The following is a 57,546-nucleotide window of genomic DNA, read 5'->3' as shown; positions in this document are numbered from 1 at the left end:
CTTTTTCCCACTCATCCAGACTGCAGTCCAATATGGAGGTCTGGCGCAAAATCCCTGCGTTGAGATGTATGATCTGCGGCGGCCCTAACTCTGCGCTTACCCGACGTGCCAGCGCCTTATTGTCGCTCTCCAAGCTAACATCAATCCCCATGGCGACCGCCTCGCCGCCTTTTTGGCGTATACCCTCGGCAACAGATTTTGCGTTCTCAATATTAATATCCGCGACGCAAACACGGGCCCCGCCGTCAGCTAGCAACTCTGCACTAGCACGGCCAATACCGCTCGCGGCACCTGTTACGACCGCCACGGGGCGGGTTAAATGGGGGGGCATTACATGGCTCCATTTGTCATTATTCGTTTTTATTCGTAGATATTAGACGCAAAAATAGCATTTATCAATGAATCATGTATATTTACCGCGAAACGAGTACATTGCGTATTCGCAATGGCGTAGGATCTTCATCGCGTCAACGGTAAGATCAAAAGTAGTAATAATGGCGTATAGAGGTATTGGGGCGTTTTGGAGGATCACGGACTGCTAATTGGTGGGGCGTTGCTGGCCGAAATAACCAATAGCAGTTTGCTTAACTTGAGGCTACGGTAAAGAAGGTCTTATTTCTGCTTCTGCTCAGTAGACGCGGCGGAGTTTGTGTAATCTTTCCCGTAGACATTAAGAATGGGCAGGGGATTGACGTACTCCTTCCAGAAAATAATGCTCTCACCGTCAAACTTAAGGATGCCAAGGTAGCGATTGCCGTATGGGAGTTGAGTTTTTAGATGCACCGAATTGCTGTGATATTCAACTATTAAACAGTTGGGGTCTAGTTGGTCATAAAACATGTCAATTTTATGGTTATAAGGCGAGCATTCAGCCATGCCAACCTTTGAAGCCTCGATAAACGCCGCTCCACCAATTAGGTGGTCGGGAAAGTCTTCAAGCGGTGGATAAGGCCATTCAAAGCGAGTGTTTGCTGTTAGATATTGCTCAACGGTCTCAAAATCTTGTGAGCCGTAAGCGGTAATAACCTTAGTGAAAATTGCTCTAAGTTGCGCGCGCCGAGTATCTAGGCTAAGTTCGGTCATAATGTGTGCCTTCATAATATTTAGTATGGAGTATTAGTAACTATCGCAATATGGAGATGTATTATCTTCAACTAAAAGGGTGAGATTATTAATAAATTTGTAAAGCCAGAAGGTGAATGTAGTTGGTTTAAGCCATTAATGCGTTGCCTGGATAAAAATTATAATTGCTTGGTTTAAATGTATAGGATTAAGTATGGGCGATCTTTCAATTTCCTTGGCTGAGTATGACAACCTTGTACATCTTGTATACGCCGGTATACGAGAGGAGATGCCGTGGAACACATTCCTCTGTGAGTTGGCAAGGCTGACGAAGTCGCGTGATTCTTCCCTGGTATTTAATATCTATAAACCGGAACAAAATTATTACTTGTTGACTAGTGACACAGGGCTATATGATCGAAAGTCACAGTCGACTATTCGCCATCTACTGTCAATGAGTGAGATGCTTGATACCTTTCATAGCGAGCCGCTTACCTTGGCCGAGACCTATGATTTGGATCAGTTTTTCTCTAGTGAGTTATATTTAACACATTTAAAGCCAATCGATATCAGATACATCCTGTCACAGGATATGTCTTGGGACGATAGCGTTCGAGTAAAGCTAAGTGCTGAGCGCACAAGTTGCGAGTCTGAGTATACTCAAGAAGATAAGAACTTATTCAGTCTCCTTACTCCGCACCTAATGAAGGCCATCGATTTTCGGAAAGACCTTTTGGTTAGCAATCAGATGTCAGATCTTTCGGGGAGTGTTTTGAGTAAGGTTTCTGTCGGCTCAATATTGTTAGACGGTGACGGAAAAATAATATCGATGAACCAATTGGCGAAGAAGATACTAGCTTCAAATCGTGGCCTTTTGAGTGCTAATGAGAGGCTCAAGGCGAACAATCCGGCTAAGAATTCTGAGCTCAAAAAGGCGATAAGCCAAGCGGTTGTTGCTTCGGAAAGTATGGAAGCGAAGCAAAGTGGTATAGCGTTTAAAATTGAGGATATAACGTGTGGTTCAATTTTGGATTTGGTCATAAAACCTATAACTAGAGATAGTTATGTTGGTTCGAGTTCTAATCAGGCAGTAGCCGTATACTTGCATGATAGTAAAAATGATCACGTAGCATTAAACACAGATACCTTGCGAACAATATACGGTATGACGCCGAGTGAGGCGCAAATTAGTGCCTTGATAGTTGAAGGGAAGACTCAGACAGAAATCTCTGACATTTTAGGGGTGAGTATCAATACCGTAAAAACTCATGTGAGAGGCATATACGATAAGCTGGGAGTCAGAAACCAGGCCCATGTAGTCGCAATATTAAATCGTTGTAGCGCGCGGATTTTTTAACGGCGTATTAATTATTCAGAGTGGATAGGTAGCAGGGTTTTAGGTTTAAAGACGTTGGTCGAAGTTTGAAATAGTTAGCATATGGGTGAATGGCGTGTTTAGTTAAGCATGGCCACGCTTTTAAGTATTAGGCTAACAAGCATGGATTGCTGAGTGACGCCGGTTTTTAGGAATATTGATCGCAGGTGGGTTCTTGCGGTGTTCTTGGAGATGTGCAGTTTTTCGGCGCTTTCAGTAAGGTTGCTTCCTATAATGAGGTGCTTGGTTAATTCTGCTTCTTTCTCAGTAAATGGAAACAGGGACATCAGTACTTTGGTGTCTAGTTGCGTTCTTTTTTCTGGGGCGCTTATAAATACAATGATATGCGGGGTTTTGGTCGATGCTACTACCTTGTCAATGGCTAAGGGCTTTATGAGTATTTCGTAATCAGTATTTCCCGAGCTACGTTGGGTCGGCATCGCGTAAACTTCGGGAATGCTTCCCTCTTTCGTGGCAGTTATAATTTTATTGATATAGCCGTAAAGTTTGCTGTTTGAATCGGGGTCATCCAGTTTAATTTGGTGGTTTTCTATTTCCAGTCCGTCACTGTCAGAAATCATCTCCTCGGCGGCCTGGTTTCTATGTAACAGCTTTCCCTGCTCATCGAGAATGAAAGTGCCGATAGACTGCCCGGTTACGGTATTTGCAAATAGCTTTCTTTCAGTTTCGATTTGAATCAATTGCATGGCTTTGGATATAGCTCTTTGGATGTGCGAGCCAATCAGCTCGAAAAAATCCTTCTCTTCCTGATTGAAGTTATCGCTACTTTTGGGTCGACAGACTCTAACTGAAAACCTTTCGCCATTGTAGTTTCTTAAATCTAGACCGGCCATGTGGTAAATATTTATGGGTTCCATGCACATTTTGTATATATCAGAGGTCTCGAAGCTATCACAAGTCACACACTCATCAAGTGTAGTCACTTTTCCCATCGATAAATTGGTCATCAAATTTGATGTGTAGTATCTGGCTGTGTATGGGTTGTCGCTTGAATCAGCGTAGGTTTTCTGCAGGGAGTCGCATGATATAAATAGTAAGCCGCCGTTGGTCTCAATTGGTTCGCGCAAGGTAATCGAGGCAAAATTAAGTTCAAGAATTTCACGTAGTCCGGATAAGAAATTACAGTAGGGATCGTCGCCGTAATGACCGTCATAGAGGTCGATTAGCAATTTACTGTATTCAGATACGGAGATGTCTTTCATTTAGTTTTCGTCGGTAAGTTTATCGTAATGTAAATAAACCATTGAGAAAATTCGCACGTCAAGCTGTGCGTCCGCGCTTAAGGCTTTCGGCGTTAAGCGCGGTTAGATTATTATTCCTTAGGCGGGATGCCTTGCTTAAGTGAATCGATAATTTGCTTCTTCATTGGTTTAACCCACTCTTCTTCCAGACGCGGATCTAGAAGGCCGACTTCTTTAAGCTCATCGCAAAGCTTCATTTGGTGACCAATATCAAAGAGGTCGTACTGAGATGAAAATTTGCCGTCTCCGCCGTACTTTATGAAACTAACACCTTCAGTTTCGTAAAAACTGCCGTCGGGACGCTTTCCTGGGCCACGATTTACCCACCGGGTTGTAATCTGGTCGCCTTCAACAAAAATATGCGTAATAGGAAAGCTCCAGCCAGTCCAGCCTGAGCCTACATCCATATCTCTGCCGTAATGTGTGGCACGGATTTCTTCCATGTTTTTAGCAAAAACGGGTGACGCACCGCCATACGGGCAGTAGTAGGTTGCATCGGCATGATAGAATTTATCTGCAATCCATGACCATGTGTTTCTTGCTTCTGCTTCCACAAAAGCTTCACGTAGGCCCTCGGCGGCCGCTAAAACTTCTTCTCTAGAATAGCTCATTATAATCTCCGGTTTCGAACTACAACGTTACTGATAAGGGTCTCTTGATGGGCTTGAATTTCACGCCAGTTTACTTAATGGATCAGGCCTATTATTTGGGGTGGGGCGTCGTATATAGGCGATGAATAGGACTAGTGAGAATATCAACCCTAGCATCATGAATGCTGAGTCAATATTAGACATACTCTTGAAGAAGTTCATGATTAGCGGGTTTATGAACTGCCCGGCATTGAGTGCACTAACGACCAGGCCCATAGCTAATCCATGGATGTGAATCTTCGTTCTATCGAGGAGGATTGATGCGATTGACGGCTCGGACAAGCCGGCGCCAATTCCGATAATCGCGCAAGCTAAACCGAGTGAATATGTGTCGGTGGCTATTGACAGCAGGATGAAGCCGCTTGCCATGGTGAATAAGTCAATTAGCAAGATTGTATATGAACTAAAGTAACGTCTGAAATAGCCGAACAGCGCAGAGGAGAACACTGCGCATATTGAGGTTAGGCTAAGGATTAGCCCCTTTTCCGATGCGCTATGTATGCCTTTCATTTCTAGCGAAAAGGGGCCTTGGATAGATGGCGAGAACATTCCAATCGTGAATAGAATAAGTACGGCATAGAACGGCCATAGTGGTATTAGTGCCTTGTGGCTATACGAGTTGGCATTCGACTTTTTCGCAGTTTTAGCTTTAGCTATTGGTGGTGTGCTTTTTACGCAAAACCAAGCAATGATCATTACTGGCGCAGCTATGAGATAAAGCATGAAAGATGATCGCCATCCGAGGGTATCCACCATGTTTCCGCCGAAAATCAGAGCAAGCGCTGCAAATATAGATGCCAACGAGGTGGCTAAGCCGAGCAGTAGTTCTCGATGATGGCCGGAAAATGAGCTTCCGATTAGAATTAGCGAATTTGTCAAAACTGCGCCGCCAGCTAAGCCGAGTAACAATCTACTAATGATCAGTAATGTGGCGTCAGAAATAAAGTATCCGCTGAATCCGAATACAATATACAGAAATAGTCCAGTAAGTAAGTTTAGTCGTACTCCATATCGTTCGCTAAGTATTCCCGATATGGGAGCGAAGACAATAATCATTATTGCGGGGGTGGTCATCACCATTTGGGCAAATAGGTCGCTGCTGTCAACGTCTTGAAAGTATAAAGCCATCGCTGGTAAGGCTGGTGCAACCGCCATGGGTACTAGGGCAACTAAGGCAGGGCCTAGCATGCAAACTAAGGCTAAAAGGTAGTTGAGCTTTGGCTGGCAGTCGTTATTCTTCAAAACACTGGTCATCTATGTTGCCTCACGATGATATTGCTTACATCATTCGAGTAATTGTTCTGATTGATCTTACGTTTAATGATTATTTTTATGTCGGTGGCGATGTGGTGATGCCAGCTCAATTTACTAAAACGCTCTCTGAGATTATTGTAAATCGTCTTGGCGAGTTGTATTTTTCTTACTTTGATACCTGTATTGACCCTAATTATAAGACTGCTTGGATACGGGTGAATCACCTAATTAGATGAAGAAAACCAGAAGATTTGTCGCCAGTATAGGTCAAAATTGATAACCATAAAGATTGGATCGCGATGATTTTCCAAGGTACAACGGCCGTTATTACTGGTGCAGCAAGCGGGATCGGAAGGGGGATCGCCCTGGAGGCGGCTTCTCGCGATATGAACTTGGTGCTGGCTGATGTCGATGGCGCCGCGTTGAGTAGATTGAAAGCAGATCTTGATCTGAGTGATAGTCAAGTAATTTTCCAGGAAGTTGATGTTACCAATTTAGCTGATCTTGAATTGTTGGCTAGTAAAACCAGCAGTAAATTCGGCTGCTGTGATTTCCTGTTTAATAATGCCGGGATCATGATTACCGGGAATTTTACAGAAGTCACCCCGGCGAATTATTCAAAAGTAGTTGGCGTTAATCTCTTGGGGGCAATGCATTGCCTTCATGCCTTCCTTCCCCAGATGCTAGAAAGTCGCAACTATGCACATGTTGTGAATACATCCTCGCTTGGTGGGCTGCTAAGCTGGAAGCAGATGAGCTCTTATGCAGCAACAAAAGCTGCAGTCGTTGCGCTAACTGAAGCCATTCACTATGAGCATGAATTTGATGATGGAATCGGATTCTCTGTCCTTTGCCCTGGCACTGTTCAGAGTAATATTGTGTCGAGCTCCCTGGACAATAGCGGCGTAGGTGAAGAGGGCAGCTTACTTGCCAGGCAAATCCAGTCTAATTTGAATGAGTTTGGTATGGAGCCACAAAGCCTGGCAAAAATTGTATTCGGTGCTATATCTGAGCGTCGCTATTGGATATTTCCGCACCCAGAGTTTAAACCAGAACTTAATCGCCGTATTTCCGCCTTAATGCAGGAGATAACACCTGACTCATCACTCTCATTATTCGGCGTTAAATGAGTGCCTTGAAACGTATTTGCTATTATTACGATAAGTGAAAAACCATCGATAATAACGCCCATCCAAGCTAATTACTGGAGATAGAAAATGGCTGCTAATAAGAGTCTTGAAGAAAGAATTCAATGTATAGAAGACATGGAAGACATTAAAAAACTAAAAGCTCGCTGGTGGTTTGCCTGCGATGTACGAGATACCGACGGAATGCGGAATTGTTATAACGAGTCCGACTTTGAGATTGATTTCGGGTTTATCGGTACGTATACGAATATGGATGAATTCATCGGTGTATTCGAGGATCTTGCGTGTAATCCATCACATATCGATATGCATCACGGTATGGCTCCCGATATTACTATTACCGGGCCAAATACCGCAGAGGGGCGCTGGCGTATGAGGTTCCAGCTGCTGGAAACTGAGAAGAAAATGATCCAGATGATGCACGGCTATTACGATGATAAATACATCAAGCTTGATAGCGGTGAATGGAAGATGAGTAGAACAAAATACACGATTCAATCAAATCTGCTAATGCAGGTTTCGGACGATAATAAAGTGGAGCTTCTTCAAATGGGAGCGAACCCTGGCTTGATTACGGAGTAATATTATGAATGTTGTAGATGGTTTGTACCCTGAAGGTGTTGCGCTGGTTTTTGGTGGTAGTGGTGGGGTGGGCAGTGCTATCTGTTCCGAGCTTGCCAGTAAGGGGGTTAACGTTGTTTCGACTTACAATTCTAATGTTAGTCGCGCAACTGAAATGGCGGAAGAAATTCGCGCTAGTGGCGGAAGTATCGGTATTGCCAAGTTGTCTATGGATGACCTGTCAGGTATGCAGAAATTGGTAGCTGATCTCGCCGAGCAATATGGAAGAATCCATTCGGTTTTCATTGCGACAGGTTTTGATATTCCTCAAATCAATGTGCGGGATGTGTCACCTGATCAGTGGCAGCGAGTGCTTCGAGCAGATGTTGAGGGTGTGTTTAATATAGTTTATACAACGCTTCCTTATTTGAAAAAAGGCGGTGGTGGTAGCTATGTGCATATAAGCTCCGCGGCGCTTCAACGCTTTGCTGAACTAGACATCCTTTCCGTAGCGCCCAAGGCAGCTATTGAGGAGTTGATTAAGGGTATTGCTAAGGAAGAAGGGAAGTACAACGTTAGAGCAAACAGTATTGCTATTGGTGTCATCGAAACCGGTATTTTCCTACGTTTAGAGAAAGATGGTGTCTTTAATGACGCGTGGAAATCGGAGGTATTAAAAATGCTGCCGATGAATCGCTTTGGCAAGCCCGAAGAAGTGGCAAATATGGCGCTGTTCCTGGGCTCCAGTCTAGCCTCATATACCACCGGTCAGTTAATACCTGTTGATGGCGGTTTCGGTATTTAGTGTCTAGCTAATAGATGCTTCTACTGTTTTATAAAAAAGAATTCTGGAGTTGATACATAATGATCGTCGATAAGAATACTGTGGCCTTAGTAACGGGCGCTAGCCGTGGTGTCGGAAAGGGAATTGCGTTAGCCCTGGCAGATGCTGGTGCCACTATCTATATCACTGGTCGCAGTGTGTCGGATGGTCAGAGTAGTTTACCTGGCACTATTTTTAAAACAGTAGAAGAGATCAATGCTCGTGGCGGAAAAGGTGTTGCGATGGCCTGTGATCATCGCAGTGACGAGCAGGTTCAGGCAGTTTTTGACAAAATTGAAACTGACCATGGAAAGTTAGATATTTTGGTAAATAATGTCTTCGTCGTGCCAGATGACCTTATGGAATATGCACCATTTTGGGAAAAGAAAACGAGTTATTGGGACGATATGATTGATGTCGGGCTGCGAGCACATTATATATCTTCTGTCTTCGCGGCAAAGATGATGGTGAAGGCCAAGAGCGGCTTGATTGTGAACATCTCTTCCTTCGGTTCACGCTGTTATATCCACACCCCCGTTTATGGCGTTAGTAAAGCCGGTGTGGATAAGATGGCGCATGATATGGCGAAGGATTTAAAGGAATATAACGTAGCTTGCGTTTCGCTATGGCTGGGGATAGTGAAAACTGAGCGTACGACTACTGCTATGGATAAGGATCCAGCAACGTACGAGTACCTGAAACCTGGCATAGAAAGCCCAGAATATCCCGGTCGTATTATTATCGCATTGTTAAAAGCCGGACAAATTATGGAAAAAACCGGCAAAACCTATGTGACTGCAGAGTTGGGTGAAGAGTTAAATGTGTTGGATGTAGATGGAAAAATACCCACGTCTTACGCTCCAATGATGGGCAGCCCAGCACAGCCATCGGATGTGATGGTTACCTAGATTTCGTTGCGGATGCGCGAGTGGAAAATTCGGGTTGCTGTTAATTTGTAGTAGCTCCGATGCAGTAGCTCAGACTTGAACTGACAGTTACCTGTAGTAGCTCAGACTTGATCTGACAGTTACCCGTTTTTTACCGGTGTCTGCCAGTTTAGATCTGAGCTAAATTCATCTCTGCCCCAATCGTTTTGTCATCAAGTAACGTTGCCATTGGTGCGGTATCCGCAGCACCTTTCCCTGATGAGTTCCCTCATTGTGGTGATACTCGATCTACTCGTCATGATTTTTCTTGATCAGGATGGTATCCGCCTAGAGTTTGTTGCGGAAGCATGTATGGTAGAAATTATGTAAGGTGTTTTTGTGGAGGTGCTTCACAGATGCCCTTTGTCGGTACATCGTTCTCGGGATCTCGCAAGTACCGCGCGTCCGATACTTCGATGCCATGGAGCTGAGTTTCCAATGTAATTAGGTGTCGTTACTGATACGGTGCACACCGCTTAGCTTTTCAATTTTTATCTCAGAATTACCTTCATCTAATATGTTGATGAGCTTGGCTTATGTAAAATTCGACGTTTTCATAGCGCCCCCTGAGGATGGTTACCGCAAAAGGTAACTAAGGCTATTTCAGTTTAGGCTAGGATGACACGTCTAGTCATATTTCTTGTGCAACCTTGATCCTCATTCCATTCATATAGTCGCTAACGACTATCTGGCAAGATAGTCGCGAGGTGGGATCTACTGTAACCTCGGTTTGAATTGCGTCTAACATGGCCGCCTCATCGTCAATCTGCGGAGTTAATTGAGTCATCAGGCTGGGATCAACATATATATGGCACGAGCCGCACGAAACCGCCCCGCCACAAGTCCCCTCAACTCCAAAGCCTTGATCACGAAGTACCTCCATCATATTGTCTCCGCAGCAGGCTTCTACCTTGCGTATGCGTCCGTGTCGATCTTCGACATTGATGATTACTGTATTCATTATTGCTACACGCCTTCTTTTTCAAGAAACTGATTTGAATAACGACGAAAGCGCAGTATTGGACCATCGCCATCGCATAGTCGCGGTTTCGTCAAATGTTTCTTGAAATTAAGCACCTCCATGTCCTGATCGACTTCCATTACAAAACGATCTACAAATTCCTTGCCTATGTTTTCCATCACTTCAGGTGACACATTATTAAGTAAATAGAGGTGAGTTCTTTGCACAAAATATTCGTGATCAATAGGTGTAAACGAAAAGACAAAAAGCGCCTCCGTTCCCACAAACTCATAATGCTGCACTAGTAGCGTAATGCCAGATATGTGGCAGGTGAGGGATTTCATTGGTTGATCGGATTTATCCGGATCCATTATGTAGTCGACTTTTAATCCATAGTCTAACTCTTCTATGTTACCCAGCTTTGGCGTTTCATGGGCATGATGCAGCATTAGTATATGGGCGGTATCAAACAGGTTTTCCAAAATGTCGCAGAATGGCGCAGAGCTTGTCCATGAGCGGCTATCAAATAATACCCACTCCCTTTCCTTCAGCAGGTCGCTTTGATATGGTTCGCGGTCGGGTGCAAGACCTTCGGGATGATACCAAATTACAATTTGCTCATTGACTTCACGAACTTCATAGAAGGTCAATGATACTGGAGGAATCACTTTGGCATACGGGATATCTGTACACTTACCTGTTGAGGTATCAAACCCCCAATGGTGGAAAGGGCAGATAACCCGACCCTCTTTGATGCAGCCGTCATGAGAGGCCAGATGTGCTCCTAAGTGAGGACAATAGGCGTCGGCTACTTTGGCAAGGCCTTGGGTATCACGAAAAACCACGTAGTCACGCCCTAGCCATGAGACCGGCAAGAGTTTTTCAACTTTGACCTCCTTGCTGTCTGCAACACAATACCACCCTTTAGGAAATTCCCTGGAGGGGGCGCGAAGTGACATAGGGCTTGGTTTCATTTGATTTACCTTTTAAGAGTGTACAGTTTCTGTTTTTATAGATTTAAGTTAGAAAAAGCCGTGGCAGAATCGCAACCGAAAATATCAGCGTCCGAGCGGATGACATCCCACATATTCTTGGGGAATTTACCGGCATCCTTTGAAAGTAAATCACACTCCTGCCCGACCCATGATTCAGGCACGCTGTTGTCGTCAACCTGCATACTATTTGATATTGCCATTTGTACACGGGAGGCGACTCCTCCCCCAATTGCAAATGTTTCGCCAGATATACTGGTGTCTTTATGGGCAAGCCATACGACAAAAGCTGCAACCGATTCAGGTGAATAGTGTTGGCATAAATAGTCACAAACTTTAGGGTCAGGTAGCATAGCCGTTAACCGCGTATAGGCAGAAGGCATTATGGTGTTCAATCTGATACCGGAAGATCGAGCCTCTTCGGCGAGCGATCGAGTCAGCCCAAAAATAAATGCTTTAGAGCCAACATAAGGTGACGTTCCGACAGATCCGAATATCGAAGCAGATGACGTATTGATCACCCGGCCACAATTGGATGATGCTAGTGGCTTCCATGCCGCACGAAGAACTCCCAAGGTGCCGTTAATGTGGACATTGAGCACCTGATTAAACTCAGATAACGGAATATCAGGGAAATGCCCGCCACCGGCTATTCCAGCGTTATTGATAACGATATCCAGGCGACCATAGGCATCCAGTGCTTGCGCTACAATGTTTTCTGGCGATTCATCGACACGATCATGATTGGCAACAGCCAATCCGCCGGCAGAGATGATGTTGGTAACTACATCATCAGCGGGTGATTGATCAGTTTTAGCTCCGCAAAAACTTACTCCGGGATCATTGACTATTACGCGAGCACCGCGGCTGGCGAGTAATTCAGCGTAACTGCGACCGAGCCCTTGACCTGCACCAGTCACAAGAACAACTTCTCCATCAAAGCGTAGTGTTTTAGCTTTGTTCAGTTGCATGAGATTTTTCCCTTTATTTCCAAGTGATGAAAATTAATATCACTCAAATATATAAGCAGCGGGTGTTTCGCCATTCATTATATTTTTAGAGCTCATTCTTAATAGTTCATTATTGTGTATTATCTTACTACCCTATATTCACTGTTACTTCATCTGAAGGAATGAAGTGAAGCTCGTAGCAAGATGTTATTTATTAAGAACTAGTGTGCCAGTGCTTGACATGGCGTTATGTTAACGTGTGTATGCCACTCCGGTTTTAAATATTGGCTACCTGTGATGAATTCTCTGCGTTCAGGTTTTCAATTGGGTATCCTTATGCTATTCCGCGCTCACATCCAGCTGGTCACTAATAGCTGTTTTGGTCTGAACTTGACGGCCGTGATATAGGCACCGATTCTTGTGAAAAAGTGAATTCATGCCAAGCATCAAGAGCCTGCTCCATTTTTTTGATATCGGTCATTGAGCCTACGGTATATCTGCGGCTTTTAATGTTAACGATTAATAGCGTGCCGCCGAACAGGAAAAAAAATCATACGATTAGATGAATTTTTGGGGTGACTATACGGGTATTATCCAGTGCTAATACTCTAATAATATTGCCGAAAAGGAAGCCTCATCATGCTGTATCAATCCCCACTCACCCCTGTCGTGGTAACAGGAGCGGCACAGGGTATTGGGCGCGCTTGTGCGGAAGCTCTGGCTGAAGCAGGGCGAGCAATTGCTATCTGGGATTTAAATGAGTCCGGTGCCAGGAGCGCAGCTGAAGACTTGAAAAAAGAATATGGTGTCGCTACTTTTTCTCTTGCGCTGGATACTACGGACACCGCGGCACTGGGCTCTGCGGTGGAAGCCACCAAGAGAGCGCTGGGTTCTATTGGCGGCTTAGTTCATGCCGCAGGGATATCGATTGAGGAATCATTAGGTGACTTAACTGAAGAGAACTGGGACAAAGTTCAATCCGTTAATCTGCGATCCTACCCTTTCATTGTGAAAGCTCTAATGGAAGAGTTTAGCCATAACGCCGGGTCCTCTGTAGTAGGCATTGCCTCCATTAATACTGACTTTGGGAATGGTAATACTCCTGCCTACAGCGTATCGAAAGCGGGGATTATCTCCTTAACGAAATCATTGGCACATACCCTTGGAGAAAAGGCGATACGGATAAACGCGGTCTCCCCCGGGTATATTCAAACCGCAATGTCAGATCAGGCTTTTGAGCGATTTCCTGAGCTAAAGGAAAAGCTGGTAGGCAGCACTTTTTTGCATCGCATGGGGCGTCCCTCCGAAATAGCGTCGACCGTCAGATTTTTATTGTCAAATGAGGCCAGCTATATTACTGGCCAGACCATCGTGATTGATGGCGGTGCCACTTTGTCTCAGTTTTAGCGGTTATTTTTAAACTATAATATTAGCCGTCGAATATTGAAGTTTCTCTTCGGATTCTGTCGCACAAAACAGAAGCTACATCTTATTTGCTAGAATCTAATTTCTAAGCTATCCACATGACCCATGTATGATCACTTTCAAAGGTCGGCATACTCCTAAACCTATTATTCTCCAATGCTTCCGATGGTGCTGTGCTTATTCACTAAGTCACCGTAACATTGAGGAGATGATGACTGAGAGTGGTATTGAAGTCGGCCATAGTACATTGAATCGATGGGTTGTTTGCTATGCATCAAAGTAGGAAAAGACCTTTCATCAAGAGAAGAAGCGACCAGGCAGCCGCTGGCGACTTGACGAAACATATATCAAGGTAAAAGGCGAGTGGAAATATTATTATCGCGCGGTTGATAAGCAGGGGAATACGGTTGATTTTCTCCTCACCGCAAAGCGTGATACCAAAGCTGCGGCATGTTGTTCTTAACAAATCCATCAGCCGTAATGGTCAGGCTAGCATGATCAATATAGATAAAAGTGGAGCTAGTAAAGCTGGAATCAATAGGTACAATCAAGAAAATCATCGACGAGTAAAAATCCGCCAATGCAAATATCTTAACAATGTTGTAGAGCAGGTGTTGCGGCAATCCGAACATCGACGTGTAAAGCGAATAGCACAATCATTGCGAGGTTTTAAAGTTTTCACTGCGCCCAAAGCACTTTGGCGGGAATTGAGTTAGTTGCTATGTTGAAGAATGGTCAAATGAAGAAAAATTTGGCGGGTGCATTGATACCTACCGAACAATTTTACGATTTAGTTGCGTAAGTCGAAAACTCATAGTCGATATTCGACGACAAATACAATTCTTTCGACACAATCATTGGTTTTCGGCTTGCTAAGCTAAAATGAAATATCGCTAGAATATGCTGCATAAAAAACATTAGCACAACTCTGTGCGTAATTTTGTATGTCATTAATTGATTGGCTGTTTGGGATGTTGAGTAAAGCTTGAAATTGAGCTTGTCCATTAATCATGGATATTAGTTGGCTGCAAGCATAGTCAGTGTTCTCAATTTTTAAAATACCTAGCTGATTTTGTTCATCTAGGTAACTCTTTAAATGAGCGCGAACTTTTTCGGGGCCAGCGTGCCAGAATAGCTCTCCTACCTCTGAATGTTTTGCTTCAGTGATACATACCCTGAATATTTCAATTGAATCAGTGCTTGTTAGAATTGTCGCAAGATGTGAGCAAACATGACTTAAATAGTCTCGACAGCTTAAGTTGGGCTTTATTTTATCAAGTGCGAGTTCAAGTTCATCACATTTACAATCTATAGCAGCCGTAAAAAGATTCTGTTTACTTTTGAAGTGACTGTATACAGTTTGCTTCGATACGCCCGCCGTTTTCGCGATATGATCCATGTTTACATTGACATAACCGTGCAGTGTAAAAAGAGTGCCTGCTGACTCAATAATACTTTCCCGCTTTGTTAGGGAGGATTTTTTTATACTTTTATTTTCCAATTTTAATACCAATTCGTAACATGGCGAAGTATTTTTATACGGCATCTTGTTTGGCAATACTTAGCATCCGTTCTTTGGATGTGATTTTAACTCGTGGTCTTTTTTGCGTAATACCAGTGTGCTTCTCAAAGTGATCAATTTTTCTCCAATCTGACAAGTCGGTCGGTTTAAGACCTTGCTTACGGAGATGAGAAATAAGTTGCTTTTGAGTTGAGTGTGGGTGATTTAATTTATTGTCAGTCCAGTCTTTCAGTAAGTTGTTGATGGTTTCTGCAGAGCAGAATTTATTACTACCGATAACGCCATTGGAACCTCGTTTAAGCCAGCCAGCAACATAGGTCCCTTCTAATATTTGATGATTTCCGTCAATAACGCGGCCGTCAATGTTTGGAACAAGGCATTTATGTTCGTCATACGGTAGGTCTGGGATCCGCGTTCCCTTATACCCCACTGCCTGTATCACCAGTCCTGTCTTAATAATGTTGTACCCGGCGGATGGTGAGACAGGCGAATCTCTAATAGCGTCGTCAATCATATAATTCTTCATTGTACTAATTGAATCTACGCAATCGACACCATTGATTTGAATGGGTGATGTTAAGAACCGGAATATCAATTTTTTCGGTCGCTCGGTTTGCGCTCTTCCTGCGTAGTTTTGCATGGCATTAGCTCGCATAGATTGTGTCAAAGTTAATTTATGCGATGTGCTTGAGAAGTCTGCATTTTCGAAAATAATATCAATATCATCTAGCTGATCAAGTTCGAGTATCTCTGGTAGTGTGAATCCAGCTTGATTTGGTCCACGTCGACCCAGTATCACTACTTCTTTAATCGTACTATCGGAAATGCTTCTCAAAGCGTGATCAGCAATATCAGTGCTTTTAAGTCGTTGTTCACCCAGTAATATCATGCGCGCTATATCCAGTGCGACGTTGCCATTTCCAATCACGACAGCTCTATGTGTTTTTAGATTAAAATCGCAATCCGAGTAATCGGTGTGACCGTTGTACCAACTAATGAACTCGCTCGCGGTGTGGCTACCTTTTAATTTCTCGCCAGCTATACCCAACTGTCGGCTTTCTGCTGCACCGCATGCATATATAATAGCGTGGTGGTGATGTTGCAGGGTTTCATGTGTAAGGTCTTTTCCAACCTCTAGATTGCCGTGGAAAAAGTACCTTCCTGATGAGATTGCCAGGTTTTCACATGCTTCGGATATTAGTCGTCGTTGAGAATGGTCTGGTGAAACGCCAAAGCGAACTAGTCCGCCTGGAGTAAGTAACCTGTCATAGATATGGACTACTGCGGTTCGCTCGCGCCTTAACAACTCTACTGCAGCGTATAAACCGGCGGGACCGCTGCCTATAATAGCAACATTAAGTTCGCTCGTGCTCATTTTAACCTCGCAATAGAATATTCGGCATTGATTGCTTGATAGTGCCGAAAATGTTTGGGAAGTTTGTGCGCCGGCATCACGGCATCTATGGGGCAAGCTTCTGCGCATGCATTGCAGTCGATACAAAATTTTGGATCGATAAATAGCATGTCAGCTGTTTTAAATCCGATTTCATTTGGCGCTGGATGAATACAGTCCACCGGGCATACATCGACGCAAGCAGTATCGTTAATACAATTCCCAACAATTACGTAGGTCATAGATAATCCTTATCCTTGTTCCATTGCTGAGTGTGCTGCGGCTTCAATTTTTACGGGTACGCCACTGAGCGATGGAACTTGTGAAAATTGATCTAGCTGGTGCCGATCGACTAATCGATTACGATTCGTGCCGTAACCTTGCGATATAGTTCCTTTGACCGGGTCATAGATAGACGAACCCCAGCCGTGAGCCATTGAAATTACGCCGCGCCGACCGCCATCGACGATATTTATGGGGGCCTCCATGCTGCTTACTTTTGAAGAAATTGTCACAATTTGTCCTTGATGCAAATTAAGTGCTTGTGCATCGTCTGGGTGTATATCTAATGGGCTATTGCGTTCCGTGTTGTTCATTCCCGGGAGGTCGTTCATCCATGAGTTCATTGATTCACGCCCGCGCTTATTAACCATAATCATTGGAAATTCCGTATCTTCTTTTTCATTCTCGATTAGTAGGTTTTTCAGCGCACTAATGAATTCGGGTGGGGATACCTGAACGGCGTTATCTTTCGTTCGTAAAGTGGTGCGTAAGTCGCCATATCGTTTCTTGGAATAGATCCATCCGTGGGGGTGCTTTAGAATGTCTTTATACTTTATGCGTCTTCCGGTGGTAACCAGTAACCACTCAATCCAGCGAGGGTTAAATGCCAGATGACTTTTCCCTGTAATTCTTGCAAGTAATTTAGTGAATTTAATAAACGAATTAACCCCTTTTTTTCCGAGGTATGGGCGTTTCATTGCTATTGCCAAGTTCATAAAAAACTCCCATTCGTACTGGACTCCGGGAGGCGGATTAACTGCTTTATTAGCATACTGCACAAATGGCTTATCCATCATTCCAGACACTAGGCAATGCAAGCCCTCTCGTTCAAGAAAGTGAGTGCCAGGAATTAGCCAGTCCGCGTGGCGATGACTATCGCGCTGGATAATATCTACAGCGACAAGTAAATCTAGCCCTTTCAGCGCTTCATCCAAGCTGTCGCCATCAGGACCCGAAATTACAGGATTTCCTGATACGATCATCATGGCTTTAATCTGGTTTTCCCCGGGCGTAGTAATTTCGTCGGCGAGTTCGGCTAGAGCGTGATATCCGGCGATAGCTGGTAAATTCTTCAGTCTCGTTCTGTGGGTGCTGGGGGGAGCAAAGCTAGAGAATATTTTAACGATATCCATGTATCCTCGCTCTAGACGTCTTCCGCCCGGAGTATCTAGCCTATTGGTGACAGCATTCAACACCGTCACTAGCCATTCTCCGATCGTGCCATTTGCGTGATGTGAAATACCCGTGTGGGCTACGGCCATCGCTCTATCTGCCTTGGCGAAGCGGCGTGCGACATCCTGTATTAATTCCTCTGCAATGCCGCAGCGCGAAGATAGGTCGGTAAGGCTGGCGTTAAGTGCAATTTCACGAATTGGATCGATATTGCTTAAGGGTGTAGCTGAAGGCTGATCTAGATTTTCAGTGAAGATAATGTGAAGCATTCCAAGAACAAATGCCCAGTCCTGGCCCGGTAGTATGGATAGATAGGTGTCTGCACATTTAGCAGTGTCGGAAAATCTTGGGTCCACAACGACAACTTGTGCTCCTTGCTGTTGTCTTTTAAGAACTCTGTTCCATCCGTCAGGTATTACTTCTAACCATCCAAATTTACTTTGTACTGGGTCCATTCCCAAAAGTAAGAAGAAATTACATTCGTCTATATCTGCGGGGAGTGAAAGAAGTTCTGAGCCAAACATAGTGTCTTGCACAACGTGGGCGTTATTCTGGTCGATTGACCCAACCCAGAATCTGTTGCCGGTTCCGATTGCATCTAAGAGGCCATTGAAGAAAATAGAACCTGCAAAATCAAAACCTAGGGGGTTTCCAGAATACGAACCAACAGCATCAACACCATGCTCCACTATAATTTTGTTTAATTTTGTGGCAATGTCCAGGTAAGCCTCTTCGTAGGTTGATTCTTCATATCTGTCACCCACTCTTTTCATAGGTTTAAGTATTCTGGCAGGATGGGATACCATTTCGTCCGCAGATTTCCCTTTGCGACAAAAATCTCGCCACGACATTGGATTCTCACGGTCAGGCTCGATAGATACAATTTTATTGCCATCGACTGTGATCTTAGTACCACATAAACTTACACAGTAATGGCAATGACTATAGACTACTTTTCTACTTGAGGATGATTCCATCGTAATTCTCCGACTCTAGTTCCGGTCTTATTTTTATAAGATATATTATGATTTCAGATAGAAAAGACGGTTAATAAACTCGGTCGCAAATTTCCCATAAGGTGGCGATAGGAATCGGTTAACAAAACTGAATTTTGGTTGATAAAATATAGGGCGCATTTTTGAGCAACTTTGAAATCCGTCTTTCCCATGGTAGTGTCCCATCCCGCTAGCGCCGATACCGCCGAACGGAAGATCATGCTGTATTACATGAAGAAGGGCGTTATTTACAGTAACTCCGCCGGATATGATATTGGTAGTATAGTTATTAATTAATTTTTTATTATTGGAAAATGGGTATATTGCGAGCGGCTTGTCTCGGCTGTTAATGTACTCTATAACTTCGTGATCATTGTTATAAGTTAATACCATTAGGATCGGACCGAATGTTTCCTGATTTGAGACAGTCATTTCACTGGTAGTGTTAGTAATAATATATAAGGGCATTTTTCTGTTTGTATAGTCGATAGACTGCCCTTTGTTCAAATTAATTACTAATGCACCTTTATCGGTCGCGTCCTGGAGAGTGCGTTCTAATCTTCTCAACGAGCGATCATCGATTATCGATGTGTAGTCACTGCTAGCTATATCCGGTACGTGAGTATTAACCCAGTCGATAGCTTTCTTAATAAATAAATCTATTTGAGAAGTGTGTACAAATACATAGTCAACAGTAGTGCAAATCTGACCAGCGTTGAATTGTTTCGTATACATGATTCTATCGACAGCGGTATCGAGTGGGTAATTCGGATCTACAATGGCCGGTGATTTTCCGCCAAGCTCCAAAATCACCGGTGTTAAATTCTTAGCTGCGGCTGACATAACGGAGCGTCCAGTAGCTCCAGACCCCGTAAATATCAATAAGTCAAAATGAAGCTGTGTAAAAGTGGCGCCAAGACCGCTCGATTCTTTGGCAAAGTAAACTTTATCTTCAGGGAAATAATCTCCGCTAATGTTACAGAGAAGGTTGCTCAAGTTTGATGAATTGCTAGATATCTTTATCATCGCGGTGTTACCCGCGGATAATGCACTGGTAAGTGGTCCTAATGAAAGAAATATCGGGAAATTCCAAGGAACAATAATTCCTACTACGCCAATTGGCTGAGGTACTACTGTATTTTTTCCTCCAAAGAACATGGAGTGATCTACCTGCCGCTTTTGCTTTTTCATCCAGCCCTTCAAATGCTTAATCGCGTGGTTGATCCCATCGATGGTAGTTATCAACTCGGCAAATAGTGTTTCGTTCGAGGAGCGGTTCAAATAGTCTCGATTTATTGCGGCTGTTATAGGTCCCTTATTTTCAGTAAGTAGTCTTTTAAGCTGCTTTAAGTCAGCTATTCTTTCTTTATAGCTGGGTACTTGATTTGATAAGTAATGCCCGCGCTGGGATGCAAATACTTTGTTAAGTTCATCTAAGGTGGTTGTCATTATAGTTATTTCCAATTGGCGGCTGCATGGTGGTAGTTTCTATGGCCAAGTTTATTGAAAATACCGATTGATGTTGACGCTGTCAAGTTAATGTGGAGCCTACATGGCCAGAATCCTAGTGACCATAAGTAGTTTAATTACAGTAAACTTGACACTGTCAAAATCAATGCTTATTATCCTAATCATGTCTTTGAGAAGATTGTGTTCGTGGCTATTTGGTCAAGGGTCATTTTGTATGACGTGTTGGCTTACTATTTGCCCGGATAGAGCTCTTGGTCGATTTCTTTAGGGGTTAATAATAATGGATAGAAAATTAGAAGTTGAATTAACTGAGAAAGCCTTGCGATGGGTTGATAACCACTTGGGGGACTATGCATCAGACGTGTTCGAGAATCCCATCAAAAATTATACTGATGTAGAAATTCACAATCGTGAGACCGACGAGATATTCCGGAAATTGCCTCAGGTCGCTGCGTATTCTTGTGAGTTACCAAATGCAAACGATTTTAAAACTATTGAGATGGCCGGTATTTCTATATTGCTTACTCGTGATAACGATGGGCAGGCGCATGCATACATCAATGTTTGTCGGCATCGCGGTGCCAAACTCGTGGCTGATTATACGGGTAGCTCAAAGCGCATGATTTGTCCCTATCATGGGTGGGCATATGATGCGCATGGGAAGTTGTGCGGTGTTAATGGTGCAGATGTTGCCTTTGAAGGTATGTGTCGCGTGGAAAAGGCACTGACCCCTGTTCCGATAGTTGAACGTCATGGGATTATTTGGGTAATACCGAGTGCGGGTGAGTCATCTATAGATATAGATACGGTTGTATCTCCCGAGCTTGGAGCTGAACTTGATTCGTGGAACTTGAGCGATTGTGTGGTTGTTAGTAGAAGACCAGTCCCCGCTAATGCTAATTGGAAGTTGGCAGTCGAAACATTTATGGAGAACTATCATCTTAAAAAGCTGCATGAAGACACTTTAGCGCCGTACATGACATGGTATGGAACTTGTCAGCAAGCATTTGGAGATAATCAACGGATTGTCTATCCAGGTCATTCCTTGGAAGCTTGCAAGGGGGTTCCTCAGGAGGAGTGGAAGGCGTTTTCAACTTGGGGGATTTCAGTCTTATATCATCTCTTTCCGAGTACTATTATGCTATTCCTTGGCGATCATTATCAAATGTTTCAGATATTTCCAGGTCGCGAGCCAGGTACGTCGTTCACGATGCAGACGATATTTGCACCCAATGCGCGCCATGCTGAAGAGTGCAAAGAGGCATTGCAAGCGCAGTCAGAAAGGATTTCAATGGTGCTGGATACTGAGGATTACTATCAGATACAGCTAACCGAATCAGGGCTCAGATCTAAAGGAAATGAAAGTTTTGTATTTGGTCGTAACGAGTTGCCAGCACATTTCTTTCATAAAAAATTATCAGAAAAATTATTCAAGTGATTGTTATTAAATAATAATAAACAGGAGTTTTTATGGGAACTAAATTTGGGAATGAAACCACGAGAGAGCAATGGTTCATGGGACTGGCCGAACCATTGAAAGAAGAGGTGACATGTTTTGATCTTCCGGTTATTGGTCGTCTACCGGTGGAGTTAAGCGGACGGTTTTTAAGAATTGGGCCGAACCCCATCAAAGGTTTAACAGATAACTTCCAACACTATTTCTTGGGCGAAGGAATGGTTCACGGTGTGAGAATTAATGCTGGTAAGGCCGAGTGGTATAGGGCGCGCTGGGTAAGGGGTGGGCAGGTTGCTTCGCATTTTGGTGAGCCCGAGCTTCCTGGTCCAAACTTTGAAAGGTCTTTTTCCGCCAATACGCATGTAACGTCATTTAATCACGAAACATTGGCGTTGACGGAGGGCGGAGTTCCTCCCGTCGTATTGGATTATGAGCTTAATAGTTTGCGACGCACCGATTTTAACGGCGGTCTTCCTGGCGCACTTTCGGGGCATCCCAAAATTGATCCCATTACGGGTGAGTTGCATGCAGTTTGCTATTGGTATCCCGATAAGGCTGACTGCGTACAGTACGTAGTAATTGATGCTGATGGTAGGGTAATACGCGCCGATGATGTGCCGGTACAGAATATGCCAAATATACACGATATGGCATTAACGAAAACTTACGCGGTTGTTTTGGACCTTGCCGTAGATATTGATATAGAAGTAGCTATGACAGGTCATCCACTAGCATTCTTTTTTAATGAGGAGCACGGATCTCGGCTTGGGTTTATTGAACGGACCGGAAGCGTAGACGATATTGTCTGGATTGAGATTAATCCGTGTTATGCATTTCATGTTGTCAATTCATTCGATGCTCCTAATGGTGATGTCGTTATTGATGTTTGTAGGTACGACCGTTTGTTTGAAAAGGGCTGTACTGGACCGGATAATTTATCTACGTATTATCGATGGACGGTAAACCCTAAGTTGGGATCAATTCTTGAAGAGGAAGTTGATTCAAGACCGCAAGATTTCCCTCGCGTGGCACCGGAGTATGTATCTTTGCCAAATCGGTATGCCTATTGCGCCTCCCTTGAAAAGGGGTGGTCGTTCGGGCGATACACCTATCGACATGATCTTAAGCTAGGGGCAAGTGTTGACCATGATCATGGAGAAGGGCGCACAGGCTCGGAGCCGGTACCAGTAAGTAGGGGAGAGGATGATGAGGGGGGGGAGTACGTATTTATGTATGTTCATGACTCCACTACAAATAAAAGTGAATTAGTCCTGCTGGATGGGAGAAATTTTAGTGCCGAACCGTTGGCGCGTGTTTTACTGCCTAATCGTGTTCCGTCTGGATTTCACGGAGATTGGATTCCGGATTCATTGGTTCCGCCGAAGTAGTTTTCGGCGGACAAGTGTTCTAGATAAAGAGGCGATATTTAAAATGTAAGTTACTAAGAGTTTGACGGCGATAGTTTCTTGGCATCTATTACTTCGGGTTAAGCTGTGCCCAAAACAAATTAATAATACTTGCACACATTTCGTCTGCAGATTCAGGGGTATATATGCGGTCAACTAAAAAACGGCTCATGCCGTGTAACGTTGCCCAACTGGTTTCCGCGTACTGAAGTGGGCTAATTGTAATTGGGATTTTACCTTGACGATGGTATTCGGCTATTTGTCCGGCATAGTTTTTAAAGGCTTGGTGCGCTTCCTTTTTAAGAGATTCGGTAGATGATTGAGATGCCCATAATTCTTGCCCAAACATAAGCTCATAATATTCAGCGTGATCTATTGCGAAATAAATATAGTTAGTTACAAACTCAGTTACACGCTTTTTTGTCAGTTTTATATTATTGTCATTTGTTGTAAGTCGTAGGCGTTTAGTAAATATTTTAAATCCTTCTTCAGCAATAGCCGATAATAAGGTTTTTTTATCTTTGAAGTGGTAAGTGTAGGCATTGCGAGATACCCCAACATTAAGAGCTAGCTTTCGCATTGAAAGCGCATTTACCCCGTCTTCTCGAATAATGAGAATGGCTTCTTTGATTAGTTCTTTTCTAAGATCGCCATGATGGTAGTTTGCTTTTGAATTTAAGGTAGGTGATGCCATGTTGAGTTGCCAAGTTTAGTTGAGCTAAATAAACCATTAGTTCCATGCTGTTATCGAGATTTGTTTAGATATGTCTCTCTAAAGAATGGCGCTATTTTGGGCTAAATTAATGTTGGGATTAAAGTGTTCGAGATTTAATAGTATAAGGTGGGAAAGATAATGGGAGCAACAATAGTTGATTTATTTAGAAAAAATGTTGAAGAAAGTCCGGATCGTGTGTGGCTCAGAAACTGCAGTAGCGTCACTGAGGGGTGTTGGAGTTGGCGTCAAGCTTCCGAGGAAATTAATTCGGTCAGCGCATGGGTCGAGCGGCAAGTTGGAAGTGAGGGGGCTGCAATCGGATTGTTGGCTAGTAATTGTGCTCATTGGGCAATGGCAGATTTGGCAATTATTTCGTCCGGAAATGTTACTGTGCCATTGTTTACATCTTCGCCTAAAGAAACTGTTGAATACGTTATAGAATTTTCTGGTGTTAAGGTTTTGTTCGTAGGGAGAGCTGATAACTGGGCTGATGTTAGTCAGGTGATTGATGAGTCGGTGATTGTCGTTACGCTACCGGGTGTTGATATAACTGCGGATTTAGACGCTTCTATAGCTCATATCAAGTGGGAAGAGATTGTGAGAGCCATGAGTGGCGCTCGACCAAAACATTCCGGGGAAGCGTCTGATGTGGTATCTATAGTATTTACGTCGGGAACTACTGGTCTTCCCAAGGGGGTTGTTCAATCTCATGAATCGATGATATTGCCTATGCTGCGGCATAGTGAGGTTTATGCATCTAGACCAAATCCAAGGTTCCTTTCGTACCTTCCATTGGCACATATTGCGGAGCGCCAGTTAGTGTTGGTGCAAAGTTTGGTTCAGTGTGCGGAGATTAGTTTTAATGAATCATTAATTCACTTGAAAAGAGATATGTCGACATGTAGACCAAACTTCTTCTTTGGTGCACCGAGGGTTTGGGAGCAATTGCGAGAGGGCATTCTGGCTCTTTTTGGTTCTCAAGAATTGCTTAACTTGGCACTTGAGCGTGATGGCGAAGGGCTTAAGACGGTGATTAAGGCCTCTCTCGGTTTGCAGGACGCAGATTTACTGGCCGTTGGTTCTGCTCCTGCTCCGCGTGAATTGATTCAGTGGTTTGACGTATTAGGTATGCAGGTTCTTGAGGGCTACGGCCAGACTGAGGCGATGAGTATCGCTGCTAATACTGCAAATGAATCTCGAGCTGGATCAATTGGAAAGCCATATCCAGGAGTGGAATTATTGGTATCCGACTCTGGTGAGCTCCTATGTAAAGCGGAAGGGGTGGCAGTGGGGTACTACAAGTCATTCGAGGATACCGCAAAAACATTTGTCAATGGTTGGGTTCATACGGGAGATACAGCAAGAATTGACGAGGACGGGTTCGTTTATCTGGTTGGTCGAGTTAAAGACTATTTTAAAACCATACAGGGGAAGTTTGTTTCGCCATACCCTATAGAGAGTGCGTTTCAAGGCAGTGATTTGGTTGATCAGGTATGTTTGTTGGGGCGAGGATACTCAAAAACGATCATAGTTTGTGTGCTAAGCGAAAAATCTAAGGGAATGAGTCGCGACATTATAGAGTCTGAATTAAGGAGTGTTATCGAGAAAATTAACTTGGATCTTGAGAGGCATGCTAGAGTTGGTGCTGCTTTAATCGACGGTGAAAAGTGGACTATTAATAACACTGTGCTAACGCCTACACTTAAAATTCGACGGGAGAAGATTGAGGAATTATATGGGGATCGAGCTGAAAAATTATCAAGGGAATCCGCCGAAAGAAAAGCAACTCTAATAGAGTGGTGTTAGTGTAAAAATCTCATGTATTAAAATAACAAAGGTTGATTGTTATGAATAGCAAATCTCTTATGCATAAATCATTATTTGGCTTTATTGCAGCGACATCTATTGCTGTCAATGCGGCTGAGTTACCCATTTCATTTATCACGGATTCGGGGCTTATTACCGGGTTAACAGGAAATGAGATAACCATCGAAGTTCTGTCATTTGCATTTGATCAAGGATTGCCTCTCGCCATAGGGTTGCTGTCAGATAGCCCGTTAACGCCGCTCGTTGAGTCAGGGGCGCCATTGCTCATAGATTCATTGGAGCCAGTGCTTAGTGCGCCATATAACCTTCATTTAGTCAGTGATTCTCTTGATGGGGTAGTGTTGCCTGGGCTATAGCGGTCACTGTTGGTTTTTATTTACTTACTCGCCGGAATAGTAATCCTATTAGGAAGGCATGTGGCTTAGGGCTTGAATGCCTTCGTCCTATTTACTTTCGGAGAGATTGGGGTAGTTCCACCCCTGGCTAGATAGAAACTAACCTTAAACATTTTTGAGATTATAATGAATTTATAGGTAATGTTTTATATTTCACCCCAATCTTGACAGTGTCAATATTGGGGTGTATCTTCATAATAGACTTAGTGGAATAAGTATTTTATAAGTTACAAAGAACGATAATAATGTGGAGTTTTGGAATATGAGTAGAGCAAGCTTGGGGTTAGTCGCCTTGTCTATTTTTGCGATTTCTGGCCAGATATACGCGGACACTCAGGCGGTAGAGACTGATCGAGCTTCCCGCTCTAAGAGTCGTATACTTGAAGAGGTTGTTGTTACAGCTCAAAAGCGAGAAGAGTCGCAGCAAGAAGTTCCGATAGCTATTCAAGCGTTTGGCGGTGGAGCTTTGTCAGCATTTGGAATAGAGGATACCACTCAGTTAGGACGAATAGTTCCATCGCTACAATTTACCGAAGTGATAGGGTACACGCTAATTTACTTGCGAGGTGTTGGCACAGATGCATTTGTTCCGTCTTCGGATCCAAGTGTTGCTACATATATAGACGGTGTGTATATGCCGTCTTTACTTGGGGTGTTTCAGTCCTTTGGCGGAATAGAGCGTGTTGAAGTTTTAAAGGGGCCGCAAGGTAGTTTGTTTGGGCGCAATTCAACGGGCGGAGCTATAAGTGTTATTACTAAAAAGCCCAATCCAACAGATGTGGAAGTGGAGCTTAGTGCGGAAGTATCAAACTTTAATAGCCGCAGATATAAAGCATACGTAAGCGCGCCGGTAACGGATTGGTTGTCTGTTAGCGTGTCAGGTATATCGCATCGCGCGGATGAATATTACGAACAGGTGAATCGCGAATTGCCCGAGAACAAAACAGATGCAGGTCGAGTAAAAGTTAGTTTTAGGCCATCTGAAGAGATCGAGATGGAGCTGGCCTATTTTAAATCTCAGCAAGTGGCTACGTCATCGATACTTTCCGAAAACAACTCTCCTAGTACTTTGGGCAGTTTGTTGTTAATTCAGCCTACGGAAGATGATTACTTTACCGAGACTGACTTTCCGGCAGGGATGCGCAGTGAGCAGGAAGTTTTTTATGGTTCTTTATTCTGGGGCTTACCTTGGTTTGACGTAAAGGTAATAGGTAGCGACCTCAGTTCTGTTACAACGGATACGGGATTCGATTTCGACGGCTCCGCCATGCCGATTGCTGCATTCACTACCGATAATCAAGTCATTGATTACCAAACGGTTGAGCTACAGTTTTTGTCTAATGACGTCGACGAGAAATGGTTTAATTGGATTGCCGGTTTATATTATATGGAGAGCGAGGTGGGTTATGAGCCGGGTCATTTATTCCTTGCTCCTAATCTTGTTAATGGACTGTTGGGCGGTGTATTAGGGTTGTCGCCCGCAATAACTGATCCTATACGCTCATTGTTAAGCCTTCTTCCTTTGGATTCCACTCCTCTTGGAGAGCGCGGAGTTGTTATTGATATAAATGGACTTTTGGGAACAAAGAGTCAATCGGTTTTCGCGCAAACAACCATTCATGCAACGCAGTGGCTTGATGTAACTCTCGGTGGACGCTATCAAGAAGAAGAGCGTTTTATGGTTAGGTCCGATTCTGCTTTGTCGCAACTGGATGGAAATGGAACAATTGAATTGTTTAAATTTCCTTTGAGAAGAAATACGGTTACAAATTTCTCACCTAAAGTGGTGTTTTCTGCGTTCCCTATTGAGGACGTTATGGTCTATGCATCGTGGTCAAAAGGATTTAAGAGCGCGACTTATAACCTTGTAAGTATTTATGAAGAGCCAGATTATGTCGAACCTGAGGAAGTAACCCAGTATGAGTTAGGGCTAAAGTCAGAATGGTTTGATGGCGGTTTACGATTTAATGCTGCTGTATTTCAGACAACGATTGATAGTTTGCAATCCGGTTTTGTGTCGCTGTTAGCAGGTGGTGCTGTGACTTTAGAAAATGCTGGCCAGGCACGCATTGAGGGAATGGAATTTGATGCAACGATTGTTCCTTTTTTGAACTGGAATCCCGGTTTCGTAGTGAACATGAATATGGGGTATCTTGACGCGAAATATATAGATTTTAGTGACGGTGCTGGTTACGACGAAACGACGGGCCTGTTTACCAATAATCTAGACTTTACAGGTAATGACATAGTGCGAACCCCGGAAATGACAGGTGGTATTTCAATTACCCAGGCAATTTCTCTAGGTTCTGATCATGAGTTCGAGATTGGCGCAGACTATTATTACAACTCAGGATTTTCTTACACTCCCCAAAATACGATTAAGGAGCCTGATTACACGTTAACGAATGGCCGTGTTAGCTATTTATATATTCCGTTAGGCTTGCGAGTAACGGCTTTTGGAAAAAATTTGGAGAATACAAAATACCACTATTCAAAATTCCAAACTGATTTTGGAGTTAACCAAACATTGTCTGCCCCTCGTCAATACGGTGTTCGTTTGGAGTTAGAGTATTAATTCTATCTGAATAAGTGAAGTGTGTATTAATTAGAATTTGGATTTTTGTAAATGACAACGTATGCCGCACCATTAAAAGATGTATTTTTTTCTCTTTATGATGTTAATAATTATGACGAACACTATAAAGGGTATGAGCTAACAAAAGACCTAGTAACTGCCATCGTAGAGCAAGCTGCAAAATTTTCAGAGCGTGAGTTATTTCCTTTAAATGCGAGTGGTGATGCTGAAGGTGTTCGGCTTGTTGATGGCGAAGTGAAGGTTCCTGGTGGATTTAAACAGGCATTTCAGCGTTATATTGATGGAGGTTGGCCGACATTGTCACAGCCGCTAGAGTTTGGTGGTCAGGGTTTACCGCATTCGGTCGCTACAATAGTGACCGAGTTTTGGCAGTCAGCCAATCAAGCGTGGAGTATGTATCCATTTTTGGGTGAGGGCGCTTGTGAAACATTGCTAGCATATGGTGGCAGTAAGTTAAAAAGCACTTTCTTACCTAACTTAGTTAGCGGGAAGTGGACAGGAACCATGTGTTTGACTGAGCCGCAAGCAGGGTCGGATCTGGGTTTGTTGAGAACCAAGGCTGTACCTATTGGCGGTGATAGTGATAAATACAGTATCACTGGAAGTAAAATATTTATATCTTCCGGTGATCATGATATTTCTGAGAATATTATACATTTGGTACTTGCTAGACTGCCAAATTCACCCGCAGGGAGCCGGGGTATTTCTCTGTTTATTGTGCCGAAATTTAAGGTTAGTGAAGACGGGGGGATAGCTGAAAGAAACTCCGTTGTTTGTGGCTCAATCGAACACAAGATGGGGTTGAATGGTAGTGCTACATGCCAGATGAATTTCGATAATGCTGAGGGCTACCTGATCGGACCGGTTAATAAGGGCCTATCTTGTATGTTTACTTTTATTAATAAATCTCGACTTGGTACGGCTGTTCAAGGTCAGGCTCAAACGGAAGGGGCATATCAAATGTCCGTTAATTACGCCCAAGACCGATTGCAAGGGAGGTGCTCAGGAAGCGGCGAGGTGGTAGATCCAATAGTAAATCACCCAGATGTTAAGCGAATGTTGTTAACTCAGCGTGCCTTTTCGGAGGGCGGTCGCACGCTTACTCATTATTGCGCGAAGTTAGTAGATTGTGGTAGTTCTAGTGATATTAATGTTTCAAATAAATCCAAAACAAGGTTGTCATTGCTAATTCCAATTGCTAAGGGATGTTTGACTGAGTGGGGCTTTGAAGCAGCTGATCTAGGAATACAGATTTTCGGGGGACATGGATACATCCGCGAATCCGGCATAGAGCAACGATTAAGAGATGTTCGTGTTTCTCGTTTGTATGAGGGTACGACAGGGATTCAGGCGCAAGACTTTATCATGAGAAAGGTTGTTGCGGATGGTGGTGTTGCGCTGGATGAATATATCAATGAAGTTATGAGCTTTCTTTCTGCTAATGACGGGGTTGATGGGTTTTCAGAGTGTAGGGATAAGTTAAAGGCCTGCGTATCAGACTGGCAGAACGTGAGCCATGATTTAATTGCAATAGTAGATAATGCGAATAGTATTTATGAGGAAGTCGCGTTTGATTATTTAATGTATTCTGGGTATGTGGTTTTAGCGTATCAATGGGCGCAAATTTGCGTTGCTTCTCTGTATTATCTTAATCATAAGGACTGTCGTGATAGAGAATACTATATGGATAAACTAGAAACGAAAACTTTTTTCTTTCACAGAATATTACCTCGTTCTTTAGCTAATTTGGCGTGCATTAATGCAGTGATAGAAGGCAATGCGATTGTCAAGCGTAATTAAATTTTAAGAGGGTAGGCTGTAGAAGACTCACCTTACTTTCGAAGGTGTATTCGCTTTGTGACGCAGAGGTTGTGTCGCAAATATAGTATTCTTCGGCGAAAATCGACTATCAGTTTTCAGCTTACGCAGCTAAAGCGTAAAATTGGGCGGTGGGTGTCAATGCGCCCGCCAAATTTTTCTTCATTTGACCTTTCTTCAACATAGCAACTAGCTCAATTCCAGCCAAAGTACTTTGGGCGCAGTGAAAGCTTTTAAAACCTAGCATCGATCGTGTTATTCGCTTTATACGACGATGATCGGATTGCCGCACCACCTGCGCTACAACATTGTTAAGATATTTGCATTGACGGATTTTTACTCGTCGATGATTTTCTTGATTAAATCTATTGATTCCAGCTTTATTAGCTCCACTTTTATCTATGTTGATCATGCTAGGCTGACCATTACGACTGATGAATTTGTTAAGGAAACGCGCCGCTGCTTTGGTATCACGCTTGGCGGTGAGGAGAAAATCAACCGTATTCCCCTGCCTATCAACCGTGCGATTATAATATCTCCACTCACCCCTTACCTTGATGTATGTTTCGTCAAGTCGCCAGCGGCTGCCTGGTCGCTTCTTCTTTTGATGAAAGGTTTTTTCCAACTTTGATGCATAGTAAACAACCCATCGATTCAATGTACTATGGTCAACTTTCATGCCGCGCTCAGCCATCATCTCCTCAATGTTCCGGTAAATTAGTGAATAGGCGCAGTACCATCGGACGCACTGGAGGATAATGCATTTGGGAGCGTGCCGACCTTTGAAAGTGATCATACATGGCTCATATGGATATTTTGGAAATTCAATTCTAGCAAATAAGATATGGCTTCTGTTTTATGCGACAGAACCAAACGTCTTATTAATCGAAAGTGCTTGGAGGGCGGGATAAACTTAATTAAATTCACATATTTCTTAAGTAACACAGTTTATATCAGCTAAAGTCGAACGGCGACTTAGCGATCATTTAGTTATGTCATGGAGCAGGTGTTAACAAGTGTAAATCAAAGTACTCTTGAATAAGCCCGTAGCTGGCTTTCATTATTTCGGAGACATCATCCTACTCCGAATGGGGTAGAGCCTGGCCCCAAAAGTGCTGTCATAACTGCCACAATTGACAATCCTGCCATTATTGGTTCACGATAAAGTCTAAGCCAATGTAAAGCGCGATCATAATAATAAAACTCGGCGAGCCGTATTAACGATGTCCGAAAAGACTGTTCTACCCAAAGAGTTACTCGAACCAGTTGATGAGCTCAATGCTGATCTCGCTGGCATGGGTGACTTTGTGGAGCGTCTTTATAAAAAGCATTGGAAGGATCTTTGCCATTGGTTGCGCTGGCGCTACGGCGCTGGCCCACCAGACCCCGAAGATATCGCGCAAACGGCGTTTGTTAAGATTGCTGCAATGGACGACCACAGTAACATACTGAACCCCAAGGCGTTTTTATTTACAGTTGCGTCCAATACGGCGCTAAAGGGAATTCAGTGGCTAGCCCGCACCCAGCGCTATGTTGAAAATGAGTTGCACGAAGTTGGTCAAAATGTGGAAGATATTTCGCCCGACAGAGTCTATTCATCAAGGGAGCGATTTAACGCAGTGACAGAACAGATGGCACTGCTGAGCGATAAGCAGCAAGATTTGATATATCGGAGCCGAATTCTAGGCCAAAAGTACGACCAAATCAGCGCCGAAACCGGTTGGAGCATGGCAGATATTTCCCGTCAGCTAAAAGCGGCGTTAAGTACCATGCACACCGCCTTGGGCGAATACGAAAATGAGGGCAAGTAATGTACTTCAGTGTGGACGGCCATCATCAGCGGTACCAATCTTTAAGCGTAGAGTTTTTTAATAAACCATGAATACCGACCAGCAAATACTACAAGTGCCAAAACCGGGTGACGGATCTTGCGAAGATCAGGCAGACGCGTGGCTGGTATATTTGTATTCAGGTAAGAGCACAGCCGCCGCAGAAAAAGACTTCTCGGTATGGCTCAAATCGCCTGACAACGCCGCCGCGTACGCACGAGCTGAACAGCTGTGGCGGGATCTCGGTTTTGCCTTCCATCAAGATGATACCCAACTGAAGGTGCCAGAGCTGCGTGCGGCTGCCCCGGTTGTCGCGTTACCGACCCCGAAGCGTAAACCGTCAGCCGGCCCCATCATTGCGTGGGCAACGGCGGCAATGCTGCTCTTGGCTGTGGGTTTGTGGTGGTTACCAGCGACGCAAGCCCCAGTAGAATCACAGTATTACGCCACCAATATTGGCGAGGTCAAAGCATTAACATTGGCAGATGAATCCGTTATTACTTTAAGCGGTGACAGCCGCATTAGTGTCACCTTGGCTGCTCAAGAGCGCCGTATTGAGTTAATTCGTGGCCGTGCGTACTTCGATATTAGCTCTGACGCCACGCGACCTTTTACAGTGGAAGTGGCAAAAACAGACGTGCGCGTCGTTGGTACCGAATTCGATATTAGTAAAGGTCAAGCTGGGGTGCTCGTGTCAGTAACAGAAGGTGTGGTTAGTGTGCGTGATCGTAATGCCCCAATAGACGTAAGCGGACAGCAAGTGCAGCAGCAGTTGGTGGCGGGGCAGCGTGTAATAGCGGCGCTTGATGGCGTGCTTGGTGCGCCTGAGGAATTTAATCCACAAGATGTCATGGCGTGGCAGAGTGGGCAATTACGCTTTGTTGATGTTCCCTTGCGAGAGGTCGTAGAAGAAGTTAATCGCTACCGCAGTGACGATAAGAAGATTCGCTTAATGGGCGATGAGCTAGGTGAGTACCGCATAACGGCCAGCTTTAAGTCTGATAAAACTGACCAACTACTGTCTGGCTTAAAGGCCAGTTACACGCTGAATATTGCCAGCAGCCCGGTTGGCGTTATAGTGAAACCAGCCGCCAATAAAAATAACAAGTAGCCTCGCAATCCACTCTCCCAATGGTGCGCGGCCAATGTGCGCGTCAGCCTTATTCTAGAAATATTAAAGTAGAAAATATTAATAATCAGTTCGACGCCCCAGTCAAGTTGTCATCTAATTTTGATGGACGGTCGCCGGCAGATTTAATGTTTTTCATATTAATCGTAAAAAATGTTAACTTTTCTGGAAAAAATAGCAGGCTAAAGCATCTAGTTATTAGAAGTGCGTAATTTACAAGCACACTTCAAACAAGTATGCGCCTGCCCAACAACCACAATAAACAGGCAGGGGATCTGAGTAAGATAATAATAGAGAACGTTGCACGAGCGGGAATTTTGCTTGCTGACGAGGAAAGGGCGGACAGAGTGAGGGAGTTTATGTTTATAAATGACCGATTGAGTAGAGCCTGCCCCGCGAGCGGAGCGAGTGCTTTGGGTACGCTTTTGACGAAGCCACAGAGCAAAATAACTATTGTGCGAAGGTCTCTAATAACAGGAAACCAGCTCTTATGAAATTGATAAAGCCTGATCTAATTAACCGTTGGCAATGGGGTAGAAAGCCCCGTCTGGGTGCGTGCTCCATGCTCGCTGCCGCCAGCGTTCTTAGCGCCGCAAGTACCTTCGCCCAAGTAGAAAAATTCGATATCGATCTAAATTATCGCTTGCTAGAGAACGCACTTATCGAGCTCTCAAGGCAAACAGGCGCCGGGGTATTTGCAGCAGGTGAAAAGGTAAAAGCCATTCAAGTTACCCCGCTTAGCGGCAATATGAGCGTAGAAGAAGCCCTGGAAAAATTACTGCAAGGAACAGGTTTAAAATATGATAAAAATGACGACGGAAGTTATATAATTCAGGAATCACCCGAATCGTCATCGCCATCATCAAAGGAACAAACGCGTCGCGGTGTAGAGGAAGTTATTGTTACAGCACGTAAGCGCGAAGAATCCGTTCAAGATATTCCGATAGCTATAAGTGCTTTTTCGGCAGAAGATTTGCGAAACGCGGGTATCCGAAACCTTTCAGATATGGAGGGTATAGTGCCCGGCCTGAATATGGGAGGCGGTGGCAACGGCGTAAAGAAAGACAGTAATCCGTTTATTCGTGGCGTAGGGCAGCGTGAGACGAAAGTTACGCTGGATCCTGCGGTTGGAACCTATATTGACGGGATATATTTGGCCCGCACGCAAGGATCGCTGATTGATACTGTTGGGGTGGAAAGTGTGGAAGTGCTTCGAGGGCCACAGGGTACGCTTTTTGGTAAGAATACTACCGGTGGAGCTATAAACATTACGACAAAGAAGCCTCATCAGGATTTTGGCGCTAGCGTTGATGTTACTGTTGGTAACTATGGACGAAGTGATGCCGTGGTAATGATAAACGGCCCTTTGGTTGAGGAACAGTTGCTGGGAAGGTTGACGATTGGCGCTAAAAATAGCGATGGCTACTTCACAAATGTCGTTGACAATACTAAGTGGGGTGATGATAACCGCATTACTGCGATTGGTCAGCTTCGCTGGTATGCCAATAATGATCTAATGTTTGATTTCCTCGCTGAGCGTACAAAAGTACGTGAAACGCCGAGACCTCAAAAGTGTAAGTTCGCAAGAGATGATGGATTTTATTCTCAAATTGTCGAGAGCACCGACTTTAGGCGAATGGCGAACGGAAACCCTACATTTGGCGAGCTTTGTGCTGAATCTGAATCATTGCCAGATAATAAGTTTTCCAGTGATTTTTCGAAAAATAGTGAGGGTATTGGGAAGCAGGGGCGATATTGGGTAGATACAGCTACCTTAGGATTAACAGGAACTTGGGATATCGGTGATTTAGGAGCTGTAAACAACGCCCAGATTAAAAGCATTTCATCATGGCGAAAAGTCGATTTAATAGCCGATGAAGACTTGGATGGCGTCGGTGCTGAATATCTTCTACGAGTGCAGCCGAGCTTTACTGAGACCACTCAGATGTCTCAGGAATTTCAATTCACGGGTTCAACGCTAGATGACAGATTGTTTTTCAGCACGGGATTATATTATTTCGAAGAAGAAACACCTAAAGACGATATTATAAGGGCAGCAGGTTATGCGTGGGCGCCAAATCAGAATGGTAATGATTTTATAGTTTCCGCTAATGAACCCACGCTAGAGAGGTTGGAGACAGATAATTCCTCATTAGCATGGTACGGACAACTTGATTTCAATATAACAGAACAGCTAAAACTTACAGCTGGTTTACGTTATACAGAAGAGAAGCGATCAAGTACCTACAGTAAGGCCTATGCTAAACAGTCATCTTTGGGGTATGGAAATCGAACTGTTTCTTTACCGTATTTCTATGAATTTGATGGCTGCCCAACTGCATGTAATTTCAGGAATGATATGCCCGGTATGACATCTGTGTTTGATTGGGATTTTATTTCATTCGCTAGTGATTCGCTTTCAACTAATGATCGTGCATGGACTCCCTTGTTAAGTTTGCAGTATGTATTGGGGGATCTCAGTGAGCAGTTTGGTCTCGACGATGCAATGGCTTATATAACATATAGTGAAGGATTTCATGCCGGTGGAGTTACTGCGGGGGCTGTCGATGACGAGGCTGAGGATGTTACGTTTGAATTCGGTTCTGATGGCAGTGTAACCCTGGCTAGGACAAGTCCAGGTGCCGGCGCGGAAGATCCAATAACGTTTGATCCAGAAAAAGTAAAAAACTACGAAGTCGGTTTGAAGTTGCAAGCGATAGATAAGCGTGTGCAAGCTAATATGGCAGTCTTCTATATGGATTATACTGACATGCAGGTAACTAGTACTGCTAATCGTGCGGGTCTGCCGATACCATTTGTAGAGAATGTTGGTAGCTCTGTGATTTCTGGTTTTGAAGGGGAATTCATATTTCTGCCAACAAATAACTGGCGAATACTCGCTAATGCATCTTATACAAATGCAGATATGAAGGAATGGGAAGCGCAGAAGTTGATACTAAATGCATTTGACGGCTCAGTGAGTGAAATAGCCTCTGAGACTCGTGATGATGAGCCATTGCCTCGTGTGCCTCGTTGGCAAGCATATTTTATGAGCGATTACACTATACCTTTTAGTGATGGCTCTCTTATTACACCTTCTGTGTCAGCGCGGTATGTATCTGAAGTATATCATGGATTTGATCGCGGAAGCTTCCTCTACGGTAAAGATACGGTAACTTCTGATCCAGTGACGATGGTTGATGCAAGAGTGACCTATCTGTCACCCGACCAGCGTTTTGAAATTGCGCTTTGGGGTAAAAACCTCACCAATAAAACCGATTACCTAGTCGGTGGTATTCCGCTAGTAGATGTTACCGGCGCGATGGGGCAGGTCTACGCTAACCCCCGAACCTTCGGTCTCGAAATGACCTACCGCTTCGGCGCTGAGTAAACCCAATCAGAGTGACTTATGTTAGAGGTGGCATCGTGCCGGCGATGCCCTCCTCGTGACTCACCTAGGGTCATGCACCGTCACTCACCGAGCACTCCGGTGCACATAATCTCCCTTTGGTGCTTAAGTCCCTCCGCTTGAGCACCTTTTTTAAAAGGAGTCGTGCATGCAAATAATAAAAAGGTTTTGCTTACCTAGATAAAGCTGTCTATCGGACCATTAACAAAACTAACGTCGTACCGTACGAATGCCAAAATCACGACAAGCAAAGCGTCTTAAAAAAGCCAAGAACCGACGTTTGATAATGGAGTACTGGACAGACAAACCTATCCGTCAGTTCTGTCGCCATTTGTACCCGCGTTCGCTTCAGTGGATAGCCAAAGTGATTAGCGAGACGCCCAGTGGTGCAGTTGATGAATACACTTTTGTGCCCGACAAGGAGATGTTCTTGAATGAATTTCTCGGTTTTATAAACGATGAGCTTATCAATATTATAGAAGACGACGCCGTGAACTGCGGGATACGAGTTTACGTTAAAACAAAATAATAAAATGGCAGTTATTAGTTTAAAGCACAGGAAAAATAAACATGTCTGAATTTATTTTAAACAGAAATAGGCAAGATAATGGTGATTACGAAGTACACAATACCACGGCGGGGTGCTTGTACATGCCGTTTGAGCAAAACCAAATACCCTTGGGCTCGCACTTAACCTGTAGCGGCGCCATCACCCGAGCGAAAAACAACTATCCAAATCATCGAATTAATGGCTGTTACTACTGCTGCAACGCTTGCCATACGCGATGAAGTCGGAAGTCGGAGTGAATGCCTTTCGTCAGACCCTCGACGCAAGACCTCAGATGCCCTGTAGCGAATGCCTTTGCGTTGGACGTCAGCCCGAGACTTATAGATCCTCAATCAAGTTGAGGATGACGAGTGGAAGTTGAGGGTGATGGTAGTGCTCGTTGGGGGTGACGATGTGGTGAGTTGAGAAAGGCGTGGTTGTTAAGAATGACCGCCGTGGCCGTTGAGAGCGACGGACTCCCCCCAATCCGTCATGCCCGACCCCGATCGGGCATCCATATGAGCGAATGCGAATGCCTTTGCGTCCGCCGTCCGGCTCGACACGTGTTCCTCTATCGAACTGTGAAAGACCAATAAATAAAGTCTAAATAAAGCGAGAATAAATATGAAAAAAATGGCTACTTCCCTTATGTTGACTGCGCTGTTCAGTCACTCTGTGTGGGCGGTGGATTACACGGTTGATTATGACGTAGTGACCGACTTAGAAAAGATCCGCCCGCTTATTGAGCAGTGTTCAGACGTTACGGTATTAACACCCTATCGAGGTATGTTAAGCGGGGTTGAGGATTTGGAGTCCTTGCGCGGAATGCTGGAGCGGATTGATCTCGGCCGGTTTAATGGTTGCCCAGATGGCGTAATCGCAAATGGAATTGAGCGGCAGTCCGAATAAGCGAAAGGAGAGGAGGATTTGTTATAACATACGTCGGCAAAGAAGTTGTCGGCATGCCAAGAAAACGCAAGCGCAATTGCTCCCAATATGCCGCACCATTGTTGATTTGCACTGAAGTTTGAGCCAAATATCGCAATAATTTGCAGGGTGAGGTGACCTATTTCAAGAGTCAAAAATGGCAGTGCGTTCAATGAGCTATGGTTGGAATGGTGGGCCATCATTTCGTGCAACTGGTGGGACAATATAGGATGCAAATCTACAGCTATAAAAGAGATTTACCGTTCATCCAGTAACCCAGGGCCGGGCTTCATACTTGTTATTGTTGGGACGCTACCGCTTGAGCAAAGTATAAGTATTTCATGGTGCAATGATGCTGTGGTGCAGCTACCACTTTAGGTTGTGGCCCATCAACAGGGAGCTTTTCTCCTCGCGACCGAAGGTCATGCAGGCAGGAGTAGATTTATACTGAGGTGGCGCTTTGGGCACAGGGTGGGCACAGGGTGGGCACAGAGGTCCAAAACCAACAGACGAAAAAAAACGGCAAGCCAGTAAGTAACTGATTTGCCGTTCTTTTATTTGGTAGCGGGGGCAGGATTCGAACCTACGACCTTCGGGTTATGAGCCCGACGAGCTACCAGACTGCTCCACCCCGCAACTGATCTTTTGTCTTTTTCTCTAAGACAGGGCGCGCATTATAGGGAGGGAAATTCGCTATTGCAACCGCTTCTCGAAGATAAAACTAAAAAAGCCGACATTTATTGTTTTGCTTTGAAAAACAACAGCTTTAGATTCTCTTTCAACGTCCCGTCCCGTTTGTTGCTCGGTTTGGGGGTTCCCAAAATGCGCCACTTTTGGTGTTGCTTATTTCAGTGCGTCAGCTTCGCTGACCACGGGGCGGTCGGTTTTGGTGCCGCGCATGATGTTGCCTTCTGGCGGTGTGTTGCCATCCCAGTGGGCCAGCATAACGTGGTCATCGTGTACTTCCACTAATACGCCGACAAAGGGCATGTCCATCATGCTGCCTTCAACGCGGTAGCTAACAAGGTCGCCAGCTTTAAAGGTGTCGGGTTCAAAATTTAGGTCAAACGGGCATTTTTCGTCGCTTGAGCTACCCATATTCATCATGGTGTGTGGCCTCTTTCTTGTGGGTGGCAATAGTTGTTAGACGGAGGATTATAGCAATTATTGAGTATGTAGCTAGCGAAGCGCGGTGTTTCTCCGTAGTTCGTTGCCCTTCGCCAGTGCTATATATTTAGAGCTTATCAAGCTAGTCTGTGTCTTTCGACTTAGCTGATGAGAGTAAACAGCAATGAAAGTCCTGCGTTTTATTATCTATGTTGTGATTGTATTGATGGCAACACCATTTTTGCTGGTGCATTACGGCCCGCCCGGTGTGGCGACGACGTCAAAGGTCGCTTTACATGCCTTGGTGGGTTACGGCGGCGATGAGCCGGATGGCAATATTGTTCGTCGGCAATTGAGTGTCGCTGACGGCTATCGCTTAGATTTGTATGCGACGGGTCTTGGTAAGATTCGCTTTATGCATGTCACCGATGCGGGGGATATTTTGCTCACTCGCCCACGTAGCGGCGAGGTGCTGATTTTAAAAGCCGATACCAGTGGCGACGGATCGCCAGATGACATCCGGGTATTGCTAAGCGGTCTGACTCGTCCCCACGGCCTAGATTATGCCGATGGCTGGTTATATATCGCCGAATCCAATGGCGTTGCTAAAGTCGCGTTTGATGTTGAGTCTGGTGACATCAGAGGCGACATTTCGAGGGTGGTGACGGGGCTCGGCGATAAGGGCGGTCATTGGACTAAGACATTGCGCATTGGTACTGATGGCTGGTTGTATTTGAGTTCGGGCTCAACCTGTAATGTTTGCGAGGAGACGGATCCTCAGCGCGCAACGATTATGCGGTTTAAGCCAGATGGAAGTGAGCTTGAGGTGCATGCAAGTGGTTTGCGCAACAGTGTTGGTATGGACTGGTCGCCATGGAGCAATGAGTTGTTTGCAACAGACAACGGTCGAGATTTGCTCGGGGATGATTTTCCACCGTGTGAGTTAAATAATATTGTGGCGGGTGGGTTTTACGGCTGGCCCTATGTCAACGCATCTACCCCTGATCCCGATTTGGGTGACAAGCTGCCCAGTGATTTGCCGGCGAACCGGCCGCCAGCTCATGAATTTAGAGCTCACAACGCGCCTCTGGGCATTCGTTTTATACGGCATAGCAAGCTGGCGGGATTTGAGCGCAGCGCGCTAGTCGCCTTGCATGGCTCATGGAATCGCAGCATACCCGATGGTTATAAAGTTGTTTCCCTGCAATGGCAGCCCGATGGCACGATTGTCGAAAGCGATTTTGTCACTGGATTTTTGCAAGACGGAAAATTACTGGGGCGCCCGGTAGACGTTGCTGAAGCTCGCGATGGCAGTATTTTTATTTCTGATGATTACTCTGGCTCTATTTATCGCGTGGTTCCTGCCGACGGCGCTGAGTCGTCATTTAGCCTGACCTCAACGGTGAAAGCACCGGACGCGAATGTCGGGGTGTTGGATGCTTACGACGCAACCCAGCGAGCAGCCTTAGTCTCGCAGGGGGAGGCGCTTTATCAGCAATTTAATTGTGTGGGCTGTCATGTTCCGCAGACGGCAAATGCGCTGATCGCTCTGCATAAGCGTTACAATGCGGCGAGTCTGACGGATTTCTTTAGCGCGCCAACACCGCCCATGCCCGCTTTTCCCTTGAGCGCGGAGCAGCGAGAGGCTTTGGCGGTGTACTTGTTTGATCGTGAATTAACGTCGGCGAAATAAGTCTTGCTTAGCGGTCTTGTGTGTCGTTTTCTGTCCGTCGGACAATGGCTTGCAAGTCGCTGCGGCGATCAAACATGCGGTCTGTATACATATTGAGCAGACCGCGTAAGGCCGCAAAGGGCGCCCAGCGTTTTGGCACAATAATGCGTGGCGCACGTTTAGCTAATCCTTGCGTAACTGCCAATGCAACCACCTCGGGCGTGATCAACTGCCGGAGCGGGGCGGGAAATACCTTTTCAATTAATTCAGACGCGTGGGGGTTGGCGCCGAAGGCAACACGGGTCATCGGCGTTTTTATCCACCCTGGGTAAAGTACGGTGGCGGTGGCGCCTGTGCCAGCCAGCTCTGCGCGCAGGGCGCGACCAAAGCTTTCCACTCCGGCTTTAGACATGGCATAGGGCGCATTGATGACGCCATTGCCAAAGGCATAAACGGAGGACGTGACTAGCACTTGTCCCTTGGCCTTCATGATTTCTGGCAGTGCCGCGCGGACTGTTCGCCAAACGCCTAGCAGGTCAATTTCGATAATGCGTTCAAATTCGATTTCATCTGCGCTGGCAATGGTTTTGGGGGTTTGCCAAGCTACACCGGCATTGGCAAAGACGATATCGAGGCGATTAAACTTTTCAACCGCCTTGGCGACCAGCACTTTGCTTGCTTCTAGGTCAGTTACATCTAGGGTGTGCCACATGACGCGACTGGCGTCGAATTCGGCGGCGAGCTTTTCTAGTGCATCGGAGCCAAGGTCGGTCAGCACCAGACTGGCTCCCTGACGATAAAATTCGCGCGCGCTGGCAGCGCCAATACCGCCTGTTGCGCCGGTAATAAAAATAACTTTTTTATTAAAATCGTAATTAGCCATGATGGTATTCCGTCGCCGTTATTGCTTACTAGTAGGGGTATTTTGATTAATGAGTAAAAGAAATTAATTTGTGTCAGTAAACGCTGTGGCCCTGCGCACGCTGGCATCTTTAAAGCCGATGCGTTCAATAAATTTACGAAATAGCCCAGGGGCATTGGCAATGAGTCGGTTGACCCGTGGCACAGTGGTTATCTCTGCGCGGGTCTCTATGGCAAGCACGGCGGCGCTAACAACGTCGTCTAGACTGACGGTTTTAAAAGGGAATTTTTGATGGCTCCCCCACAGTGCCGTGCCAGCATCATTGTCAGAGATGGTGTCTAGTAGCGGCGTTTTGAAAAATGTGGGGTGCAAAGTGCCGACGGCCACCTCGTGTTGGCGAAGCTCTAGACGCACACTATTGCAGAGCGCCCACACGCCGGCTTTGCTTGCGGTATACGAGGCTTGTAGCGGAGAGTGTACAAAAGCCGCCATAGATGAAATGGCGAGTAAATAGCCGCGACTTGCTTTTACATGACTTAGCGATGCACGAAAGGTGCGCCATACACCGTTAAGATTGATATCAATGACGCGCTCAAAATGATCGCTGCCCTCAGCGCTGAGGGGTTCAATTAAATCGATACCCGCATTGGCAATCACCACATCTATGCGGCCAAAAAATGCGGCCGCTGAATCTATTGCGTGCCGCATGCTATCCACATCACAGACATTGGCGTGCCAGGTTTTTGCACGCAGTGGGTCGGGGTAGTTTGCGAGCTGGCGGGCTAAGGCAGCGTCATCTATATCGAGCAGTGCGAGCTTTGCTCCGCGCTCATACAGCGTCTTGCATAACGCGGCGCCAAAACCGCCGCTGGCGCCGGTAATGGCGATGACTTTGTCGTGCAGGGCATTCTTGCTCACAGTTTCATTCCCCGCGCGTTGTGCAGGGCGTCGTGGTAGAAGGCCAGTTGGTCAGCAATGCCAATATCGAAGTCCTTGCCAGTATAAATGTCAAAGTGGCCGATATCATATTGTTTAAGCGTGGCAGTGTTAGGCATGAGTTTGGCCATTTTGATCGCCGCTTTAGCGGGCGCGACGGTGTCTTTATTGCAGACTTGAATTAGCGCAGGGCAGCGAATCTTTTTCGCTTTGCTAATCGGGCGATACAAGGACAACACTAATACGGTGCGGGCGCTCATTTCATTGCGCCAGCCGGGGTTGGTGATGGCGTGATAGCCGCTGAGCGCGTCGTGACTAGTCATGGCGGCGAGTGCGCCGGGCTCGGCAATGAGGGGAATATAAAGAGGGCTCATGCCGAGTGTTGCACGGGCCTGATCAATTAAGCCGCAGCTGCTTAGTTTGCTTAAGTGAACTGGACCGGCGTATTTTAAAATTTCTAAGCTGGCGGCGCGGCCGTCGACCATTGGGCCCTGGGCCGAGACAGCTAATAGGCGCTGATCTTCTGCCGCAATACTGAGTACATGACCGCCTGAGAATGACGTTCCCCACAATATGATCTGCTCGGCATTCACGCCTTTCAGCTGACGGGCAAAGTCGATGGCGGCACGCCAGTCCTTGAGCTGATCGCTGACTTTTAGCAGTTGGCGGGGTTCGCCGTCGCTATCGCCAAAATAGCGATAATCAAAAACAAGGACGTGATAACCCTCGGCCGAAAAGCGCTCGGCGTAGGGGGCGAGGCCACATTCGCGGGTGCCACCCAAGCCGTGGGCCATTACTATGCAGGCGCTGTTTTCCTGGTCTGACTGGCTAGGGTAGTGCCAGGCGCTGCAGCGTGTTCCCTCGCTATCAAATTCCACATTAAAACGTGTGGGATTGGTGTGTGTCGTCATGAGTCACTCCCAAGCTGATTATTGTTTTTGCCCAGCATGCTTACCTTGCGATACCGCACTGCATGCGGCTCCTTAAAATGCAATGGTGTGTCGGCTGCCTTGCCTATAATGCACTTATTTGTCGGAATATCCCGCACTCTGTTTAGGTTTTATATAGCGAGGGGTTGTTACTCCCTGAGCGGCGCAAGTTTCTTGTAATGTTTTTTCAATCCATCCGGCGTCCATAATGTTGAGGAAATTACCCTCGCCATCAAAATTGATATTCGCGCCGGAAACCACCATAAAGCCGTCTGCGCCACCGCCATCCTCTGGACAGTGGAAGGTGTGTATAGAACCGCCGGGCTCATACAAATAACTGCCTGCTGTTTGCTTTTGGTCGGGGTATTCCACGTAGTGCCAGCAGCCAGACAAGGTGTAAAAGTGCACCGTACCGGTATGGAAATGCATAGGCAGTGTGACACCGGGGGCGAATTTAACCCGCAGCACCCAGAGGCCGTTTTCAGTATCTAGAAATAAGGGGTTAATAGTCAGTCCCGGAATCGCATCGCTTACTGGGGGCTGCTTGTTGGTGTCGATGGTTAGCAGTGTGTCTTGATGGTTAACAACATCTGGCAGGCTCATAGGGCGCTCCGAATTATTATGTGGCCAAGTGATGGCTACAATATAGAAGGTGATTGCGCCACTCGCTTGACTTATTGCGAACAATAGTTGATTTTTTACGAACCTTCTTCTGTGGAATGTTTTGCTATGTCGTTGATTCGCAGTGGCGCTATTGCCGGCTTTTCTGCTTTGGTAAGCCGCTATGAAGTAAATCCCGTGGACTTGTTGACGCGGGTGGGCTTGAGCAGTGCGCAGCTTCGGGATCCAAATAATTATATTGCCTACAGCCAAGTGGCTCGTTTATTAGAGTTAGCGGCGGAGTCATGTGGTCAAATGTTATTTGGGCTGCTGCTGGCGCAGCGTCAAACCTCTACGGTATTGGGCGATATTGCTCTGGGTTGGTCACAGCAACCAACCATGCAGGCGGCAATTGATAAAGCTAGTCAGCAACTCTATTTGCATGTACGAGGTTTGGAACTGCAGCAACGCATTGAGGGCGATATGCTGCGATTCGAGTTTGCCTTTATGGTGGGCAGCCATCGCGGTATTCAGCAGCTTATTCAGCTGAGTTACGGGCATCTGTGCAATTTTATTGACGAGTTGGTGGGGGCAGAAAGCAGGGAGTTGCAGCTGTCGCTGCACCAATCTGCCGGTGAGCAAGACCTTGTGTCGCTGCTGCCGCGCTACGCATCGCGGCTGTTGTTCGGGGCAGCAGACAATTTTATTAAGGTACCGTTGCGGTGGGGAGCACGTAAACCCCATGTTGATACGGCGTTGTTGGCAGAGCATTTTCGTCTTTATGTCAGCAACCTTGAACAAAGTTATCCAGACAGTGTGAGCGATAGAATTAAAAGCGTTCTTGGTCGGTTGCTGCGCAGTGGAGATTGTAGCGTGACGAGGGTGGCTGCAGTATTAGATTTACAGCCTAGGGTATTGCAAAAGCGTCTAGCGGCGCAGGGGATGACTTATTCAAGTTTGCTGCGTGAAACACGCCAGCAAATAGCAGAACAATATCTGGCTAATAATGCCATGTCCGTGACGGAATTGGCGCTCAACCTAGGCTACGCAGAGGTGGCGGTGTTCAGTCGCCACTTCAAACAGTGGACAGGGTTGTCACCGCGACAGTGGCAGCGTCAGCGGCAGAAGAATACTAGCTACAACCGATAGCTGTATAACATGTGCAGTTCCGCGGGCGTTGACTCTCTAGTTGGTAAAAAGGATAGTGAGTCGCAGTCCAATAATTGGCCTGCAATGTGCAGGTTTATGCCAATGTGTTTTGTATAAATTCTATGGAGTGGGTGATGAAGTCGGTATTTCTATTCGTGGTAACTGCATTTTTAATTGCCTGTGCGGGCAATGAGACGGTGGTCTATTCCAATGGCTTCAGTTTTTCGAAATATGAATACGTGGTGATTGAAGGCGATGACAATAGTGCGGCCTATGGCTTGGACGTCGCGTTTGGCAATATTATTTCCGACTACCATTTAGCGGTGGTGGGGTCTAAGGAATACGACAACCTTCCCTATGCAGAAAAGAAACGCGTATTGGGCGCGCGAGTGTCGGTCAATGGGGATAGTGACCGTATTGTGATGGGTATTGCATTTCAAGACTATATTACTGGCCGCACAGTAGCCAGTATGGGCTCGTCGGAAAAAGGCGATGTGTTCGATAAAGGCGATAGAGAGGAAGTTTTCCAGTTAGTGATGAGATCGGTTACCACCGCTATTAATGCTGATCGGGAGCAGGCATTAGCGACTAGTTCTTCAGCCGTCGCTGCGCCTGCACCGGCGCCCGCCGCAGAGGTGCCGCCAAGCACAGTTAATGATCAAGAGCCTGAATACAAGCCCTATACATTGACGCCGGATTTTTCTGAATAGCGGAATTGTGTCCAGAATAAAAATAGTTTTTAACACATTTTAATAAGAACAATTAGGTTCTTTATATGAAGATTCACCAGGTCAAAACGCGCTTATCAAATAGCTATGTAATTGAAGAAATACATCATGGTGAGCCGGTATTATTCGTCGTTGATGTGGCGGTCGCCTGTCATCGCTACGTTCTTGGATTTATCGAATCAGACTTAAAGTATCCGATCAATAGCGTTAAAGCAGTTGCCTTCACCCATGATGATCCAGATCACTTTGGCGGTGTACTGGCGCTGTCTGCGCTCTGTGGTGCCGCTGTTTTTTCGCCGTATGCCTCGCGTCGCAGCATGCACAAATTCTTCAATGATCCCGCTGGGGTGCTAACGCGTATCGGCACCAGCACTCGTGAACTCTTTAGAGCGCGCTCGCGGGCGATGTATTTAAATCGCTCTCGAGATAAGGCCGCTCGTGAAGCACCTAAATTTATTGGCGGCTCATCTAGCGGTATCGATAACGTTGCTGAGATACGTAGATTGAAAAATAATGACAGCGTGCCAGGCTTTGCTGAATGGACACTGTTACATACCCCCGGCCATTCTTGGGATTCCTGCTGTTTCTACCACTCTTCTAGTAAAAGCATTATCACTGGAGACACCCTGCTTGGTAGCGGGCCACAACAGCGAGTGGTTGTGCCCGCTATTTATGCTAATCGTAAACAAATGCAGGGGACGCTAGGACGTTTGGCCGCACTCGACATTGAGCATATTTACCCCGGTCACGGCAGTGTTATTTCTAACTCGATGGCTATCGCAAATGAGGCGCGTGCTTTCTCTGCAGGGGTATAGCTCACCCCTCTCAGAAGATTTACTCAACGGCTGTTTATACGGTTCGCAATAATTTCACGCGTTTTGTGGCCATGCGCCGCTCTGCCAGCATGTGTTTAAGCATGACCCGTAATAAACCCGTATGGGTATTAGGTTCACGACCTTCGGCCAAATCAATTATCTGACGGTAGTACCATTGGGTGGCGGCGCCAAAATTGAGGGTGCGGATTGTTTGATTGCTGCTTTTGGGGCCGAACCAGCCGGCCCCAAGTCGCAGTTCCTTCTCCCAATTTGGGAGGCTGGGGCTTTGGCCGTCGAGCAGCGGTTTGATGTCAGGCTGGCTGCACAGCGGGCGACCAATACCAACGACGTCCAAGGCGCCGCTGTCGAGTGCTTGCTGCATGGCGGCGTGGCTGCGAAAACCGCCAGTGATGGCTAGCGGTATACGGGTGACCTTGCGAATACCTTCGGCGTACTTGAGAAAATACGCTTCGCGGTGTTGGCTTGAGCCGGCAGCCGTGTCGTCAGTGTCGTCGCCCATTAGCGCTAGCTTTTCGTAGGTGCCACCTGAAATTTCTAATAAATCGATGCCCGCATCAGATAGCCACTCGGCAACTTGCAAGCTGTCTTCGTGACTAAATCCACCTTTGGAGAAGTCGGCGGAATTTAATTTTACGGAGATCGCAAAACTCGGACCGACGGCATCGCGCACAGCGGCTACGGTGTCTAATAGAAAGCGCGCTCGATTTTCCAGTGAGCCACCCCATTGGTCGCCGCGGGTATTTGCCAGTGGCGATAAAAACTGGCTGATCAAATAGCCGTGGGCGGCGTGTATTTGCACCCCGGTAAATCCGGTGGCCTTAGCTGTGGCGGCTACTTTGGCGTAACGATTTATGGTCTGCTTGATGTCGATCTCGGTCATGGGTTTGGGGCGACCGAACATGCCAATTAGATCTATGCCGACATCTGAGGGGGCAAGTGGTTGGGCAGATACTTGGCGTTGGCACTGTCGCCCCGGATGATTTATCTGCATCCACAATTGATTATTTGCCGAGGTGCCGGCTTTCGCCCAGTCCTGTAGGGCGGCTTCGCCACCGTTGCCATCAATCACCACATTGCCAGGGCGCTCAAGAAAGCGGCGGTCTACCATGACGTTGCCGGTGACCAATGTTCCCGTGCCGCCTTCGGCCCAGCGCGCGTATAGCGCCGATAAGCGCGGTGTCGCTTGGTCATTGAGGTTGGCCAGGCCTTCGGTCATGGCTGATTTTAAAAGGCGATTGGGCAGCGTCACGCCACAGGGTAGTTGCAGTGGCTCGTTTAGGCTTGGCATGGGCTTGTCCTGAGAGTTGTTATTGTTTTTGCCGTAATTTAAGAGGCAAGGTATTTATACACATTAATGTGTGTCGCCAACTTATTCTTGCCCCACTGCGCCATAATTTGCGTATGCTGCCGATATATACCCCGTTTTGACTCAGGAGAAATGCAGGCGATGTTTGATTTACTCAGTTCAGTAATGGCGAGTTCGGCACGCGGTTGGCGCGGATCGGCGGCGTTTAATGGTGATAAAACCCGCCAACCAGAGAAAATGCTAGTGCTCTACGATATTGAGGCCTGTCCCTACTGTCGCGTGGTGAGAGAAGTACTGAGTGAGTTAGATGTTGATGTGCTGATTTATCCCTGCCCGGTGGGCGGTATGCGCTTTCGGCCAGATGCCTTGGATATAAGCGGTGTAAGTCAGTTTCCGCTGTTGCTCGATCCCAATACCGGCGATGAGATTCTAGAATCGGCGGAGATCATTGATCACCTCTATAAACATTACGGCAATGCGAGACGTGTATCGCCGCGAGGGTTGCGCAGGCAATTATCGATTTCGAGCTCGATGGCGGCCACCGCAGTGCGCTCCATTGGCCGTGCTCGGGGTATGAATGCCAAGCCCTCAGTTGCGCCTGAGCAAGTGTTAGAGCTGTACAGTTTTGAATCCAGTCCCTATTCGCGGCCGGTACGCGAGCTGCTCACCGAATTAGAAATACCCTATATATTGCGCAATTTTGCTAAATCCCGCTGGCAGGAAATGGGGCCGCCGCTGGTGCGTTCGCGCTGGTTTCCGGATGCGCCCATTACCAGTGCCAATCGCCTTCGGTTACGCGAGCTAACCGGCCGCTCTCAAGTGCCTTATTTAATTGACCCCAACACGGGGGTGGCGATGTTTGAGTCCAAAGACATCATGGCCTACCTAAACACGCAATACGGCCGCTAGATGCTTTGGCCCTGCTGCATAAGCAGGGTTTTCGCTCTGTAGCGGCTAATCCTTGAAGTTACTGGCAAAATAGCGATAATTGACCGCAAAATTAGCTCCGTCACCGCAGTTTTGGCGAAACTTTTTTGGCGGTCACCACTCCCGCTAATCAGAATATCTCGTCTGGCAGTGCAAGGGGTCGCGTCGATCTACTCTAGCGCTGCGCTAGCCGCACGGTTGTGTTTTCATTAAGGATGTTATGAACCCAATTCCGGTAACAAGCTCCCGGCTTCAGCGCGTCTTCATTGATTTGGCCGTGGTCAATGCTGAGTTCAGCAGCAAGCAGTTTGCAGATAAGCTCGGCGAGTTAATTAGCTTGTCCGACGCGATCGTACTGGCTGAGTCCCTGCGGAGCTTGAAAAAAAAGCCCTTTGTGGCGGCGCCTAGCACGGAGCAGCCCACTGAGTTATTTATGCAGGCGCGCGCGGGGATGCTGGCATTTATAATTAATAGTTTTGTGTTGGAAGGCGACGAAGCGCCGGGTGAAAGCGCGTCGGCGTTTATACTGCCGCGCCCCAACCGCGACACATTAGATGACCCGGACGCAGGGTTTGTCGCCTATCAGCGGTTTTATTCACTGCACCAAAGTGAAATGGACCATCGCGTGGCGACGCTGCGACGGCAGTTACAGAAGATCATGCAGGGTACGTCGCCAGAGCTCGCCCAGTTAGCAAGCCTAGACGGCAGCATGGCAGACACCATGGCCGATTTTAGCCGGCGAGTTTTTGCGGGTGTTCCGCACTTATTGGCAAAGCGTTTTTATTTTTTGAATCAGCAGTACCGTCAAGCGCGGGCGGAAAATAGCCAATTCAATGAGGCGGTTTCGAACTCGGTCCAAGACGAAACCGCACGTTGGTTGCAAAAAGGCGGGTGGTTAGATCGCTTTATTCGCGAGATGCAGGCGGTACTGCTAGCTGAGTTAGAGCTGCGGCTCATGCCGGTTCTCGGCTTGATAGAAGCGTTAGAATTTGAAGTAGAGACGACACAATGACAAGAATGATTTCGGTGGCCGCGTTTGCCATAGGCGCAACGGTAGTGCTGTGGATGGGGGCGGCTTTTGTTGCTGGCAATATGCTCGCGCTGGGCGTCACGGTATTGATCGCCGTGGCCTATACAGTGGGGTTTGTTGAGCTTCTGCGTTATCAGCAGGCGAGCACAGCGTTGAGCGCGGCGATCGCAAACGTGGACGACTCGCTGCAGGATATAGAGAACTGGTTGGCTGAGCTGCCTAGCAGCCTGCGCAACGCCGTGCGCCAGCGTGTGCAGGGCGAATATATCGGTTTACCCGCGCCGGTGTTGAGCCCCTATATCATTGGTTTGCTAGTGATGCTCGGCCTGCTCGGCACCTTCATCGGCATGGTCGCCACGCTAAAGGGCGCGGTGGTAGCGCTAGAGGGTACGAATGAATTAGAGGCGGTGCGAGCGGGCTTGGCCGAACCAATTAAGGGCTTGGGCTTGGCCTTTGCGACCTCGGTGGCGGGGGTGTGTGCCTCGGCGATGCTAGGCTTGATTTCAACCTTAAGTCGCCGCGAGCGGCTATTAGTGTCTCGTCAGCTCGACACTAGTATGAGCACGGTATTCAAACCTTTTTCATTGAGCCAGCAGCGTCGCCAAAGTTATCAGGCTATGCAGTCGCAGGCCGAGGCACTGCCTGTGGTTGCGCAACAGCTCACATTACTGGCTGATCGTTTAGGGCGTATGGGCGACGACATGGCGGCGACCCTTATGCGTAACCAGGAGCAGTTTCACGCTGCGGCGCAAGGTCAATTTCAAGCGCTGGCTGAATCCGTGGACGCGTCTTTAAAGCAAAGCTTGGCCGACAGCGGCCGTATTGCCGGCGAGAATATAACGCCGGTCATTTCCCGTTTTGTCAGCGATATACGCGATGATATGAAAGCCAGTCAGCAACAATTACACAGCGCGGCAGCGGCGCATTTGCAGAGTTTAGACGAGCGCTACGCCAGCACATCAGACGATTTTACCCGCGCTTGGCAAGGTGCAGTGACTGCGCAACAAGCGGGCAGTGAGTCATTACTATCAACAATGGATAAGCGCTTCAGCGAGCTACTTGCGCAATTCGCCAATAGTTCACAGGCTATGGTCGGCAGTTTTAATTCTCTCAGCGACGATTGGTTAGAGAAGCAGCAGTCCGCCGAGCAGGCGCGTCTTGCTAATTGGTCTACCGTGTTTGAACAAAGTGCGGATTTGCTGCAAAGCAATGCCGAGGCCTTAACGAGTAATGCTCGCGCCGGTAGCCAAGAGCTGATAGCAGAGTTCAGCAAATTAGTGGTGGCCTCTGAGGAGTTGGTTGCGGCCCGCGCGCAAAGCGAAAGTAGTTGGCTAGATAGTTATCAGGCGCGCATGAGCGAGATGACGGCGGCCATAAAATCAGAATTGCAAAGCCTATATACCTTGGAAGAACAGCGCGGCGACGCGGCGGTAAACCGTTTGAATGAATTACAGGCTGCGGTTGCCGAACACTTGGCCAGTTTGGCACATGCGATTGAAGAGCCGATGGGGCGCCTTATCGAGTCGGCCTCTGAAACTCCGCGCATTGCCGCTGAAATCATGACCAAATTACGCGCCGAGATGAATGAAAATATCGAGCGTGACAATAGCCTGCTCGACGAGCGTCGCGAGTTGATGAGCCAGTTAAATGCCTTGTCGGAATCTTTGCAGGTGTCGGCGGCAGGGCAACGCGAGGCGGTAGAAAGTATCCTCGGCAATTCTTCAGAATTGCTTGCGACTATCAGTCAAGGGTTTGCTGACAGCGTCAATACTGAATCTAGCAAGCTGTCTGATATCGTTGCCCATTTCGAGGGAAGTAGCGCAGAGCTGGCGAGTTTGGGTGATGCCTTTGCGACAGCCGTTAGTCAGTTCAGCGAGGCAAACGGCAGTTTGATCGAGACCTTGCTCAAAGTGGATTCGGACTTGCAGGGCAGTGGTGAGCGCAGCGACGAGCAAATGGCGTATTACGTTGCGCAGGCGCGGGAAATTATTGACCACAATATGCTGTCTCATCAGGAAATCATGAACCAACTGCAGAGTCTGGCTAAAGGCGTTGTGGCTTCTCGTGAGGAAGCGTCGGCATGAGTGTGTCGGAACTGGATAATGGCTTAGATCAAGAACCGCCAATTTGGGCGATTTTCGGCGACCTAATGACCGGGCTGGTCGGCGTGTTTGTTTTGCTACTGGTGTGGGCGCTGGGTTTTCAACTTGAGTTATCGCAGACCCTAGAGAAAGAAATTCAAAAACGAGAAGTCGCTGAGCAACGCCGTTTGGCCCTGGAGCAGGCCTTGGCTGACCCTCTTGCTGCCGGCCGAGTCACCCTGCGCGATGGCAAAATTGGTATCAGTGGCAACGTTTTGTTTTCTTTAAATTCCGCCGAATTGCAGGACGAAGGCCGAGAACTTTTGCATACCCTGCGAGCGCCCCTGCAAGTGTATCTTGGTGACAATGAGCAATTGCTTATGGTCAGCGGTTTCACCGATGATCTCCCCATTCAAAAAGGCAATTTACATTTTCGCGATAATTGGGAGTTGTCTGCTCAGCGGGCGCTTACCGTCACCCGCGCACTTATCGAAGAGGGCATGCCCGCAGATATGGTGTTTGCCGCCGCCTTTGGCGCGCAGCAGCCGGTGGTGGAAAATAATGATGCTGATAGCCGCTCGCAAAATCGCCGCGTAGAAATGGCGCCAGTGCCTCGGGCGCAAGCGGCAGCAGAAAAGGCACCCTAAGCTATGCTGGCAGAGTTACAGCAGGATATAGCGCTATTGCGTGAAGAGATGGGCCATCTCTACGATTCCGCGCGTTTCCGCTTTATTGAATCAATGTCTGAGCGGGCGGCTGATTTGCGCGCACCTGCACAAGAGATTCTGCAAACAAAAATTGCCGATGCCTTAGCGCGCTATCGAATTGATCAAGAGGCTAAGGCCCAGCGCATAGCGACGTCACTGGCCGAGCTTGGTGAAAGTGACCGCGCATTGGCCGAGGCGCTGTTAAACAATGGCGATGAGTTCGCTTTTAAAAAATTACTTCTCACTCATCAAAACAATACGCGCCCAAGCGATAAAGCTATTGCCAAAGTAATGGCCCTGCGGGAATTGCTGGATGAGAAGCCAGTGAGCAGTGATGCGTCGGCGTCTGCCTTAGAGCGGCAATTGCGGGAACAAGAACGTCAAAGCTTGAGCGGTGCAGCCTACACCGCCGATATAGCGCTTAGCCAAGGTGATGCCGAGCCGATGCCGGATCAGCGGCCCTTGCAGGCCAGCCAGAAAATGCAGGTTTTTCAGCAGCGCAGCGCAATCGCCAAGCGGGTCGAAATCGCCATACAGCAAGGGCCTGAAAGCCCAGGGCCACTGAACCCACAGATGCTCGCGCTGAAAGCCTTAACGGCCATGCGGGATTTGTCTCCTCAATATTTACATCGCTATGTGAATTATCTGGATGCGCTGTTCTGGATTGATCACGTTACCGAGCGACCAGAACCGACAAAGCCCGCTAAAAAAACGCGAAAAACCACTCGGAAAAAATAGAGTACGATTTTTTATAAGCTGTGAAAGTGTCTGAGAAAGTTTGCGTGTTTGAGGGAGTAGTCGCAATAGTGGTCAGCTGCCAAACTTGTATTCGACAGCACTGCGCTCACTAATTCTGAGGGAATTCACTTAAGTAATTGATTTTTCTTAATAAGCGATTATGCTCATAGCTAAGGGGTTCCACATCGAATGCAGGATGCACACAAATGGAAAATCATTTCAGACTTACTATCCTCCTGATTTAAATAGAACTATCCTGCTTAATCACCTCAAACCTTCGTTTCGCCGTGTACACGAGTTATAAAGCGTAATGCATTTGAATTTGTTGTTAGTTCTAAATAGAAATTGGATATAAAAATGGGAATAAGGGAAAATCAGAAAATAGGTAGCATCAAAACATTTATTGAGCGGCTTGAAAAGCTTGAACTCGATACCCCATCTGATTCTGTATATTATTTTCGCGGACATTCAGATTATGAAGGCTTTAAGCTGACCCCTTCTATCTATAGAGAAACGGAATGGATAAATAACGAACACCGAATGTATCGTGAAATCATAATGAAATGCCCCAATGATTTCAGTCAAATAAAAACTGCCTTTGAAAAACTAGTAAAAATGCAACACTATTCTTTACCAACTCGTTTATTGGATTTAACCGCTAACCCACTTGCAGCATTGTTTTTTGCGGTAAATGAAAACCTAGATAAGGATGCAGAAGTGCTAATTTTTAAAGTACCCAAGAAAGAGGTTAAATATTACGATAGTGACACTGTAAGTATTCTTACTAACCTTGCCAAAAGGCCAGAAGATTTTGAAATTCAAAGTATCAAAGGACAAGATAAAGAAAAATTTAATAAGGAAAAACAAATTACTTATCTACTACATGAGATAAAGGAAGAGAAGCCTTATTTCTCTCCTGTTATAGTTGAAAGTGATCTTGAGTCAGTTGTTTGCGTCAAGCCAAAGTTAGATAATCCGAGAATTATTAGGCAGGATGGAGCCTTTTTTGTTTTCGGCATTAATGGAAATAAAACTAAACCTGCCAGAGTCCCTGACTCGTATCGATTCTCAACTGACAATATAAACTCTCTTAATTATAGTTCAGAACCATATCGTCTAATTATTAACAAATCAGGTAAAAATAAAATTCTTGGTCAGTTAGCCACTCTCGGAATAAATGTGGCTACAATGTTCCCAGAAATTGACTCAGTATCAAAATATATCAAAGAGTCATTAAAGAAAAAAGAGTTAACAAAAGCATCCAGCGGGCGCGCCAAAGGTGCGCGCCGCTGATGCTAAGCGCTATTGGTATACACATGAATAAAGATTACGAAGAGAACGGATATGTAGTTTTTAAAAGCTTTGTCAGAGAGAACGATCTTAAGAAACTACGTGAAACGGCCACTCAATTTCATCAGTCGTGGAAGCGAAAAAATGCACAGTTCTACGCAGAAAAAGCTGTGAACTCTGCGTATTTGACGGCAAAAGAGCATTTAAAAAATGATGAGAGAGAGTCATTTTTCAAATTCATAGGTTCCGCCAAGTTCATGGATGTTGTTACTTCTATCATGGGTGATCGTCCAACCTTCATGAACACCCAGCTGTTTTTTGACCCTGTAAATGAAAGTCAAAAAAACTACTGGCACAGAGATCCTCAGTACCATATGTCTATTGATGAGCAAAAACAGGCTTTACTAGGACCAAACGTTGTTCACTTTCGCATTCCTTTGAGCGATGAGCCCGGGATAGAGCTAATTCCAGGAACCCATAGGCGCTGGGATAAAGACGATGAACTCGATGTGCGCTTGGAGCGCAATGGCCGCAAGAATCATGAAAACCTGTCGACGGGTAAAGCAGTAGAACTAGATGCTGGCGATCTACTGATATTTAGTGCAAATATGATTCATCGAGGAATATACGGAATGGATCGTATGTCTCTAGACATATTGTTTTGCGATCCTGTTCCTGAGTTGGTGAAATTCGTCGATAGTAATTGCTTGCCCGATTCGGACATTATGGAAAGACTCGAAAACGCTGATGCATTTAAGAGTGCGATCGAGATAAAAACCAATAACAAAGCTATGCACGCGACAAGCACGTGATAGCGGCGTTGAGATTGTAAAAACCACCAACGTCCATCCGTCGGTTTTAACCAGACTCTGTTTAAGGTGGTCTAGGCGGCACTAAATGAAAACAAGGCGGTTACGAAAGTACTCTGCTATGTTTTACTTACTATTTTGTTGGTATCCGTATGACAAAGCGCGCTGCGTGTGCAGATTGTGAACGACCTCTAAAAACCTGCCTCTGCGATGTACTTGTCAGCATGGCTTGTCCTTATCGTGTCGTCATTTTGCAAGATGAAAAGGAAGCTAGGCATGCCCTTTCTTCTGCGCCAATTCTAGAGAAGTCTATCGTCGGCGCGGTGCGACTGGTTGGTGAGTATTTCGATCCACTGTCGATACTCGGGCCTGATTGGCGAGCGGAGACTGTGCTGGTGTTTCCCGCAGAAAATGCCGTTACTGCCGATCAGCTAGAGCGCAAAAATATTAAAAATATTATTCTATTAGACGGCACGTGGAGAAAGGTTGCACGGCTAATGTATTTAAATTCTTGGCTGGCTGAATTGCCTTGTGTAGCGATTCAAGCGACGAAGACATCGCAATATAAAATCAGAAAATCGCCACGACAAGACGGCCTGTCAACTATTGAGGCGGCGGTCGCAGCGCTTAATGGTTTGGTGCCAGAATCAGATTACTCTGCCATTTTGCCGGCGTTTTATAAAATGATTGATCTACAGATCGAGGCGATGGGGGCCGAGACCTATCAAAAAAACTATCCCTCCTGAAGCCCCCATTTTCAAGGCCTATTAGTAAATCGTCGCGGTACTCAATTAATTCTCGTGAGTATCTGCGCAAATTCGCCTGTCACAACTAACATGGATGCTCGTTGAGCTGCGAGTTAATGGCGAACAGGAGGAAGGCGAAAATGCAAATTGAAACAATTGGCAATGTGGTTGCATGGTCAGGTGAGTTCCACCGTAATTTCGCTACTTTTATCGAGTCTAGTGTTGCGGCGTCTGACGATGAACGCACAAAAATGCTTAGCGGCTATATAGCCGATCATGAGCGCCAGCTTGCTAAGACGGTGTCTACATTTGACCATGTTGAAAGTGATAATGCTCTTGGGACGTGGTGCACTGAGTTTTTGAATAAACAGCCTTTGCCAGATACGTCGACTAAGGACGAAGAGTGGGCGACACTCTCGGCTAATCAACTTATGGATCGGGTTAGGGATATTCACGAGCAGTTGATAGCGCTTTTTAGTCATTTACTTAGCCGCTATGGGACGACGCCCGCTGCTGACATGCTGGAACAGTTGCTTGATGTGGAAGAGCATCAACTGATGTTGATGACGCACTCAGCGAATCGCTTAGAGGATCTATAACCGCGTTTGAAAGACTGTTCTGTAAGCGTTTTGAGTAGTAGGGCCTAGATTGCTAATCGTGATGTTGACTCTGACCTTGTCTATTTGTGCCAATATTACGATTAAGAAAAGCTTGCGTAGATATATGCTCTTCTCCTATAGTCGAGGGGTTTTCACCTATTTAAAACGGAAAGTCAAAAATCATGTATTCACTTTGTCCTGTCATGTTTGCTGCAG

The 57,546-nt window shown here is 46.1% G+C and carries 51 protein-coding genes, 1 tRNA gene and 1 pseudogene (1 of these 53 only partly in view); 31 read left to right on the top strand and 22 right to left on the bottom strand.

Features of this window, described 5'->3' with window-relative positions; genetic code table 11:
* A protein-coding gene (locus KXJ70_RS15460; protein WP_219044431.1) for an SDR family NAD(P)-dependent oxidoreductase crosses the window boundary here: on the bottom strand, positions 1 to 331 show its beginning. 437 nt of this gene lie to the left of the window's left edge; 331 of the gene's 768 nt are visible here — the first part of the coding sequence; the start codon lies at positions 329 to 331; its stop codon lies off the left edge, out of view.
* Positions 332 to 612: 281 nt separating this feature from the next.
* Positions 613 to 1,083, bottom strand: coding sequence for a nuclear transport factor 2 family protein (locus KXJ70_RS15455; RefSeq protein WP_219044430.1), 471 nt, complete (start codon positions 1,081 to 1,083; stop codon positions 613 to 615).
* A gap of 193 nt (positions 1,084 to 1,276) precedes the next feature.
* On the opposite strand from KXJ70_RS15455, the gene KXJ70_RS15450 reads away from it, so the two are divergent.
* A complete protein-coding gene (locus KXJ70_RS15450; RefSeq protein WP_219044429.1) occupies positions 1,277 to 2,419 on the top strand; it encodes a helix-turn-helix transcriptional regulator in 1,143 nt (380 codons plus the stop codon).
* A 98-nt stretch (positions 2,420 to 2,517) separates the two neighbouring features.
* On the opposite strand, the gene KXJ70_RS15445 is transcribed toward KXJ70_RS15450, so the two are convergent.
* From KXJ70_RS15445 to KXJ70_RS15435, 3 genes are all read right to left on the bottom strand, one after another.
* Complete coding sequence (locus KXJ70_RS15445; protein ID WP_219044428.1) at positions 2,518 to 3,660, bottom strand: helix-turn-helix transcriptional regulator; 1,143 nt, start codon at positions 3,658 to 3,660, stop codon at positions 2,518 to 2,520.
* Positions 3,661 to 3,770: 110 nt separating this feature from the next.
* Positions 3,771 to 4,310, bottom strand: a complete 540-nt coding sequence (locus tag KXJ70_RS15440; protein WP_219044427.1) for a nuclear transport factor 2 family protein — start codon at positions 4,308 to 4,310, stop codon at positions 3,771 to 3,773.
* Between the two features lie 60 nt (positions 4,311 to 4,370).
* Entirely contained in the window at positions 4,371 to 5,603 is a 1,233-nt protein-coding gene (locus KXJ70_RS15435; protein WP_219044426.1) for an MFS transporter, read from the bottom strand.
* A gap of 299 nt (positions 5,604 to 5,902) precedes the next feature.
* Between KXJ70_RS15435 and KXJ70_RS15430 the strand changes: the two genes are divergently transcribed.
* From KXJ70_RS15430 to KXJ70_RS15415, 4 genes are all read left to right on the top strand, one after another.
* On the top strand, positions 5,903 to 6,733 hold the full coding sequence (locus KXJ70_RS15430) for an SDR family NAD(P)-dependent oxidoreductase (protein WP_219044425.1): 831 nt from the start codon (positions 5,903 to 5,905) through the stop codon (positions 6,731 to 6,733).
* Between the two features lie 87 nt (positions 6,734 to 6,820).
* Positions 6,821 to 7,333, top strand: a complete 513-nt coding sequence (locus tag KXJ70_RS15425; protein WP_219044424.1) for a nuclear transport factor 2 family protein — start codon at positions 6,821 to 6,823, stop codon at positions 7,331 to 7,333.
* A gap of 4 nt (positions 7,334 to 7,337) precedes the next feature.
* Complete coding sequence (locus KXJ70_RS15420) at positions 7,338 to 8,117, top strand: SDR family NAD(P)-dependent oxidoreductase (RefSeq protein ID WP_219044423.1); 780 nt, start codon at positions 7,338 to 7,340, stop codon at positions 8,115 to 8,117.
* Positions 8,118 to 8,176: 59 nt separating this feature from the next.
* Positions 8,177 to 9,043 (top strand): SDR family NAD(P)-dependent oxidoreductase, encoded by an 867-nt coding sequence (locus tag KXJ70_RS15415; protein ID WP_219044422.1) that lies wholly within the window; start codon positions 8,177 to 8,179, stop codon positions 9,041 to 9,043.
* Between the two features lie 649 nt (positions 9,044 to 9,692).
* Here KXJ70_RS15415 and KXJ70_RS15410 read toward each other — a convergent pair.
* From KXJ70_RS15410 to KXJ70_RS15400, 3 genes are read right to left on the bottom strand one after another with little or no spacing between them, the layout of a single operon-like run.
* Complete coding sequence (locus tag KXJ70_RS15410; RefSeq protein ID WP_219044421.1) at positions 9,693 to 10,022, bottom strand: 2Fe-2S iron-sulfur cluster-binding protein; 330 nt, start codon at positions 10,020 to 10,022, stop codon at positions 9,693 to 9,695.
* 5 nt (positions 10,023 to 10,027) lie between these two features.
* Positions 10,028 to 10,996: a Rieske 2Fe-2S domain-containing protein gene (locus KXJ70_RS15405; RefSeq protein WP_219044420.1), complete on the bottom strand. Its 969-nt coding sequence runs from the start codon at positions 10,994 to 10,996 to the stop codon at positions 10,028 to 10,030.
* 35 nt (positions 10,997 to 11,031) lie between these two features.
* Complete coding sequence (locus KXJ70_RS15400) at positions 11,032 to 11,985, bottom strand: SDR family NAD(P)-dependent oxidoreductase (RefSeq protein ID WP_219044419.1); 954 nt, start codon at positions 11,983 to 11,985, stop codon at positions 11,032 to 11,034.
* Between the two features lie 618 nt (positions 11,986 to 12,603).
* Between KXJ70_RS15400 and KXJ70_RS15395 the strand changes: the two genes are divergently transcribed.
* Both KXJ70_RS15395 and KXJ70_RS15390 read left to right on the top strand, forming a co-directional pair.
* On the top strand, positions 12,604 to 13,371 hold the full coding sequence (locus KXJ70_RS15395; protein WP_219044418.1) for an SDR family NAD(P)-dependent oxidoreductase: 768 nt from the start codon (positions 12,604 to 12,606) through the stop codon (positions 13,369 to 13,371).
* 127 nt (positions 13,372 to 13,498) lie between these two features.
* A pseudogene (locus KXJ70_RS15390) lies at positions 13,499 to 14,191 on the top strand (IS6 family transposase).
* Positions 14,192 to 14,266: 75 nt separating this feature from the next.
* On the opposite strand, the gene KXJ70_RS15385 reads toward KXJ70_RS15390, so the two are convergent.
* The 5 genes from KXJ70_RS15385 to KXJ70_RS15365 are packed head-to-tail and all read right to left on the bottom strand — an operon-like array spanning position 14,267 to position 20,203.
* Complete coding sequence (locus KXJ70_RS15385) at positions 14,267 to 14,890, bottom strand: TetR/AcrR family transcriptional regulator (RefSeq protein WP_219044417.1); 624 nt, start codon at positions 14,888 to 14,890, stop codon at positions 14,267 to 14,269.
* A 34-nt stretch (positions 14,891 to 14,924) separates the two neighbouring features.
* On the bottom strand, positions 14,925 to 16,286 hold the full coding sequence (locus KXJ70_RS15380) for an FAD-dependent oxidoreductase (RefSeq protein WP_219044416.1): 1,362 nt from the start codon (positions 16,284 to 16,286) through the stop codon (positions 14,925 to 14,927).
* A complete protein-coding gene (locus KXJ70_RS15375; RefSeq protein WP_219044415.1) occupies positions 16,283 to 16,546 on the bottom strand; it encodes a 4Fe-4S dicluster domain-containing protein in 264 nt (87 codons plus the stop codon). Before KXJ70_RS15375 ends, KXJ70_RS15380 begins: the two co-directional genes overlap by 4 nt.
* A gap of 9 nt (positions 16,547 to 16,555) precedes the next feature.
* A complete protein-coding gene (locus KXJ70_RS15370; RefSeq protein WP_219044414.1) occupies positions 16,556 to 18,736 on the bottom strand; it encodes a molybdopterin-containing oxidoreductase family protein in 2,181 nt (726 codons plus the stop codon).
* A 45-nt stretch (positions 18,737 to 18,781) separates the two neighbouring features.
* Positions 18,782 to 20,203: an aldehyde dehydrogenase family protein gene (locus tag KXJ70_RS15365; protein WP_219044413.1), complete on the bottom strand. Its 1,422-nt coding sequence runs from the start codon at positions 20,201 to 20,203 to the stop codon at positions 18,782 to 18,784.
* Between the two features lie 301 nt (positions 20,204 to 20,504).
* Here KXJ70_RS15365 and KXJ70_RS15360 point away from each other — a divergent pair, with 301 nt between their 5' ends.
* Positions 20,505 to 21,662 (top strand): aromatic ring-hydroxylating oxygenase subunit alpha, encoded by a 1,158-nt coding sequence (locus KXJ70_RS15360; RefSeq protein ID WP_219044412.1) that lies wholly within the window; start codon positions 20,505 to 20,507, stop codon positions 21,660 to 21,662.
* Between the two features lie 32 nt (positions 21,663 to 21,694).
* Positions 21,695 to 23,068 (top strand): carotenoid oxygenase family protein, encoded by a 1,374-nt coding sequence (locus KXJ70_RS15355; RefSeq protein WP_219044411.1) that lies wholly within the window; start codon positions 21,695 to 21,697, stop codon positions 23,066 to 23,068.
* A gap of 88 nt (positions 23,069 to 23,156) precedes the next feature.
* Here KXJ70_RS15355 and KXJ70_RS15350 read toward each other — a convergent pair whose 3' ends face one another.
* Positions 23,157 to 23,780, bottom strand: coding sequence for a TetR/AcrR family transcriptional regulator (locus KXJ70_RS15350; RefSeq protein ID WP_219044410.1), 624 nt, complete (start codon positions 23,778 to 23,780; stop codon positions 23,157 to 23,159).
* A 159-nt stretch (positions 23,781 to 23,939) separates the two neighbouring features.
* On the opposite strand from KXJ70_RS15350, the gene KXJ70_RS15345 reads away from it, so the two are divergent.
* The 4 genes from KXJ70_RS15345 to KXJ70_RS15330 all read left to right on the top strand — a co-directional run bounded on the left by KXJ70_RS15345 (position 23,940) and on the right by KXJ70_RS15330 (position 30,419).
* A complete protein-coding gene (locus KXJ70_RS15345) occupies positions 23,940 to 25,607 on the top strand; it encodes an AMP-binding protein (protein ID WP_219044409.1) in 1,668 nt (555 codons plus the stop codon).
* 41 nt (positions 25,608 to 25,648) lie between these two features.
* Positions 25,649 to 25,984 carry a hypothetical protein gene (locus KXJ70_RS15340; protein WP_219044408.1) on the top strand — a complete coding sequence of 112 codons (336 nt, stop codon included), beginning with the start codon at positions 25,649 to 25,651 and terminating at the stop codon, positions 25,982 to 25,984.
* 301 nt (positions 25,985 to 26,285) lie between these two features.
* The gene (locus KXJ70_RS15335) at positions 26,286 to 28,598 is read left to right on the top strand and encodes a TonB-dependent receptor (protein WP_219044407.1); all 2,313 of its coding nucleotides are present in this window, start codon (positions 26,286 to 26,288) and stop codon (positions 28,596 to 28,598) included.
* Between the two features lie 51 nt (positions 28,599 to 28,649).
* Positions 28,650 to 30,419 (top strand): acyl-CoA dehydrogenase family protein, encoded by a 1,770-nt coding sequence (locus tag KXJ70_RS15330; RefSeq protein ID WP_219044406.1) that lies wholly within the window; start codon positions 28,650 to 28,652, stop codon positions 30,417 to 30,419.
* Between the two features lie 121 nt (positions 30,420 to 30,540).
* Here the strand turns inward: KXJ70_RS15330 and KXJ70_RS15325 are convergent, their stop codons facing one another.
* A complete protein-coding gene (locus tag KXJ70_RS15325; RefSeq protein ID WP_219044405.1) occupies positions 30,541 to 31,233 on the bottom strand; it encodes an IS6 family transposase in 693 nt (230 codons plus the stop codon).
* A gap of 427 nt (positions 31,234 to 31,660) precedes the next feature.
* Between KXJ70_RS15325 and KXJ70_RS15320 the strand changes: the two genes are divergently transcribed.
* The 5 genes from KXJ70_RS15320 (at position 31,661) to KXJ70_RS15300 (ending at position 38,260) form a co-directional block, all read left to right on the top strand.
* On the top strand, positions 31,661 to 32,248 hold the full coding sequence (locus tag KXJ70_RS15320; RefSeq protein WP_219044404.1) for an RNA polymerase sigma factor: 588 nt from the start codon (positions 31,661 to 31,663) through the stop codon (positions 32,246 to 32,248).
* Positions 32,249 to 32,315: 67 nt separating this feature from the next.
* The gene (locus KXJ70_RS15315; protein WP_219044403.1) at positions 32,316 to 33,377 is read left to right on the top strand and encodes a FecR family protein; all 1,062 of its coding nucleotides are present in this window, start codon (positions 32,316 to 32,318) and stop codon (positions 33,375 to 33,377) included.
* A 508-nt stretch (positions 33,378 to 33,885) separates the two neighbouring features.
* A complete protein-coding gene (locus KXJ70_RS15310) occupies positions 33,886 to 36,786 on the top strand; it encodes a TonB-dependent receptor (protein WP_219044402.1) in 2,901 nt (966 codons plus the stop codon).
* A 247-nt stretch (positions 36,787 to 37,033) separates the two neighbouring features.
* Positions 37,034 to 37,333 (top strand): hypothetical protein, encoded by a 300-nt coding sequence (locus tag KXJ70_RS15305; RefSeq protein WP_219044401.1) that lies wholly within the window; start codon positions 37,034 to 37,036, stop codon positions 37,331 to 37,333.
* A gap of 642 nt (positions 37,334 to 37,975) precedes the next feature.
* A complete protein-coding gene (locus KXJ70_RS15300) occupies positions 37,976 to 38,260 on the top strand; it encodes a hypothetical protein (RefSeq protein ID WP_219044400.1) in 285 nt (94 codons plus the stop codon).
* A 577-nt stretch (positions 38,261 to 38,837) separates the two neighbouring features.
* Here the strand turns inward: KXJ70_RS15300 and KXJ70_RS15295 are convergent.
* Positions 38,838 to 38,914 (bottom strand) — tRNA-Met (locus KXJ70_RS15295).
* A 207-nt stretch (positions 38,915 to 39,121) separates the two neighbouring features.
* Positions 39,122 to 39,385 carry a hypothetical protein gene (locus KXJ70_RS15290; protein WP_219044399.1) on the bottom strand — a complete coding sequence of 88 codons (264 nt, stop codon included), beginning with the start codon at positions 39,383 to 39,385 and terminating at the stop codon, positions 39,122 to 39,124.
* Positions 39,386 to 39,569: 184 nt separating this feature from the next.
* On the opposite strand from KXJ70_RS15290, the gene KXJ70_RS15285 reads away from it, so the two are divergent.
* On the top strand, positions 39,570 to 41,078 hold the full coding sequence (locus KXJ70_RS15285; protein ID WP_219044398.1) for a PQQ-dependent sugar dehydrogenase: 1,509 nt from the start codon (positions 39,570 to 39,572) through the stop codon (positions 41,076 to 41,078).
* Positions 41,079 to 41,085: 7 nt separating this feature from the next.
* Here the strand turns inward: KXJ70_RS15285 and KXJ70_RS15280 are convergent, their stop codons facing one another.
* From KXJ70_RS15280 to KXJ70_RS15265, 4 genes are all read right to left on the bottom strand, one after another.
* On the bottom strand, positions 41,086 to 41,940 hold the full coding sequence (locus tag KXJ70_RS15280; protein ID WP_219044397.1) for an SDR family NAD(P)-dependent oxidoreductase: 855 nt from the start codon (positions 41,938 to 41,940) through the stop codon (positions 41,086 to 41,088).
* A 63-nt stretch (positions 41,941 to 42,003) separates the two neighbouring features.
* The gene (locus KXJ70_RS15275; protein ID WP_219044396.1) at positions 42,004 to 42,837 is read right to left on the bottom strand and encodes an SDR family NAD(P)-dependent oxidoreductase; all 834 of its coding nucleotides are present in this window, start codon (positions 42,835 to 42,837) and stop codon (positions 42,004 to 42,006) included.
* Positions 42,834 to 43,766: an alpha/beta hydrolase gene (locus KXJ70_RS15270; protein WP_219044395.1), complete on the bottom strand. Its 933-nt coding sequence runs from the start codon at positions 43,764 to 43,766 to the stop codon at positions 42,834 to 42,836. Before KXJ70_RS15270 ends, KXJ70_RS15275 begins: the two co-directional genes overlap by 4 nt.
* Positions 43,767 to 43,880: 114 nt before the next feature.
* A complete protein-coding gene (locus tag KXJ70_RS15265) occupies positions 43,881 to 44,387 on the bottom strand; it encodes a 2,4'-dihydroxyacetophenone dioxygenase family protein (RefSeq protein WP_219044394.1) in 507 nt (168 codons plus the stop codon).
* A 126-nt stretch (positions 44,388 to 44,513) separates the two neighbouring features.
* Between KXJ70_RS15265 and KXJ70_RS15260 the strand changes: the two genes are divergently transcribed.
* The 3 genes from KXJ70_RS15260 (at position 44,514) to KXJ70_RS15250 (ending at position 47,076) form a co-directional block, all read left to right on the top strand.
* A complete protein-coding gene (locus tag KXJ70_RS15260) occupies positions 44,514 to 45,533 on the top strand; it encodes a helix-turn-helix domain-containing protein (RefSeq protein ID WP_219044393.1) in 1,020 nt (339 codons plus the stop codon).
* A 134-nt stretch (positions 45,534 to 45,667) separates the two neighbouring features.
* Positions 45,668 to 46,243: a hypothetical protein gene (locus tag KXJ70_RS15255; RefSeq protein WP_219044392.1), complete on the top strand. Its 576-nt coding sequence runs from the start codon at positions 45,668 to 45,670 to the stop codon at positions 46,241 to 46,243.
* Positions 46,244 to 46,308: 65 nt separating this feature from the next.
* Positions 46,309 to 47,076 (top strand): MBL fold metallo-hydrolase, encoded by a 768-nt coding sequence (locus tag KXJ70_RS15250; RefSeq protein ID WP_219044391.1) that lies wholly within the window; start codon positions 46,309 to 46,311, stop codon positions 47,074 to 47,076.
* A gap of 34 nt (positions 47,077 to 47,110) precedes the next feature.
* Here the strand turns inward: KXJ70_RS15250 and KXJ70_RS15245 are convergent, their stop codons facing one another.
* Positions 47,111 to 48,385 (bottom strand): NADH:flavin oxidoreductase/NADH oxidase family protein, encoded by a 1,275-nt coding sequence (locus tag KXJ70_RS15245; protein WP_219044390.1) that lies wholly within the window; start codon positions 48,383 to 48,385, stop codon positions 47,111 to 47,113.
* Between the two features lie 159 nt (positions 48,386 to 48,544).
* On the opposite strand from KXJ70_RS15245, the gene KXJ70_RS15240 reads away from it, so the two are divergent.
* The 9 genes from KXJ70_RS15240 (at position 48,545) to KXJ70_RS15200 (ending at position 57,330) form a co-directional block, all read left to right on the top strand.
* Positions 48,545 to 49,312, top strand: a complete 768-nt coding sequence (locus tag KXJ70_RS15240; protein WP_255558508.1) for a glutathione S-transferase N-terminal domain-containing protein — start codon at positions 48,545 to 48,547, stop codon at positions 49,310 to 49,312.
* Between the two features lie 238 nt (positions 49,313 to 49,550).
* Positions 49,551 to 50,342 carry a DUF3348 family protein gene (locus KXJ70_RS15235; RefSeq protein ID WP_219044388.1) on the top strand — a complete coding sequence of 264 codons (792 nt, stop codon included), beginning with the start codon at positions 49,551 to 49,553 and terminating at the stop codon, positions 50,340 to 50,342.
* Complete coding sequence (locus tag KXJ70_RS15230) at positions 50,339 to 52,444, top strand: hypothetical protein (protein ID WP_219044387.1); 2,106 nt, start codon at positions 50,339 to 50,341, stop codon at positions 52,442 to 52,444. Before KXJ70_RS15235 ends, KXJ70_RS15230 begins: the two co-directional genes overlap by 4 nt.
* The gene (locus KXJ70_RS15225; protein ID WP_219044386.1) at positions 52,441 to 53,088 is read left to right on the top strand and encodes an OmpA family protein; all 648 of its coding nucleotides are present in this window, start codon (positions 52,441 to 52,443) and stop codon (positions 53,086 to 53,088) included. Before KXJ70_RS15230 ends, KXJ70_RS15225 begins: the two co-directional genes overlap by 4 nt.
* Positions 53,089 to 53,091: 3 nt before the next feature.
* The gene (locus KXJ70_RS15220; protein ID WP_219044385.1) at positions 53,092 to 53,886 is read left to right on the top strand and encodes a DUF2894 domain-containing protein; all 795 of its coding nucleotides are present in this window, start codon (positions 53,092 to 53,094) and stop codon (positions 53,884 to 53,886) included.
* 357 nt (positions 53,887 to 54,243) lie between these two features.
* Positions 54,244 to 55,179: an FRG domain-containing protein gene (locus tag KXJ70_RS15215; RefSeq protein WP_219044384.1), complete on the top strand. Its 936-nt coding sequence runs from the start codon at positions 54,244 to 54,246 to the stop codon at positions 55,177 to 55,179.
* A 23-nt stretch (positions 55,180 to 55,202) separates the two neighbouring features.
* Positions 55,203 to 55,988 (top strand): phytanoyl-CoA dioxygenase family protein, encoded by a 786-nt coding sequence (locus tag KXJ70_RS15210; protein WP_219044383.1) that lies wholly within the window; start codon positions 55,203 to 55,205, stop codon positions 55,986 to 55,988.
* A 149-nt stretch (positions 55,989 to 56,137) separates the two neighbouring features.
* Entirely contained in the window at positions 56,138 to 56,731 is a 594-nt protein-coding gene (locus KXJ70_RS15205; RefSeq protein ID WP_219044382.1) for a tRNA-uridine aminocarboxypropyltransferase, read from the top strand.
* Between the two features lie 140 nt (positions 56,732 to 56,871).
* On the top strand, positions 56,872 to 57,330 hold the full coding sequence (locus tag KXJ70_RS15200; RefSeq protein WP_219044381.1) for a hypothetical protein: 459 nt from the start codon (positions 56,872 to 56,874) through the stop codon (positions 57,328 to 57,330).
* Positions 57,331 to 57,546 lie beyond the last annotated feature (216 nt).

Source organism: Zhongshania aquimaris (genome assembly GCF_019312595.1).
Lineage (GTDB): Bacteria > Pseudomonadota > Gammaproteobacteria > Pseudomonadales > Spongiibacteraceae > Spongiibacter > Spongiibacter aquimaris.
The sequence above is the reverse complement of the archived record's forward strand: the minus strand, read 5'-3'. Positions and strand labels throughout refer to the sequence as shown.

Excerpts from the sequence above, each read along its gene's own strand:
- KXJ70_RS15455 (WP_219044430.1), bottom strand. The coding sequence starts at position 1,083 with ATGACCGAACTTAGCCTAGATACTCGGCGCGCGCAACTTAGAGCAATT.
- KXJ70_RS15450 (WP_219044429.1), top strand. The coding sequence starts at position 1,277 with ATGGGCGATCTTTCAATTTCCTTGGCTGAGTATGACAACCTTGTACAT.
- KXJ70_RS15445 (WP_219044428.1), bottom strand. The coding sequence starts at position 3,660 with ATGAAAGACATCTCCGTATCTGAATACAGTAAATTGCTAATCGACCTC.
- KXJ70_RS15440 (WP_219044427.1), bottom strand. The coding sequence starts at position 4,310 with ATGAGCTATTCTAGAGAAGAAGTTTTAGCGGCCGCCGAGGGCCTACGT.
- KXJ70_RS15435 (WP_219044426.1), bottom strand. The coding sequence starts at position 5,603 with ATGACCAGTGTTTTGAAGAATAACGACTGCCAGCCAAAGCTCAACTAC.
- KXJ70_RS15430 (WP_219044425.1), top strand. The coding sequence starts at position 5,903 with ATGATTTTCCAAGGTACAACGGCCGTTATTACTGGTGCAGCAAGCGGG.
- KXJ70_RS15425 (WP_219044424.1), top strand. The coding sequence starts at position 6,821 with ATGGCTGCTAATAAGAGTCTTGAAGAAAGAATTCAATGTATAGAAGAC.
- KXJ70_RS15420 (WP_219044423.1), top strand. The coding sequence starts at position 7,338 with ATGAATGTTGTAGATGGTTTGTACCCTGAAGGTGTTGCGCTGGTTTTT.
- KXJ70_RS15415 (WP_219044422.1), top strand. The coding sequence starts at position 8,177 with ATGATCGTCGATAAGAATACTGTGGCCTTAGTAACGGGCGCTAGCCGT.
- KXJ70_RS15410 (WP_219044421.1), bottom strand. The coding sequence starts at position 10,022 with ATGAATACAGTAATCATCAATGTCGAAGATCGACACGGACGCATACGC.
- KXJ70_RS15405 (WP_219044420.1), bottom strand. The coding sequence starts at position 10,996 with ATGAAACCAAGCCCTATGTCACTTCGCGCCCCCTCCAGGGAATTTCCT.
- KXJ70_RS15400 (WP_219044419.1), bottom strand. The coding sequence starts at position 11,985 with ATGCAACTGAACAAAGCTAAAACACTACGCTTTGATGGAGAAGTTGTT.
- KXJ70_RS15395 (WP_219044418.1), top strand. The coding sequence starts at position 12,604 with ATGCTGTATCAATCCCCACTCACCCCTGTCGTGGTAACAGGAGCGGCA.
- KXJ70_RS15380 (WP_219044416.1), bottom strand. The coding sequence starts at position 16,286 with ATGAGCACGAGCGAACTTAATGTTGCTATTATAGGCAGCGGTCCCGCC.
- KXJ70_RS15375 (WP_219044415.1), bottom strand. The coding sequence starts at position 16,546 with ATGACCTACGTAATTGTTGGGAATTGTATTAACGATACTGCTTGCGTC.
- KXJ70_RS15370 (WP_219044414.1), bottom strand. The coding sequence starts at position 18,736 with ATGGAATCATCCTCAAGTAGAAAAGTAGTCTATAGTCATTGCCATTAC.
- KXJ70_RS15365 (WP_219044413.1), bottom strand. The coding sequence starts at position 20,203 with ATGACAACCACCTTAGATGAACTTAACAAAGTATTTGCATCCCAGCGC.
- KXJ70_RS15360 (WP_219044412.1), top strand. The coding sequence starts at position 20,505 with ATGGATAGAAAATTAGAAGTTGAATTAACTGAGAAAGCCTTGCGATGG.
- KXJ70_RS15355 (WP_219044411.1), top strand. The coding sequence starts at position 21,695 with ATGGGAACTAAATTTGGGAATGAAACCACGAGAGAGCAATGGTTCATG.
- KXJ70_RS15350 (WP_219044410.1), bottom strand. The coding sequence starts at position 23,780 with ATGGCATCACCTACCTTAAATTCAAAAGCAAACTACCATCATGGCGAT.
- KXJ70_RS15345 (WP_219044409.1), top strand. The coding sequence starts at position 23,940 with ATGGGAGCAACAATAGTTGATTTATTTAGAAAAAATGTTGAAGAAAGT.
- KXJ70_RS15340 (WP_219044408.1), top strand. The coding sequence starts at position 25,649 with ATGAATAGCAAATCTCTTATGCATAAATCATTATTTGGCTTTATTGCA.
- KXJ70_RS15335 (WP_219044407.1), top strand. The coding sequence starts at position 26,286 with ATGAGTAGAGCAAGCTTGGGGTTAGTCGCCTTGTCTATTTTTGCGATT.
- KXJ70_RS15330 (WP_219044406.1), top strand. The coding sequence starts at position 28,650 with ATGACAACGTATGCCGCACCATTAAAAGATGTATTTTTTTCTCTTTAT.
- KXJ70_RS15325 (WP_219044405.1), bottom strand. The coding sequence starts at position 31,233 with ATGATCACTTTCAAAGGTCGGCACGCTCCCAAATGCATTATCCTCCAG.
- KXJ70_RS15320 (WP_219044404.1), top strand. The coding sequence starts at position 31,661 with ATGTCCGAAAAGACTGTTCTACCCAAAGAGTTACTCGAACCAGTTGAT.
- KXJ70_RS15315 (WP_219044403.1), top strand. The coding sequence starts at position 32,316 with ATGAATACCGACCAGCAAATACTACAAGTGCCAAAACCGGGTGACGGA.
- KXJ70_RS15310 (WP_219044402.1), top strand. The coding sequence starts at position 33,886 with ATGAAATTGATAAAGCCTGATCTAATTAACCGTTGGCAATGGGGTAGA.
- KXJ70_RS15305 (WP_219044401.1), top strand. The coding sequence starts at position 37,034 with ATGCCAAAATCACGACAAGCAAAGCGTCTTAAAAAAGCCAAGAACCGA.
- KXJ70_RS15300 (WP_219044400.1), top strand. The coding sequence starts at position 37,976 with ATGAAAAAAATGGCTACTTCCCTTATGTTGACTGCGCTGTTCAGTCAC.
- KXJ70_RS15290 (WP_219044399.1), bottom strand. The coding sequence starts at position 39,385 with ATGATGAATATGGGTAGCTCAAGCGACGAAAAATGCCCGTTTGACCTA.
- KXJ70_RS15285 (WP_219044398.1), top strand. The coding sequence starts at position 39,570 with ATGAAAGTCCTGCGTTTTATTATCTATGTTGTGATTGTATTGATGGCA.
- KXJ70_RS15280 (WP_219044397.1), bottom strand. The coding sequence starts at position 41,940 with ATGGCTAATTACGATTTTAATAAAAAAGTTATTTTTATTACCGGCGCA.
- KXJ70_RS15270 (WP_219044395.1), bottom strand. The coding sequence starts at position 43,766 with ATGACGACACACACCAATCCCACACGTTTTAATGTGGAATTTGATAGC.
- KXJ70_RS15265 (WP_219044394.1), bottom strand. The coding sequence starts at position 44,387 with ATGAGCCTGCCAGATGTTGTTAACCATCAAGACACACTGCTAACCATC.
- KXJ70_RS15260 (WP_219044393.1), top strand. The coding sequence starts at position 44,514 with ATGTCGTTGATTCGCAGTGGCGCTATTGCCGGCTTTTCTGCTTTGGTA.
- KXJ70_RS15255 (WP_219044392.1), top strand. The coding sequence starts at position 45,668 with ATGAAGTCGGTATTTCTATTCGTGGTAACTGCATTTTTAATTGCCTGT.
- KXJ70_RS15250 (WP_219044391.1), top strand. The coding sequence starts at position 46,309 with ATGAAGATTCACCAGGTCAAAACGCGCTTATCAAATAGCTATGTAATT.
- KXJ70_RS15245 (WP_219044390.1), bottom strand. The coding sequence starts at position 48,385 with ATGCCAAGCCTAAACGAGCCACTGCAACTACCCTGTGGCGTGACGCTG.
- KXJ70_RS15240 (WP_255558508.1), top strand. The coding sequence starts at position 48,545 with ATGTTTGATTTACTCAGTTCAGTAATGGCGAGTTCGGCACGCGGTTGG.
- KXJ70_RS15235 (WP_219044388.1), top strand. The coding sequence starts at position 49,551 with ATGAACCCAATTCCGGTAACAAGCTCCCGGCTTCAGCGCGTCTTCATT.
- KXJ70_RS15230 (WP_219044387.1), top strand. The coding sequence starts at position 50,339 with ATGACAAGAATGATTTCGGTGGCCGCGTTTGCCATAGGCGCAACGGTA.
- KXJ70_RS15225 (WP_219044386.1), top strand. The coding sequence starts at position 52,441 with ATGAGTGTGTCGGAACTGGATAATGGCTTAGATCAAGAACCGCCAATT.
- KXJ70_RS15220 (WP_219044385.1), top strand. The coding sequence starts at position 53,092 with ATGCTGGCAGAGTTACAGCAGGATATAGCGCTATTGCGTGAAGAGATG.
- KXJ70_RS15215 (WP_219044384.1), top strand. The coding sequence starts at position 54,244 with ATGGGAATAAGGGAAAATCAGAAAATAGGTAGCATCAAAACATTTATT.
- KXJ70_RS15210 (WP_219044383.1), top strand. The coding sequence starts at position 55,203 with ATGAATAAAGATTACGAAGAGAACGGATATGTAGTTTTTAAAAGCTTT.
- KXJ70_RS15205 (WP_219044382.1), top strand. The coding sequence starts at position 56,138 with ATGACAAAGCGCGCTGCGTGTGCAGATTGTGAACGACCTCTAAAAACC.
- KXJ70_RS15200 (WP_219044381.1), top strand. The coding sequence starts at position 56,872 with ATGCAAATTGAAACAATTGGCAATGTGGTTGCATGGTCAGGTGAGTTC.